At 67.3% G+C, this 57,671-nt stretch carries 45 protein-coding genes, 1 tRNA gene and 1 pseudogene (1 of these 47 running past the window's edge); 30 read left to right on the top strand and 17 right to left on the bottom strand.

From position 1 onward, the window contains the following. The 3 genes in view from ABW16_RS17450 to ABW16_RS17440 are tightly spaced (at most 20 nt apart) and all read right to left on the bottom strand, a layout consistent with a single transcriptional unit that may run on beyond the window. Positions 1-851: the 5' portion of an ABC transporter substrate-binding protein gene (locus ABW16_RS17450; protein ID WP_047320451.1), read on the bottom strand. Its footprint begins 97 nt before the window's first position; 851 of the gene's 948 nt are visible here — the first part of the coding sequence; its start codon is at positions 849-851; the stop codon falls past the left edge of the window. Between the two features lie 20 nt (positions 852-871). Further along, positions 872-4,474, bottom strand: a complete 3,603-nt coding sequence (locus ABW16_RS17445; protein WP_047320450.1) for a hydantoinase B/oxoprolinase family protein — start codon at positions 4,472-4,474, stop codon at positions 872-874. 3 nt (positions 4,475-4,477) lie between these two features. Then, positions 4,478-5,389 (bottom strand): TetR family transcriptional regulator, encoded by a 912-nt coding sequence (locus ABW16_RS17440; RefSeq protein ID WP_052956967.1) that lies wholly within the window; start codon positions 5,387-5,389, stop codon positions 4,478-4,480. Positions 5,390-5,546: 157 nt separating this feature from the next. Between ABW16_RS17440 and ABW16_RS17435 the strand changes: the two genes are divergently transcribed. The 7 genes from ABW16_RS17435 (at position 5,547) to ABW16_RS17405 (ending at position 13,150) form a co-directional block, all read left to right on the top strand. Continuing rightward, positions 5,547-6,758 carry an acyl-CoA dehydrogenase family protein gene (locus tag ABW16_RS17435; RefSeq protein WP_047320449.1) on the top strand — a complete coding sequence of 404 codons (1,212 nt, stop codon included), beginning with the start codon at positions 5,547-5,549 and terminating at the stop codon, positions 6,756-6,758. Continuing rightward, positions 6,755-7,780: a phosphotransferase family protein gene (locus ABW16_RS17430; RefSeq protein WP_047320448.1), complete on the top strand. Its 1,026-nt coding sequence runs from the start codon at positions 6,755-6,757 to the stop codon at positions 7,778-7,780. Before ABW16_RS17435 ends, ABW16_RS17430 begins: the two co-directional genes overlap by 4 nt. A 28-nt stretch (positions 7,781-7,808) precedes the next feature. Then, positions 7,809-8,570: an SDR family NAD(P)-dependent oxidoreductase gene (locus ABW16_RS17425; protein ID WP_047320447.1), complete on the top strand. Its 762-nt coding sequence runs from the start codon at positions 7,809-7,811 to the stop codon at positions 8,568-8,570. Between the two features lie 60 nt (positions 8,571-8,630). Beyond that, complete coding sequence (locus tag ABW16_RS17420; protein ID WP_047320446.1) at positions 8,631-9,716, top strand: PucR family transcriptional regulator; 1,086 nt, start codon at positions 8,631-8,633, stop codon at positions 9,714-9,716. 80 nt (positions 9,717-9,796) lie between these two features. Continuing rightward, complete coding sequence (locus ABW16_RS17415) at positions 9,797-10,360, top strand: nuclear transport factor 2 family protein (protein ID WP_047320445.1); 564 nt, start codon at positions 9,797-9,799, stop codon at positions 10,358-10,360. Next, entirely contained in the window at positions 10,350-12,011 is a 1,662-nt protein-coding gene (gene casI, locus ABW16_RS17410) for a steroid-22-oyl-CoA synthetase (protein ID WP_047320444.1), read from the top strand. Before ABW16_RS17415 ends, casI begins: the two co-directional genes overlap by 11 nt. 5 nt (positions 12,012-12,016) lie before the next feature. Then, the gene (locus ABW16_RS17405) at positions 12,017-13,150 is read left to right on the top strand and encodes a Rieske 2Fe-2S domain-containing protein (protein ID WP_047320443.1); all 1,134 of its coding nucleotides are present in this window, start codon (positions 12,017-12,019) and stop codon (positions 13,148-13,150) included. A gap of 7 nt (positions 13,151-13,157) precedes the next feature. Here ABW16_RS17405 and ABW16_RS17400 read toward each other — a convergent pair whose 3' ends face one another. Continuing rightward, positions 13,158-14,393, bottom strand: coding sequence for a DNA polymerase domain-containing protein (locus tag ABW16_RS17400; RefSeq protein WP_047320442.1), 1,236 nt, complete (start codon positions 14,391-14,393; stop codon positions 13,158-13,160). A gap of 67 nt (positions 14,394-14,460) precedes the next feature. On the opposite strand from ABW16_RS17400, the gene fadD2 reads away from it, so the two are divergent. Then, positions 14,461-16,131 carry a long-chain-fatty-acid--CoA ligase FadD2 gene (gene fadD2 / locus ABW16_RS17395; RefSeq protein ID WP_047320441.1) on the top strand — a complete coding sequence of 557 codons (1,671 nt, stop codon included), beginning with the start codon at positions 14,461-14,463 and terminating at the stop codon, positions 16,129-16,131. Positions 16,132-16,230: 99 nt separating this feature from the next. Here the strand turns inward: fadD2 and ABW16_RS17390 are convergent, their stop codons facing one another. From ABW16_RS17390 to ABW16_RS17375, 4 genes are all read right to left on the bottom strand, one after another. Further along, positions 16,231-16,740 (bottom strand): DinB family protein, encoded by a 510-nt coding sequence (locus ABW16_RS17390; protein ID WP_047320440.1) that lies wholly within the window; start codon positions 16,738-16,740, stop codon positions 16,231-16,233. A gap of 131 nt (positions 16,741-16,871) precedes the next feature. Continuing rightward, entirely contained in the window at positions 16,872-19,070 is a 2,199-nt protein-coding gene (locus ABW16_RS17385) for an acyl-CoA dehydrogenase (protein WP_047320439.1), read from the bottom strand. A gap of 33 nt (positions 19,071-19,103) precedes the next feature. Beyond that, a complete protein-coding gene (locus ABW16_RS17380) occupies positions 19,104-20,060 on the bottom strand; it encodes a 2-hydroxyacid dehydrogenase (RefSeq protein WP_200900679.1) in 957 nt (318 codons plus the stop codon). A 2-nt stretch (positions 20,061-20,062) separates the two neighbouring features. Beyond that, positions 20,063-20,716, bottom strand: coding sequence for a TetR/AcrR family transcriptional regulator (locus ABW16_RS17375; RefSeq protein WP_047320438.1), 654 nt, complete (start codon positions 20,714-20,716; stop codon positions 20,063-20,065). Between the two features lie 78 nt (positions 20,717-20,794). On the opposite strand from ABW16_RS17375, the gene ABW16_RS17370 reads away from it, so the two are divergent. Beyond that, positions 20,795-21,370: a VOC family protein gene (locus tag ABW16_RS17370; RefSeq protein WP_047320437.1), complete on the top strand. Its 576-nt coding sequence runs from the start codon at positions 20,795-20,797 to the stop codon at positions 21,368-21,370. A 39-nt stretch (positions 21,371-21,409) separates the two neighbouring features. Here the strand turns inward: ABW16_RS17370 and ABW16_RS17365 are convergent, their stop codons facing one another. After that, positions 21,410-22,324 (bottom strand): alpha/beta hydrolase family protein, encoded by a 915-nt coding sequence (locus ABW16_RS17365; RefSeq protein ID WP_052956963.1) that lies wholly within the window; start codon positions 22,322-22,324, stop codon positions 21,410-21,412. 136 nt (positions 22,325-22,460) lie between these two features. Between ABW16_RS17365 and ABW16_RS17360 the strand changes: the two genes are divergently transcribed. The 7 genes from ABW16_RS17360 (at position 22,461) to ABW16_RS17330 (ending at position 30,870) form a co-directional block, all read left to right on the top strand. Beyond that, positions 22,461-23,330: a helix-turn-helix domain-containing protein gene (locus tag ABW16_RS17360; RefSeq protein ID WP_047320436.1), complete on the top strand. Its 870-nt coding sequence runs from the start codon at positions 22,461-22,463 to the stop codon at positions 23,328-23,330. A 4-nt stretch (positions 23,331-23,334) separates the two neighbouring features. After that, on the top strand, positions 23,335-24,237 hold the full coding sequence (locus ABW16_RS17355; RefSeq protein WP_047320435.1) for a LysR family transcriptional regulator: 903 nt from the start codon (positions 23,335-23,337) through the stop codon (positions 24,235-24,237). A 107-nt stretch (positions 24,238-24,344) separates the two neighbouring features. Next, on the top strand, positions 24,345-25,466 hold the full coding sequence (locus tag ABW16_RS28030; protein WP_082134180.1) for a PucR family transcriptional regulator: 1,122 nt from the start codon (positions 24,345-24,347) through the stop codon (positions 25,464-25,466). 166 nt (positions 25,467-25,632) lie between these two features. After that, positions 25,633-25,995, top strand: a complete 363-nt coding sequence (locus ABW16_RS23950; protein ID WP_131721516.1) for a hypothetical protein — start codon at positions 25,633-25,635, stop codon at positions 25,993-25,995. Between the two features lie 195 nt (positions 25,996-26,190). After that, complete coding sequence (locus ABW16_RS17340) at positions 26,191-27,933, top strand: GMC family oxidoreductase (RefSeq protein ID WP_047320434.1); 1,743 nt, start codon at positions 26,191-26,193, stop codon at positions 27,931-27,933. A gap of 255 nt (positions 27,934-28,188) precedes the next feature. After that, positions 28,189-29,343, top strand: a complete 1,155-nt coding sequence (locus ABW16_RS17335) for an NAD-dependent formate dehydrogenase (RefSeq protein WP_047320433.1) — start codon at positions 28,189-28,191, stop codon at positions 29,341-29,343. A 75-nt stretch (positions 29,344-29,418) separates the two neighbouring features. Next, a complete protein-coding gene (locus tag ABW16_RS17330; protein WP_047320432.1) occupies positions 29,419-30,870 on the top strand; it encodes a catalase in 1,452 nt (483 codons plus the stop codon). Here ABW16_RS17330 and ABW16_RS17325 read toward each other — a convergent pair. The 4 genes from ABW16_RS17325 to ABW16_RS17310 all read right to left on the bottom strand — a co-directional run bounded on the left by ABW16_RS17325 (position 30,851) and on the right by ABW16_RS17310 (position 35,056). Next, positions 30,851-31,825, bottom strand: a complete 975-nt coding sequence (locus tag ABW16_RS17325) for an FUSC family protein (RefSeq protein ID WP_047320431.1) — start codon at positions 31,823-31,825, stop codon at positions 30,851-30,853. The two genes, ABW16_RS17330 and ABW16_RS17325, sit on opposite strands and share 20 nt — an antisense overlap. Continuing rightward, positions 31,822-33,618: a selenocysteine-specific translation elongation factor gene (selB, locus tag ABW16_RS17320; protein ID WP_047320430.1), complete on the bottom strand. Its 1,797-nt coding sequence runs from the start codon at positions 33,616-33,618 to the stop codon at positions 31,822-31,824. The genes ABW16_RS17325 and selB overlap by 4 nt, the downstream gene beginning before the upstream one ends. Before the next feature lie 12 nt (positions 33,619-33,630). After that, positions 33,631-34,938, bottom strand: coding sequence for an L-seryl-tRNA(Sec) selenium transferase (selA, locus tag ABW16_RS17315; protein ID WP_047320429.1), 1,308 nt, complete (start codon positions 34,936-34,938; stop codon positions 33,631-33,633). A 23-nt stretch (positions 34,939-34,961) separates the two neighbouring features. Continuing rightward, positions 34,962-35,056, bottom strand: a tRNA-Sec gene (locus ABW16_RS17310). Between the two features lie 105 nt (positions 35,057-35,161). On the opposite strand from ABW16_RS17310, the gene ABW16_RS17305 reads away from it, so the two are divergent. From ABW16_RS17305 to selD, 3 genes are read left to right on the top strand one after another with little or no spacing between them, the layout of a single operon-like run. Next, on the top strand, positions 35,162-36,067 hold the full coding sequence (locus ABW16_RS17305) for a metal-dependent hydrolase (protein WP_047320504.1): 906 nt from the start codon (positions 35,162-35,164) through the stop codon (positions 36,065-36,067). 38 nt (positions 36,068-36,105) lie between these two features. Then, positions 36,106-37,203, top strand: a complete 1,098-nt coding sequence (locus ABW16_RS17300) for a PDR/VanB family oxidoreductase (RefSeq protein ID WP_047320503.1) — start codon at positions 36,106-36,108, stop codon at positions 37,201-37,203. Next, positions 37,200-38,180, top strand: a complete 981-nt coding sequence (gene selD / locus ABW16_RS17295; protein ID WP_047320428.1) for a selenide, water dikinase SelD — start codon at positions 37,200-37,202, stop codon at positions 38,178-38,180. The genes ABW16_RS17300 and selD overlap by 4 nt, the downstream gene beginning before the upstream one ends. Positions 38,181-38,189: 9 nt before the next feature. Here the strand turns inward: selD and nrfD are convergent, their stop codons facing one another. From nrfD to ABW16_RS17270, 4 genes are read right to left on the bottom strand one after another with little or no spacing between them, the layout of a single operon-like run. After that, positions 38,190-39,245 (bottom strand): NrfD/PsrC family molybdoenzyme membrane anchor subunit, encoded by a 1,056-nt coding sequence (nrfD, locus tag ABW16_RS17290; protein ID WP_047320427.1) that lies wholly within the window; start codon positions 39,243-39,245, stop codon positions 38,190-38,192. Beyond that, complete coding sequence (locus ABW16_RS17285; RefSeq protein WP_047320426.1) at positions 39,242-40,204, bottom strand: 4Fe-4S dicluster domain-containing protein; 963 nt, start codon at positions 40,202-40,204, stop codon at positions 39,242-39,244. The genes nrfD and ABW16_RS17285 overlap by 4 nt, the downstream gene beginning before the upstream one ends. Beyond that, positions 40,204-43,386: a formate dehydrogenase-N subunit alpha gene (gene fdnG / locus ABW16_RS17280; RefSeq protein ID WP_233424804.1), complete on the bottom strand. Its 3,183-nt coding sequence runs from the start codon at positions 43,384-43,386 to the stop codon at positions 40,204-40,206. Before fdnG ends, ABW16_RS17285 begins: the two co-directional genes overlap by 1 nt. Before the next feature lie 52 nt (positions 43,387-43,438). Then, positions 43,439-44,707: a PucR family transcriptional regulator gene (locus ABW16_RS17270; RefSeq protein WP_047320423.1), complete on the bottom strand. Its 1,269-nt coding sequence runs from the start codon at positions 44,705-44,707 to the stop codon at positions 43,439-43,441. A 301-nt stretch (positions 44,708-45,008) separates the two neighbouring features. Between ABW16_RS17270 and ABW16_RS27815 the strand changes: the two genes are divergently transcribed. The 11 genes and pseudogenes from ABW16_RS27815 to ABW16_RS26480 all read left to right on the top strand — a co-directional run. Further along, positions 45,009-46,268, top strand: a complete 1,260-nt coding sequence (locus ABW16_RS27815) for a PucR family transcriptional regulator (RefSeq protein WP_082134178.1) — start codon at positions 45,009-45,011, stop codon at positions 46,266-46,268. 32 nt (positions 46,269-46,300) lie between these two features. Then, positions 46,301-47,218 (top strand): lysophospholipid acyltransferase family protein, encoded by a 918-nt coding sequence (locus ABW16_RS17260; RefSeq protein WP_082134177.1) that lies wholly within the window; start codon positions 46,301-46,303, stop codon positions 47,216-47,218. Positions 47,219-47,224: 6 nt separating this feature from the next. Continuing rightward, complete coding sequence (locus ABW16_RS17255) at positions 47,225-47,650, top strand: WS/DGAT domain-containing protein (RefSeq protein WP_047320422.1); 426 nt, start codon at positions 47,225-47,227, stop codon at positions 47,648-47,650. After that, positions 47,647-49,131 carry a long-chain-fatty-acid--CoA ligase gene (locus ABW16_RS17250; RefSeq protein ID WP_047320421.1) on the top strand — a complete coding sequence of 495 codons (1,485 nt, stop codon included), beginning with the start codon at positions 47,647-47,649 and terminating at the stop codon, positions 49,129-49,131. Before ABW16_RS17255 ends, ABW16_RS17250 begins: the two co-directional genes overlap by 4 nt. 34 nt (positions 49,132-49,165) lie before the next feature. Beyond that, positions 49,166-50,404 carry a cytochrome P450 gene (locus ABW16_RS17245; RefSeq protein WP_047320420.1) on the top strand — a complete coding sequence of 413 codons (1,239 nt, stop codon included), beginning with the start codon at positions 49,166-49,168 and terminating at the stop codon, positions 50,402-50,404. Beyond that, complete coding sequence (locus tag ABW16_RS17240; protein WP_047320419.1) at positions 50,401-51,393, top strand: PDR/VanB family oxidoreductase; 993 nt, start codon at positions 50,401-50,403, stop codon at positions 51,391-51,393. Before ABW16_RS17245 ends, ABW16_RS17240 begins: the two co-directional genes overlap by 4 nt. Further along, positions 51,390-52,430 carry an aromatic ring-hydroxylating dioxygenase subunit alpha gene (locus ABW16_RS17235; RefSeq protein WP_047320418.1) on the top strand — a complete coding sequence of 347 codons (1,041 nt, stop codon included), beginning with the start codon at positions 51,390-51,392 and terminating at the stop codon, positions 52,428-52,430. The genes ABW16_RS17240 and ABW16_RS17235 overlap by 4 nt, the downstream gene beginning before the upstream one ends. Then, positions 52,427-53,962, top strand: coding sequence for a succinic semialdehyde dehydrogenase (locus tag ABW16_RS17230; RefSeq protein WP_052956961.1), 1,536 nt, complete (start codon positions 52,427-52,429; stop codon positions 53,960-53,962). The genes ABW16_RS17235 and ABW16_RS17230 overlap by 4 nt, the downstream gene beginning before the upstream one ends. Before the next feature lie 11 nt (positions 53,963-53,973). Continuing rightward, a complete protein-coding gene (locus ABW16_RS17225; protein WP_047320417.1) occupies positions 53,974-55,683 on the top strand; it encodes a GMC oxidoreductase in 1,710 nt (569 codons plus the stop codon). A gap of 88 nt (positions 55,684-55,771) precedes the next feature. Then, a complete protein-coding gene (fdhD, locus tag ABW16_RS17220) occupies positions 55,772-56,596 on the top strand; it encodes a formate dehydrogenase accessory sulfurtransferase FdhD (RefSeq protein ID WP_047320416.1) in 825 nt (274 codons plus the stop codon). Positions 56,597-56,751: 155 nt separating this feature from the next. Further along, a pseudogene (locus ABW16_RS26480) lies at positions 56,752-57,671 on the top strand (PGRS repeat-containing protein); the annotation flags it as partial.

Raw genomic sequence — 57,671 nt, 5'->3', positions numbered from 1 at the left:
GTGGTGAAGACGCTGCGCGACTCGCACGCGGCGATGTCCGGCTCGGCCAACAGCGCTGTGCGCTCGTCGTCGCTCTCGGTGGTCCAGATCAGCACGTCCGCGCCGCCGAGCGTGGATCCGATCCGGTCATGCTCGATCACCGTCGGGGCATCGGCGACGGTCAGCCCCATCTGGGTGAGAAACGCGGTTCGCCAACCGGTGGCGGCGCTGACATTTCCCCGGTCCAGTCGACCGGCCAGCAGCAGCACCTTCTTGCCTTTGAAGCCGGGGCGCGCAGCCGCGACGTCGGTGAACGCGGTGTCGACCCCGTCGATCAGCGACTGCATCTGCTGACCGCGATGCACCGCTGTGCCGATGGCGGCGGCCTGAACCTTCCAGGGTTCGAAGAATGCGTCACCACCCGACTGCGGCACCGTTGGCGCGATCGCCGACAGCTTCTGATAGGTGTCGGCGTCCACTCCGGCGTTCGTCGCGATGATCAGATCCGGCTTGAGGTCGGCGATCTGGTTGACCGCAATCCCGTTGTCCAAGTTCAGTACCACCGGTTTGGCGTCCCCGAGCTGTCGCTGCGCCCAGGGCCACACCGCAAACGGCTGGTCGCCGAACCAGTTCGTCACCGCGATCGGAACGACGCCGAGCGCCAGCAGGTCGTCCTGTCCGGTGTAGCCGGCACAGACCACCCGGCCGGGCGGCTCGGCGACGGTGGTCTCACCGAAGATGTGGGTGACGGTGACCGGTCCGGGTGTGCCGTCGTCGCCGTGTTCTTCCGACGAGCAGGACCCCAGAAGCGCGGCGGCACCGGCCGCGCCACAGAGGCCGAAGAAACCGCGCCGGCTCCACTGGTCCCGCATGGCGAGAGATTAGCCCGCGGTCAGTGGGGCTCGCCATACCCGCCGCCGCCTGGAGTCTCGATCACCAGCACGTCGCCGGGGCCGACGTCGGTGGAATCGCAGCCGGCCAACTCGGTCACGGAGCCGTCCGCGCGTTCCACCCGGTTACGTCCCAGCGCCCCGGTTTGCCCGCCGGCCATGCCGTAGGGCGCTACGCGCCGGTGTCCCGTCAGCACACTGACGGTCATCGGCTCACGGAACTCCATCCTGCGCACCCCACCGTCGCCGCCGTGCCAGCGTCCGGACCCGCCGCTGCCATGCCGGATCGCGTACTCGCGCAACAACACCGGGAAACGCATCTCCAGCACCTCGGGGTCGGTGAGCCTCGAGTTGGTCATGTGGGTCTGCACCACCGAAGCGCCGTCGAAACCTTCGCCGGCGCCCGACCCCGACCCGAGCGTCTCGTAGTACTGATGGCCGGCATTGCCGAACGTGACATTGTTCATGGTCCCGGAGCCTTCGGCCTGCACCCGCAGTGCAGCCAGCAGCGCGCCGGTGATGGCCTGGGAGGTCTCGACGTTTCCGGCGACCACCGCGGCCGGGTAGGCCGGCGACAACAGGGTGCCGTCCGGGATGGTGATCTGCAGCGGGCGCAGGCACCCGTCGTTGATCGGGATGTCGTCGGCCACCAGAGTGCGGAACACGTAGAGCACCGCGGCGGTGGCCACCGAGGACGGCGCGTTGAAGTTTGTCGCCAACTGCGGCGATGTCCCGCCGAAGTCGATGGTCGCGCCGCGGGACGCGCGGTCGACGGTGACCCGCACCGCGATCGTCGCGCCGGAGTCCATCTGATAGCGGTACTCGCCGTCGTCGAGGGAATCGATGACCCGGCGGACCGCCTCCTCGGCGTTGTCCTGGACGTGGCGCATGTAGGCCTGCACCACGTCCAGACCGAAATGGGAGATCATGGACCGGATCTCGTCGATGCCCTTCTGGTTCGCGGCGACTTGCGCCCGCAGATCGGCGAGGTTGGTGTCCGGGCTGCGCGAGGCGAATGTCGCGCCGGTGAGAAGGTCGCGGGTCTGCTGTTCGCGGAACCGGCCGCCGTCGACCAGCAGCCAGTTGTCGAACAGCACCCCCTCCTCGACGACGGATCGGCTGTCAGCGGGCATGGAACCCGGTGTGGTCCCGCCGATTTCGGCATGGTGACCGCGTGAGGCCACAAAGAACAGCACGGGGTCGCCCGCGCTCGCGGAGTCGGCGTACACCGGCGTGACGACGGTGATGTCGGGCAGGTGGGTGCCGCCGTGGTACGGGTCGTTGACCGCATAGACCTGGCCGGGCCGCATCGTCGAAGCCCGGCGGACGATCACTTCCTTGACCGTCGCGCCCATCGATCCCAGGTGCACCGGGATATGGGGTGCATTGGCCACCAGATTGCCGTCGGCGTCGAACACCGCGCAGGAGAAGTCCAGCCGCTCACGGATGTTCACCGACTGGGCGGTGGCCTCCAGCCGGGTTCCCATCTGCTCGGCAATGGCCATGAACAGGTTGTTGAAGATCTCCAGAAGCACCGGATCGGCGGCAGTCCCGGCAGCAGCCGGTGCAGCCGTGGCCAGCCGCCGCAGCACCAGTTGACCGTCGGCGGTCAGCTGGGCCTGCCAGCCGTCGTCGACGACGGTGGTGGCGTTGTCCTCGGCGATGATGGCCGGTCCGGTCACCACGTCGGTGATCGACTCGCGCCGGTGCAGCGGCGCATCATGCCAGGCGCCACCGGCGTAGAGGCGGACGACTTCGCTGGTCTGACCGGAAGGGCCGGTATCGCTTCGCTCGAACAGCTCGGGTTGCTCGGTGAGGCCGGTCGCCTCGACCGAGACCGCTTCGGCGATCAGCGGACGCTCCATCAGGAAGGAATACATGCTGCGGTGCGTGTCTTCGAACGCCGACGTCATCGCGGCCACGCTGCCGAGTTCGACCGGAATCGAGGTGTCGGTGCCCTGGTAACGGAGGTGAACTCGGTGGGTCACCTGGGTTCGGTCGGCGGGAATGTGTTGGGCGGCAAGCTCGGCGCGGGCATGACGCTCCAAGCTGTTCGCGACCTCGCGCAGGCCGGCGAGGGTTGCCGCGCCCAAACGGGTTTCGATCGCGCGCTCGCGGATCACGGTGGTGTCGGCCAACCCGATGCCGAGTGCGGAGAGCACGCCCGCCATGGGCGGCACCAACACGGTGCGGATGCCCAGCTCGTCGGCGACCGCGCACGCGTGCTGTCCGCCGGCGCCGCCGAAAGTGGTCAGGGCGTAGCGGGTGATGTCGTAGCCCTTGGCCACCGAGATCTTCTTGACCGCGTTGGCCATGTTCGCCACGGCGATGCGCAGGAACCCTTCGGCAACCTGCTCGGGACTGCGGTCATCACCGGTGGCGATGAGGATCTCATCGGCCAGGTCGGCGAAGGACTGCTTGACCGTCGCGGCATCCAGCGGCTGGTCGCCGGTAGGCCCGAACACCGCCGGAAAATGGGCCGGCTGGATGCGTCCGAGCATGACGTTGGCGTCGGTGACGGTCAAGGGTCCGCTGCGCCGGTAGCAGGCCGGTCCCGGGTCGGCTCCTGCGGACTCCGGACCCACCCGATACCTGCTGCCGTCGAAGTGCAGGATCGAGCCGCCGCCGGCCGCGACGGTATGAATGTGCAGCATCGGTGCGCGCAGCCGCACGCCGGCGACCTCGGTGGTGAACACCCGCTCGTACCCGCCGGATCCAGCGCTGTAATGCGAGACGTCGGTGGAGGTTCCACCCATGTCGAAACCGATCACCGAGTCGAAGCCCGCCAACGCCGACATCCGAACCATCCCGACGATTCCACCGGCCGGACCGGACAGGATCGCGTCCTTGCCGCGGAAGTGATCTGCCGCCGCCAGCCCGCCGTTGGACTGCATGAACATCAGCCGCACGCCGGTGAGCTGGTCGGCCACTTGGGCCACATAGCGGCGCAATACCGGCGACAGATAGGCGTCGACCACGGCGGTGTCGCCGCGTGGGATCAGTTTCGGCAGCGGACTGACCTCGCCTGACAACGAGATCTGGGTGAAGCCGATCTCGCGGGCCAGCTCGCCGATCAGCCTTTCATGCAACGGATTTCGGTAGCTGTGCAGACATACCACCGCGCACGCGCCGATGCCGTCGGCGTGGGCGGCACGCAGCTGTTCGGCTAGGGCCTCCAGATCCGGTGCGCGAAGCACAGTCCCGTCGGCGGCGACGCGTTCATCGACCTCGATGGTGCGTTCGTAGAGTTGCTCAGGCAGCACGATATGCCGGTCGAAGATGTGTGGCCGATTCTGATAGGCGATGCGCAGCGCGTCTCGGAAACCCCGCGTGATGACCAGCAGGGTGCGTTCACCGGCGCGCTCCAGCAGCGCGTTGGTGGCCACCGTCGTGCCCATCCGCACCGCATCGATCAGGCCAGCCGGAATCGGTGCGTCGCCCTCGATCTGCAGCAGGGCGCGGATTCCGGCCACGGCCGCATCGCGGTACTGCTCCGGGTTCTCCGAGAGGAGCTTGTGAGTGAGCAGGCGCCCGTCGGGGTGGCGCGCCACGATGTCGGTGAACGTGCCGCCGCGGTCGATCCAGAACTGCCAGGTAGCCGACACGGGTCACATTCTGCCGTCGGGTGCCGGTGGCGGTGAATCCAGTCCGGGGCCGCGGGGCTTGCTGAGTAGCGAGACCGCAAAATCGGCGTAGGTGCGTGCGGTTTCCTCGGGCGTGGCGGGGCCGTCGGCGTTGAACCACTGCGGCAGCGAGGTGCACATCGTGGTGATGGCGCGTCCCGCGATCCGGCGGTCCAGCACATCGGCGACGTCGATATCGCGTTCCCGCGCGGCGCGGTCGATGCCGGCGTCGAGGGTGTGCTGCAGTTGATTTCGTGAGTCGGCGATACGTTGCCGGTTCGTCGCGGTAAGGCTGCGCATCTCGCTGGCACCGATGAAGGCCAGCTTCTGGCGGTGCGTGTGGAACAGGGCCAAGGCTTCAACGACCAGCCGCACCTCGTGCAGGCCGGTTGCCGCTTCGGCACGGGCCGCGTTGACCCGCCAGTGCAGTTCGGTCATGGTCAGGTCCAGTATCGCGACCAACAGCGTCTGCTTATCCGGGTAGTGGTGGTAGATCCCGGGCACGCTCATGCCTGCGCGCGCCGAGATATCTCGCATGGTGCTGCCGTGGTAGCCGGTTTCGACGAAGGCGTCGATGGCTGCCGCCAAGACGCTGTCCAGGGCCAGGGGTGGAAACCGTCGCCAGTCGCGGTGACCGGAGTCGGCAACGTCGGCCGGCGCGTACTCCGGGATGGGTGCCGGTGGACTGACGGTGCCCGCCAAGATCTGGGCCGGCGTGACGCCCAGCGCCGCGGCACACTCGTGGAGACGTGACACCGAGATCCCGGTCTTGCCGTTTTCGATCGCGCTCACGGTGGCCGGACTTACCCGCAGGGATCGCGCAAGCTCTCGGACTGTCAGCCCCCGGGCCCGACGGGCGGCACGGATAGCGGTGCCGCACTGCGGTGAATCCGTCACGGTCACCTCCGCTTTTGTTCAGTAATCCTGAACAATACCGGAAGGAAGGTCGGCGGCGCACCGTCGATTTTGACGGGAAATGGTCTGTTGTGTCACAGTCCGTAGTGTTCGGGCCGAGTGATCGGTCGGTCAATGCCGAGTGTGGTGATGGGGTGACATGGCGATCGAGTTGAGCTACTCGCCGGAAGTGTCGGCGCTCGTCGACAAGACGCGAGCTTTCATCGATGACGTGGTTCTGCCGGTGGAGGACCGCTTCGGTGGGGACATCGCCGCCGCGGGCGGGGACGCCGCGGTGAAGGAACTGCAGGCGGCGGCGCGAGAGGCAGGCGTGTTCGCGCCGCACGCGCCCGTCGAATACGGCGGACTGGGCTTGAACATGTCCGACCGGGCGCCGGTGTTCGAGGCCGCCGGCTATTCACTGTTCGGACCGGCCGCGGTGAACATCGCCGCCCCCGATGAGGGCAACGTGCATCTGCTGGCGGAGGTGGCCAGCCCCGAGCAGAAGGCTCGCTACCTTGCGCCCCTGGCAGCCGGCGACGTGCGATCCGCGTTCGCGATGACCGAGCCCGGCCCGGGTGCGGGCTCGGATCCGTCCGCGCTGACGACCAAGGCCGAACGCCGGTCGGGGGATTGGTACATCTCCGGCCACAAGTGGTACATCACCGGTGCCGACGGCGCCGGATTCTTCATCGTCATGGCCCGCACCTCCGGGGAAGCAGGTCAGCGCGGCGGCGCCACCATGTTCCTGGTCCCCGCCGACACCGCGGGTCTGACCGTCGGCCGACACATCTCGACCCTGGACCGGTCCATGGTGGGCGGCCACTGTGAGGTGTTCTTCGACGAGGTTCGGGTTCCCGACGAAGCGGTGCTCGGCGAGGTGGACCGCGGCTTCGAATACGCCCAGGTGCGTCTCGGGCCCGCGCGCATGACGCACGTCATGCGCTGGCTCGGCGCCGCGCGTCGTGGACACGACACCGCGCTGTCGCACGTCGTGCAGCGCCAGGCATTCGAATCGGCGCTGGCCGATCTGGGCATGATCCAAAATATGGTGGCCGACAACGAAATCGACATCGCGGCTACCCGGGCGCTGCTGGTGCGCGCATGCTGGGAACTGGATCAGGGCGGCAATGCCGGCGACGCGACGTCGATCGCCAAGACCTTCGCCGCCGAGGCGATCTTCCGGATCGTCGACCGCAGCGTGCAGATGTGCGGTGCGCTGGGCGTCACCGAAGACCTGCCCCCGGCGCGGCTCTCCCGCGAGGTGCGTCCGTTCCGGGTTTACGACGGGCCCTCGGAGGTGCACCGCTGGGCCATCGCCAAGCGGCGAGTCGGGGCGGCGCGGCGAGCGCTCAAGGACGCCCAGCAGTGACAGTCGAAGCTCTGGATCCGGTTGCCCTGCGGCAATATCTTATCGCTCACGACGTTCCGGTTCAGGGTGAACTCACCGTCGAACTGATCGCCGGTGGCCGGTCGAATCTCACCTTCAAAGTCAGCGACGAGTCGTCGGCCTGGGTGGTGCGTCGACCTCCGCTCGGCGGCCTTACCCCGTCGGCTCACGATGTGGGCCGCGAATTCGTGGTCACCGACAAGCTCTACGGCACCGGTGTTCCGATCGCGCGACCCGTGGCGCTCGACGCCGACGGCACGGTCTGCGGTGCGCCGTTGACCGTGACGGAGTTCGTGACCGGCCGGGTCTATCGCCACAAGGACGATCTGGACACCCTGTCGGATGCGGAACTGGCGGCCAACGCCGCGGCGCTGGTGCGGGTTCTGGTGGATCTGCACGCCGTCGACTACCGTGCCGTCGGGCTCGAATCCTTCGGCAGGCCAGATGGATTCCTGGAACGCCAGGTGCGGCTGTGGGCCCGCCAGTGGGAACTGGTCAAGACGCCGGGGAACGACGACGCGCTGTCTGACGATGTCACGAAGCTGGCCGCGGCACTGGCCGATGCCATCCCGCAGACATCGCAGCCCTCGGTGGTGCACGGCGACTTCCGCATCGACAACACCATCTGTGATCCAGAGCGGGCAGACGCCATCCGGGCCGTGGTGGACTGGGAGTTGTCCACCCTCGGCGACCCGCTCACCGATATCGCGCTGATGTGTGTCTACCGGTCACCGGCATTCGACCTGGTGTTCGGCCACCCCGCCGCGTGGACCAGTTCACGTCTGCCGTCGGCCGACGCCCTGGCCGAGGAATACGCCCGGCTGTCCGGCCGGGATCTGAGCGACTGGAACTTCTACCTGGCGCTGGCGAACTTCAAGATCGGGGTGATCGCCGAAGGAATCACCCACCGAGCTCAGCACGGCGCCAACGACGTGCAGAATGCCGGCGAAGCGGCGCAGGCGGCGCCGGAGTTCATCGCCGCGGCGCGAAATGCGTTGAAATAACCCTGAAAAGTCGAGAAAGGTGAGTCGGGTGAGCGTACTGGACAAGTTCCGCATGGACGGCAAGGTCGTCGTGGTGACCGGGGCGTCCTCGGGCCTCGGCGTGTATTTCGCCCGGGCCTTCGCCGAGGCCGGTGCGGACGTCGTGCTGGCAGCGCGGCGGGTGGAGAAGCTCGCGGAGGCGGCCGATCTCGTGACGGCTGCCGGACGCGCAGCCCTGCCGGTGGCGACCGATGTCGCCGACCCGGCGGCGTCGACCAGAATGGTCGAGGCCGCCATCGAGCGATTCGGTCGGGTCGATGTGTTGGTCAACAACGCCGGCATCGGTACCGCGCACCCGGCAACCCGGGAAACCCCCGAGCAGTTCCGGGAGGTCATCGACATCAACCTCAACGGGGCCTACTGGGCGGCACAGGCTTGCGGACGGGTGATGGAGCCGGGTTCGTCGATCGTCAACATCTCCAGCGTCCTGGGCCTGACCACGGCCGGGTTGCCGCAGGCGGCGTACGCCGCCAGCAAGGCCGGACTGATCGGTCTGACCCGGGACTTGGCTCAGCAGTGGGGGAGCCGAAAAGGTATCCGGGTCAACGCGATCGCGCCCGGCTTCTTCGCCTCCGAGATGACCGATCAGTACCGCCCGGGCTACCTGGACAGCGTCGCCCATCGAATCGTGTTGGGCCGGATGGGCGACCCGGAAGATCTCGCAGCCTCGGTCCTGTGGCTCGCCTCGGATGCCGGTGGCTACGTCACCGGCCAGACCATCGCGGTCGACGGCGGCTTCACGATCAACTAAGGCCGCCCGAGGTTGCCGTGGCGAGGCTACGGACAGACGGATCCGCGATAGCCTCTGCTGATGGATCCCGAGCCGATCCGGCTGTCCCAGCTGGATTCCGGTGCCGATGCGGTGCTGCGGGTCGTCGGGTATTTCGACGCACTGGTCGAGTCGAGCGCCGACGCCGAGACGGTGATCCAGTCGGCCGAGTCGGTCGCACAATGCCCAGTGTCCGTGCGATGGCTCTCGGCAACCGAGCCGGAGGTCCGGCTGGAACGCGCGGGCAGCGCAGGGCATCCGCTCGATGAGGTCGTCGGCGACCGAGTGCGCCACGCGTTGCGCATAGCGGCATCGCGAGCGGGAGCCGCCGTCCGGCTGGGCGACCCGGCGCTGTTGGAACTGGTGTTGTCCGACAACGAATTACCGGCGGAGCGAGCCCGCGCGATCCGGCTGTTGGGTCTCGATGAGTCCCGCGAGGTCCGGGTGCTGGCAGTCTCGGCGGGCTCTCCTGCCGAGGCGTTGCGCGTCGTCGTGCGCGAACTGGGCGACCAACCGGTCCGCTCGGTCACGATCGGCGCCGACACGGCGCTGCTGTGTTACAGCTCCGAGGACGCCCGGACGCTGTCGGACCGGCTGGATGCGGCCATCATCGCGGCCTTTCCGCCACCGCCGCCCGCGCAGGCGGGCCGCGGGCCGTGGGTCGGGATCGGCGCCAAGACCACCGTGTTCGATGCGGCGGCGTCCTGGCTGCAGGCGCAACGGGGACTGCGTTTCGCTTCGTCCACGCACTACGGCCGTCGGGCGGTCGCCTACGAACGCCTCAGCGTGCTGGAGCTGCTCGCCGAGCTGCCCTTGGAGCAGGTGCTGCGACACCACGATGTGGCGCGCATCAACGCGATCGCGGCGAAACCGTCCGGCGCGCACGACATCGATACCACCGAGGCGTTCTGCGTGCTGGGGTCGCTGCGCCGCACCGCCGCCCAGTTGCACCTGCACCACAGCACGGTGGCGGCGCGCATCGCCCACGTCGAGTCGGCGATGGGCTGGGATCTGGCCGACCCGATCGATCGGTTCACGGCGACCCTGGTGCTCTTCGTGCGTCGTATCGCGCTCTCGTCGGCCGAGCTTTCCGCCACCGAACCGACAAACGTCGGGAAGGATCGGTGATTAAGCAGACGTATGGCGGCTGACCAACGTCGGCGGTTGCGGTGATGATGATCACCACCTGACACGAAGGAGTGAGAACCGTGGCCGTCATCGATCCCAGCCGGACCTGGGCCCCCCTGGAGAAGCGGTTGGCCGAAACCACCAATGCGCGGCATCGGGCCGCGCTCGAAGTGGTGATCGAGCACATGAAGGGGGAGGCTTCGCCGGATCTCGACCAGGTGATGGGGACGCTGAGCGCCGAGCCGGACTACCACTTCTGGATGGGCGGTCAGGACGTCGGCCCGAAGACCACCGACGGGGTGCGCACCTACTACACGGCCTTCATGGCGACCCGCACCAACGTCTTGGAGTTCGAGATCGACCGGCTGGTGGTCGACGATGACTGCGTGGTGACCGAGGGAGACATGAAGCAGCTCTACCCGGGTTCGCAGACCGCCATCCTCGGGATTGAGGTCGACGATCCCGACGCCGACTACTTGGTGGTGTACCGGCAGGTGCTGCTGTGGCCGCTCGATGCCAGCGGCAAGATCGTCGGCGAGGACTCCTACTTCGCCGGCGTGCGCAGCGTGACCCCGGTGGCCCGCGAAGACCTTCCGCAGTCCTACATCGATCTCGTTCACGCGCCAGCGGCGAATGCCCACTGACATCGCGGGGATGCTGCTCGACCGCCTCGGCGACCAGCATCTGGGGCTGCGCACCCGGCAACGGGATTGGACCTGGGACGACGTGGTGCGCGAGTCCGCTGCGCGTGCCGCATTGGCGTCGTCGTTGCGCCGGGACGGGCCGTTTCACATCGGCGTGCTGCTGGATAACGTCCCAGATTTCGTGTTCTGGCTCAGCGCCGGCGCGCTGGCCGGCGGGGTCATCGTCGGGATCAACCCCACCCGCGGAGATGCCGAAATGGCTGCGGAGATCCGCCACGCAGACTGCCAGCTGATCGTCACCGACACCGCCGGAATGGACCGGCTGCGCGGCCTGGACCACGGCCTGGACCCCGAGCGCTTCCTGGTGATCGACCAGCCCGGCTACGCCGCCCTGGTCGAGGAACACCGGGCGGAGCCGGCCGCCGCCCCCGGAGTGGGGCCGGGATCGCTGCTGCTGCTGCTGTTCACCTCCGGCACCACCGGCGCCTCCAAGGCGGTCAAGTGCAGTCAGGGCCGGCTGGTCCGGATCGCCGAGATGGCCACCACCAAATTCGGCCACGTGCGTTCCGACGTCGACTACTGCTGCATGCCGCTGTTTCACGGCAACGCGATCATGGCGCTGTGGGCGCCTGCGCTGGCCAACGGGGCGACGATCTGCCTGACGCCGAAGTTCTCCGCATCGCAGTTCCTGCCCGACGTGCGCTACTTCGGTGCGACGTTCTTCACCTACGTGGGCAAGGCGCTGGGCTACCTGTTGGCGACCACCGAACAGCCCGACGACGCCGACAACGCTCTGGTCCGCGGCTTCGGGACCGAGGCTTCGCCGCAGGATCAGGCGGAGTTCCTCCGCCGGTTCGGCGCGGTGCTGCACGAGGGCTACGGCTCCAGCGAGGGCGGCAACGCGGCGATACCCGACCCGGCGGCACCGCCCGGCGCGCTGGGCCGTCCGGCGCACGCGGGCATCGCCATCGTCGACCCGCAGACCCGTGCCGAGTGCGCCACGGCCATCCTCGACGAACACGGCCGGGTGTCGAACGCCGACGACGCCGTCGGCGAGATCGTCGACCGGACCGGGGCCCGCGACTTCGAGGGCTACTACAAGAACGACGCCGCGGATTCGGAGAAGATCCGCGACGGCTGGTACTGGACCGGCGACCTGGGCTACCGCGACGAGGCCGGCTTCCTATACTTCGCCGGCCGCCGCGGCGACTGGATCCGGGTCGACGGCGAGAACACCTCCGCGCTCACCATCGAGCAGGTACTGCGCCGGCATCCGCTGATCATCAGCGCCGGCGCCTACGCGGTGCCCGACCCCCGCTCCGGCGACCAGGTGATGGGCGCTGTCGAGGTCGCCGACCCCGACAGCTTCGACGCGGCGGCCTTCGCCGGGTATCTGGCCGCCCAGCCCGACCTGGGCCGCAAGGGCTTCCCACGATTTCTGCGGGTCTCGGCCGGCCTGCCGGTCACCGGCTCGAACAAGGTGCTCAAACGCGAACTGCAGGCGCAGCGCTGGCACACGTGCGAACCGGTATACCGCTGGGTCGGGCGGGGTACCCCCGAGTACACCCGCATGACCGACGACGACAAGCGTGCACTGGACGCCGAGTTCACGTCCTACGGCCGGCAAAGCTACCTGCGAGGTGAAGGGTAGAGACGATGAGCGACTGCGCGATCCGCGAGTTGGACCACGGCACGCCGAAGACCCGGTATGCCCGGGGTTGGCACTGCCTGGGGTTGGCCGAGACCTTCCGGGACGGTCAGCCGCACGGCATCAACGCCTTTGGCACCCGGCTCGTGGCATTCGCCGACTCCAGCGGCGACGTGCACGTGCTGGACGCCTACTGCCGGCACATGGGCGCCGACCTGTCCCGAGGCACCATCAAAGGCGACACCCTGGCGTGTCCGTTCCACGACTGGCGGTGGCAGGGCTCAACCGGTCGGTGCGCGCAGGTGCCCTACGCCAAGCGGCCGCCACGGATAGCGCGCACCCGACGCTGGCCCACCTGCGAGGTCAACGGCCAACTGCTGATGTGGCACGACCCGGAGGGTTCGACGCCGCCGCCGGAGCTGACCCCGCCGCAGATCGAAGGCATGGATGCCGGCAGGTGGTCACCGTGGCAATGGGATTCGGTCCTGATCGAAGGCGCCAACTGCCGAGAGATCATCGACAACGTCGTCGACATGGCGCACTTCTTCTACATCCACCACTCGTATCCGACCTACTTCAAGAACGTGATCGAGGGTTCTCACGCCAGCCAGTACATGGAGAGCAAGGTCCGGCCGGACTCTCCGGGGGCCGACAAACTGTGGGAGGGCACCTATCTGCGCTCCGAGGCGACCTACTTCGGCCCGGCTTACATGATCAACTGGCTGCACAACGATCTCGCGCCGGACTTCACCGCCGAGATCGCACTGATCAACTGCCACTACCCGGTCACGCAGGACTCCTTCATGCTGCAGTGGGGTGTCGCCGTCCAGCAGATGCCGAACCTACCGGCGGAGAAGGCCACCAAACTCGCCGCGGCGATGAGCCGCTCGTTCGGGGCGGGATTCCTGGAGGACGTCGAGATCTGGCGGCACAAGGCGCCCGTGGAGAACCCGCTGCTCACCGAAGAGGACGGCCCGGTGTACCAGCTGCGCCGGTGGTACGAGCAGTTCTACGTCGACGCCGCGGCCGTCACCCCGGACATGACCGACCGGTTCGAGGTGGAGGTCGACACCACCCACGCGTTCGGTCACTGGGAGGCCGAAGTCGCCGCGAACCTGGCCGCCGGTATCACCGTGCCCTGACCGCGGATCAGCCTTTCGCGCCCTTTTTGCCCCAAGGGCTGTAGTCGGCGATCAACTCTTCCTGGGGTGGGCGCCGCGCCTCTTCGACGTGCTGCAGGTTGATCCGCACCCTGTACCAGATCGAACTCGGGCCGCGCATACCGTCGAGTAGAACATCTTCCGGAGCAAGCTGTTTCGCCGCTGTAGCGTGCCGCCGTCGCCAGACATCCAAGGCAGCCATCGCCTCGTCGCGCGTCTTGGTGCGGGCGATCTCGATCAGTGGCAGCGGTGACGTGCGCCGGCCGTCGACGCTTTTACGCGCGCCGCGCGGCGCCTTCTCCGCCGGGCCCTGCTCTTCGGCCAGCTCCAGCAGCGACTCCAACCCGCCGGCGGTGTCGTTCATGCCTGCCCAGGGGTCGCCGATCTGCGCGAAGCGGTCCGGCACGGTGTCCAGCGTGAAGGACGCCGGGTCGGCGTCGACGACCTCGTCCCAATGCAACGGCGTCGACACCCGGGCGTCAGCGGTGGCCCGCACCGAGTACGCTGAGGCGACCGTGCGGTCTTTGGCGTTCTGGTTGAAGTCCACGAAGACGCCGTGCCGCTCCTCTTTCCACCACCGGCTGGTGGCCAACTGCGGTGCACGTCGCTCGATCTCGCGGGCCACCGCCTGTGCCGCCAGCCGCACCTGGCCGAACTTCCATCGCGGTGCGATCCGTGCGTAGATGTGCATGCCCCTTGAGCCGGACGTCTTCGGCCAGGCGGTCAGCCCGTGATCGGCCAGTACGTCGCGGGCCAGCAGTGTCACCTCGACGATCTCCGCCCAGCCGACTCCCGGCATCGGATCGAGGTCGACCCGCAGCTCGTCGGGATGCTCGAGGTCGCCGGCGAGCACCGGGTGCGGGTTGAGGTCCACACAGCCCAGGTTGATCACCCAGGCCAGCCCGGCCGCGTCGTCGACGACGACCTCGTGCGCCGACCGGCCCGACGCGTAGCGCAGCTCGGCGACCGAGACCCAATCCGGGCGGTTGGCTGGTGCCCGCTTCTGGAAGATGGCCTCGGCGCCGATGCCGTCGACGAAGCGTTTGAGGATCATCGGCCGGCCGGCCACCCCGCGCAGCGCACCGTCGGCCACCGACAGGTAGTAGCGAATCAGCTCGATCTTGGTCCGGGGGGTGGAGCCTGGTCCACCTGGGAACACCAACTTGTCCGGGTGGGTGACCACCACCCGGTGTCCCGCAACCTCCAGCGACATCCCGCCGGCCATGAGGTCATGTTAATGAGAGGCCGCCATCCCCCGCCCGACGGCGATCTGCGTCACATAAGGTTGTCCCATGGCTAAGCTCACTGACCTGCCCAGCCAGGCTGTAAACAAGCTCGGTCGCTATCTCGAACGCGGTGGCGCCGAGTTGCATTATCTGCGCAAGATCCTGGAGTCCGGCGCGCTGAAGCTGGAGTCCCCTCGGGTCATCGCCAGTGCACTTGCTGACGGAGCGCGCTGGGGCGAGCTGGGGATGATTCCGGCGCTCAATGCCCGGCGTAACCCGAACGGCGTCGCCGTGATCGATGACGACGGCAGCATCACGTTCAAGGAACTGGACGACGCCGTCAACGCGGTGGCCAACGGCCTGCTCGCGATGGGTGTGCGTGGCGGTGACGGGGTGGCGATCCTGGCTCGCAACCATCGCTGGTTCCTGATCGCCAACTACGGCTGCGCCCGGGTCGGCGCCCGGCTGATCCTGCTGAACAGTGAATTCTCCGGTCCGCAGATCAAGGACGTCTCCGAACGCGAAGGCGCCAAGCTGATCATCTACGACGACGAGTACACCGCCGCGGTCGCGCAGGCCGAACCACCGCTGGGCAAGTTGCGGGCGCTGGGGGTCAACCCGGATGCCGAAGAACCGTCGGGTAGTGCCGACGAGACGCTGGCGCAGCTGATCGCGCGCAGCAGCAAGGCTCCCGCACCCAAGATCACCAAGCACGCCTCGATCATCATCCTGACGTCCGGCACCACCGGTACCCCCAAGGGCGCCAACCGCAGCACGCCGCCCACGCTGGCACCGATCGGCGGCATCCTGTCTCATGTCCCGTTCCGGGCCGGTGAGGTGACGTCGCTGCCGTCGCCGATGTTCCACGCGCTGGGCTATCTGCACGGCACCCTGGCGATGTTCTTCGGCTCGACCCTGGTGCTGCGGCGCCGCTTCAAGCCGGCCACCGTGCTGGAGGACCTGGAAAAGCACAAGGTGACGGCGATGGTCGTGGTCCCGGTCATGTTGTCCCGGATCCTCGACCAGCTGGAGAAGACCAGTCCGAAGCCGGACCTGTCGAGCTTGCGGATCGTGTTCGTCTCCGGGTCGCAGCTCGGCGCCGAATTGGCGACGCGGGCCATGAAGGACCTGGGGCCGGTCATCTACAACATGTACGGCTCCACCGAGGTCGCCTTCGCCACCATCGCCGGTCCCGCCGACCTGCAATACAACCCGGCGACGGTGGGCCAGGTGGTCAGGGGCGTCAAGGTCAAGATCCTCGACGACAACGGCAACGAACTGCCGCAGGGCCAGGTCGGGCGGATCTTCGTCGGCAACTTCTTTCCGTTCGAGGGCTACACCGGTGGGGGCGGCAAGCAGATCATCGACGGTCTGCTCTCCTCGGGCGACGTCGGCTACTTCGACGAGCGCGGGCTGCTCTACGTGTCCGGCCGCGACGACGAGATGATCGTCTCCGGCGGCGAGAACGTCTTCCCTGCCGAAGTCGAGGACCTGATCAGCGGACACCCCGACGTGATCGAGGCGACCGCCTTGGGTGTCGAGGACAAGGAGTGGGGCGCCCGGCTGCGGGCCTTCGTAGTGCGCAAGGAAGGCTCCAGCGTCGACGAGGAGACCATCAAGGTCTACGTGAAGGAGCACCTGGCCCGGTACAAGGTGCCGCGCGAAGTGGTCTTCCTCGACGAGCTGCCGCGTAACCCCACCGGAAAGATCCTCAAACGCGAACTCCGCGACCTGTAGGGCGCGGCCTTTAGCGCGCGGCCTTTAGCGCGAGCGTGCGTGTCCCCTGCGCGACACTCCGTGCCGCGACCGGGATTACGCACGCTCGCGAGCGGGTTTTCAGTCGAAACCCGTTGCACTGTCAAGCTGTTCGCGCAAAATATCGATCTGCCCGCAGTGTCGGGCGGTCTCCTCGATCAGGTGCACGTAGATCCAGCGCAGGGAAACCTGGCCGATGCGGCGATGTGAGACCGTGTGATCCAGCGGAAACCGCGCGGCGATCCGCCGGGACTCCTCGCACTGTCGGCGATACTCTGCGACCAGCACGGGCAGTGAGTCGTCGTCGGACAGTTCGAACTCCCGCTCGCGGTCGTGCGGGCGCCGGTTGTCGTCGCGGCGTTCTTGCAGTAGCTGGTCGAACCAGCCGTACTCCACCCAACGCAGGTGCTTGACCAGCCCGCCCACTGTCGTTGCCGTGGAAACGAGATGCCGGCCGGCGTCGGCATCCGAGAGTCCGGATACCTTGCGCACCACGATGTCCCGGTAGTCGTCGAGGAACGCCTCCAGTGTTTCGCGTTCTCCGGAGGTTGCCATTCCGCGGCGACCGGGAGGTGGCGGAGCTTCGGCCATGGCGGCGACGCTAGCAGGGGTTCTTCCCCTTGCGAGCGTGCGTGAATCCGGTCCGCACCCGGCGTGTCGGGCCGGGGACACGCACGCTCGCGCAAGCGGGAGGTACCCCCCAGCTCGCGCAAAGGCGCGGCCTAGGGGTCGCGGGGCAGGCCGAGCAGACGCTCGGCGATGATGTTGAGCTGGACCTCCGAGGTGCCGCCGTAGATGGTGGTGGCGCGGCTCATCAACAGGTATTCGGCCCACTTGCCGGGCAGCTGCTCACGGTCGCCGATCGCGGCATCACCGGCGAACGTGCCCACCGCGAACTCGGCGTAGCCCTGTCCGGTACGCATCGACAGCAGCTTGGACACCGCCGCCGCCGGCATCGGGTCGAGGCCCGCCAGGGTCAACAGGGTCGAGCGCAGGTTGAGCAGCTTGGCGGCGTGTCCTTCAGCGATCAACCGGCCGGCCTGGCGCTGTTCCCCGCCATCGAACTGGCCATCCCGAATGAACTCGACGAAGCCGTCGAGGCTGGCCAGGAACGGCATCTCGGATCCGCCGATCGACACCCGCTCGGCGGTCAGCGTGTTGCGGCTGACCTCCCAGCCCCGGTTCACCTCGCCGAGCACCAACTCGTCCGGGATGAACACGTCGTCGATGAACACGGTGTTGAACATCGCCCCGCCGGTGAGTTCACGCAACGGGCTGACCGTCACGCCTTCGCTCTTCATGTCCAGCAGGAAGTAGGTGATGCCGTCATGTTTCGGAGCGCTCGAGTCGGTCCTGGCCAGCAGGGCTCCCCATGAAGAGAACTGCGCGGCCGACGTCCAGATCTTCTGGCCGCTGATCCGCCAGCCGCCGTCGACCTTGGTCGCCTTGGTGGTCAGGCTGGCCAGGTCGGAACCGGCGCCGGGCTCGGAAAACAGTTGGCACCAGATCATTTCGCCCCGGAACGTGGCGGGCAGGAAACGCTGCTTCTGCTCCTCGGTGCCAAACGCCACGATCGACGGGATCAGCCAGGCGGCGATACCCATCGCCTGGCGACGCACCCGGCCGGTGGAAAATTCCTGCTCGATGATGATCTGCTCGATCGGCTCGGCGGCCCGCCCCCACGGCTTGGGCAGGTAGGGCAACACCCAGCCGCTCTCGGCGATCGCGACCGTGCGCTCGTCGTGCGCCATGGCCTTGAGGGCAGCGACCTCGGCCCGGATCTCGGCCCGCAGCTTCTCGGTGTCGGGGTCCAGATCGATGTCGATCTTGCGCATCCCGCCAGCGGTGGCGGTGTCGACGACCTGCTGGGGGTACGCGGAGCGGGAGCCGAAGGAGGCGGCCAGGATCAGCGCCCGCCGGTAGTACACACCCGCGTCGTGCTCCCAGGTGAAGCCGATTCCACCGTGCACCTGGATGCAGTCCTGGGTGCAGTGCTGCGCGGCGCTCGGCGCCAGGGTGGCCGCCACGGCAGTCGCGAACTCCACCGTCGAACCCGCAGCGTCCCAGCCGTTTTCATTCGCCTCGTCGACAGCGCGGGCGGCATCCCACACCGCAGCGGTGGCTCGCTCGGTGTCGGCGATCATCTCGGCACACTTGTGCTTGATGGCCTGGAACTGGCCGATCGGTCGGCCGAACTGCTCGCGGATCTTGGCGTAGTCCGCCGCGGTGTCCGTGGCCCAGCGGGCCACCCCGACCGCCTCCGCGGACAGCAGCGTCGAGGTCAGCGCGTGCGCGCGAGCCGACGTGAGGTTACGCAGGACCGCGGTGTCGTCGACCTCGACGCCGGCGGCGCGCACGTGGGCGATGGGGCGCAGCGGGTCCACGCTGGCCACCGGCTCGATCTCGAGCTGGTCGGCGCGCAGCACCACCCACACCTCGTCGTCGTCGACCGCCACGGGCAGCACCAGCAACGACGCCTGGGCGGCGGCCGCGACCGCACGAGCCTCGCCGTGGATCACCAGTCCCGTCCCCTGGGCGGTGGCGGTCAGCCCCGGGTTGAGCGTGTAGCTGGCGATCACCTCTCCGCTGGCCAGCCCGCTGAGCTCGGCGGCGGCCGGATTGTTTGCCGCGATCAGGGCGCTGGCGATCGCCGACGGCACGAACGGTCCGGGCACCGCGCCGTAGCCGAACTCGGCCAGCACCACCGCCAATTCCAGGATTCCGAAACCCTGCCCGCCGACTTCCTCGGCCAGATGCACACCCGCCAAGCCCTGCTCGGCGGCGGCCCGCCAATACGGCGGCGGGTTCTCGATCGGGGAGTCCATCGCCGCGTGCAGCAGCTCGGACGGCACGGCGCGTGACACGAAGGACCGCACGGAGTCGGCGAGGTCCTGATGCTCAGAAGTGATTGCTATCGGCATTGATACGCCTTTCGGTGTGTACGTGAAGTGAATCTAACAACCAGTCGGTTGGTTGACTACGTGGGTCAGGGGCTGCCGGTCGCGCAGTCGGCGGCAGTTGTCGACAGCCGCAGCCAGATAGCGCCGCATGGTGTCGGCGGTGTACCAGCTGACGTGCGGGGTCAGCACCACGTTCTCCAACCCGAGCAGGGGGTTGTCCGCGGTCACCGGTTCGACGGCGAACACGTCGAGGCCGGCCCCGGCCAGCCGCCCGCCGCTCAGCGCCTCGGCCAGCGCGGCTTCGTCGACGATCGGTCCGCGTGCGGTGTTGACCAACACCGCATCGGGTTTCATTCGCTCCAGGGCGGCCCGGTCGATCAATCCCTCGGTCGCGTCGGTCAGCGGAACGTGTAGCGAGACGATGTCGGCTGCGGCGAGCAGTTCCGGCAGGGGCCGCCAACCGGGCGTGCCGTCGTCGCGGGTGCTGGTATGCAGCACCTGTGCGCCCATGGCCGCCACGATCCCGGCCACCCGTTGAGCGATGCTGCCGAAGCCGACCAGGCCGACGGTACAGCCGCCGATGTCGCGGCAGCGCTCGCCAAGATCGGGATCGGTCGGCCAACCGCGTACCTCACGGGTCGCGCGATCCAGCGGCAGCAGCCGGCGCAGCACGGCGAGCATCAGCAGCACGGTGCCCTCGGCGACCGAGGCGGCATTGGCACCGGGCATATTGGCCACCGCGATGCCGCGCTGTGTCGCGACGTCGACGTCGATGGTGTTGATGCCGACGCCGAACTTGTGCACCAGCCGCAGTGCAGGCCCGCTCCGCAGATCGTCACCCGAGAGCGGTCGCAGCACGTGCCACAGCACCTCGGCGTCGGCCAGTTCGCGGTGGAAGGTGGCGTCGTCGTCGGCGGCGCACCAGCGGATGTCGAGCCAATCCGACTCGGGTGCAACGAATTCCTCGACCTTCGGTCCGGGAATGAAGTGCGCCAGGACTCTCAACGCCATGCTCAGGAATTCTCCTCGGTGTAGATGGCCCGGTAGAACACGTTGGCCAGCGTGCGAATACACGCGGCGTCGTCGGGTCCGTCGTCGTCGCGGGGCGTGGCGAGCTGGACATAGCAGAACTGGTTGAGCATCGAGACGATCGCCACCGCGAGCAACGCCGGGTCGTCGTTGGTGCAGTAGCCCTCGGCTTGGGCGCGCTTCACCGTTTCAGTGATGTGGCCGACCGGAACCGCGCAGATCTCCGCCCAGTACCGGGCGAAGTCGTCGTTGACCATCGCCAGTTGGGAGACACCGACCATCTCGGCCAGCCGGTTGCGGTAGGTGTGCCAATGTGCGGCAGTGGCCTGCTCGATCCGTTCGCGGTTGGTCAGCCCGTGCCGCACCACGGCGGATGCTCGCTCGCCGGCCTCATCGCGGAATCGCAGCGCCCATTCGGCGACCATCGCCTCTTTGGAGTCGTAGTAGTTGTAGAACGACGCGGCCGATCGGCCGGCCTCGGCCGCAATGTCGGCGATGGTGGTCGCCAGAACTCCCTTGCGGGCGATCACCGCGCGGGCGGCTGCGTCGATCGCGGCCTGGGTGCGTCGACCCCGGTGGGTGGGCAACGGGTCGCGGTGGCCGGGCTGCTCGGGGCTGGTCGACACCGGAACACACATCCTGTCTCGGTCGGGCTGGATCAAATCTGAATCTGATGTTAGATTCAGATTCGGATCTTGACCAGAGGAGTGTCCGCAATGATCAAGCCGCACGGTGTCAACACCGAATTCGAAATCAGCGGGATCAACCACGTAGCGATGGTGTGCTCCGACATGGAACGCACCGTCGACTTCTACAGCAATACCTTGGGCATGCCCCTGATCAAGTCGCTCGACCTGCCCGCGGGTATCGGTCAGCATTTTTTCTTCGATGCCGGTAACGGGGACTGCGTGGCCTTCTTCTGGTTCCGCGACGCCCCGGATCGGGTGCCCGGGATCTCCTCGCCGGCCGCCATCCCCGGCATCGGCGAGATCACCAGTGCGGTGAGCACGCTCAACCACCTGGCCTTCCACGTCCCGGCGGACAAGTTCGACGCCTACCGCCAGCGACTGAAAGAGAAGGGCGTGCGGGTCGGCCCGGTCCTCAACCACGACGAGTCCGAGTGGCAGGCGAGCCCGACATTGCACCCGGGGGTGTATGTCCGCTCGTTCTACTTCCAGGACCCCGACGGAATCACGCTGGAATTCGCTTGCTGGACCAAGGAATTCACCGGCGACGAAGAGCACGTCACGCCCAAGACCGCAGCCGACCGGCGGGTCCCGGCCAACACCTAGACCCGCCGTGGCGCGGTATCGGCGAAGTCGTCCCGCAAATTACCTGCGGTGATTGTCGAACCAATCGATGGCCACCTCGGGGTGCTCGCCGAAGTAGTTGTAACCGTCGAAGCGCCGGGTGGTGCCCTCGATCCAGTGCAGCTTTTTGTCGGCTGCGGGTATCGCGTCGTAGATCGCCTGCACGTCCTGCGGCCGGGTCATCACGTCGTCGTGCACCTGGACCACCAGGGTGGGAATCTCAATCGACTTGGCGTACTCGATCGGTGACTGCTCGGACAGATGAAAACCGGTGCGCTCGAACACCGTTTGGTCGAACCGCTGGTAACCGTCGGGAATGTCGTTGCCCTGCACGAAATTCTCGACAATCGGGTCGGCCGACACCGGCTGCAACAGAATCAGTGACTTGATGTTCTCGAACTCTTCCGGGTGCTTGGCCAGCGCCACGCAGGTGGAGTCGGCCCCCAGGCAGACACTGAGCAGGAACGTCTCCATCGAAGCGGTGTCCGGGCGGGACTTGGCGTAGCGCACCGAACCGATCACGTCCTGGTACTCCACCAGGCCGATTCCGGTACCGCGCTCGCGTGACCCGCTCAGCCCGTGGTTGCTCATGTCGTAGCACAAGATGTTGTAGCCGGCGTCGTGCAGCGCTTTGTACTCCGGCAGGAAGTTCACCTCGAACCCGCCCAGCCCGCCGAACTGGGGGAGGTGTCCCGGGTAACCAGAGCGGTTTCCAGGCAGGAAATGGTTGTGGATGATCAACCGGTTCGAGTCGGCGGGGATGAACCAGCCCTCCAGGCGAACACCGTCCGACGACGGAAATGACACGTCCTCGTACTTCAGGTCGACCTCACCCGGGTGATGCAGGATGGGTGCGCGCAACCCGCCCGTCCTACCGCTCGTCCACATGTCGACAAAACCGTCGAACGCGGCCTGGGCCTCATCGTGACTGGGCATCTTCGCTGACCTCCTCGCATGGGAAACGATTGCTGAGCTCGACGCTACGAGCCTGCGCACCGGCCCGACAGGTGCTGGTTATAGGGGTACTGCCAGTTCCTGCCTGACATCTGCGCCGATTGCCTACCGTTGCGGTATGGACATCGGCCAGGACATCAAGGGCTTCTTGATGACCCGGCGTGCCCGGATAACCCCTGAACAGGTCGGGTTACCGCCCGGGCGACGGCGTCGGGTCCCCGGGTTGCGGCGCGAGGAGGTGGCCCAGCTCGCCGGGGTCAGCATCGAGTACTACACCCAGATCGAACGGGGACACGTGGCCGGCGTCTCCGATGAGGTCCTGGACGCCGTCGCCGGAGCCTTGCAGCTGACCGAAGCCGAGACGGCTCATCTGTTCGATCTGGCCCGAGCCGGCGCGGTCAAGCCCGGGCGGCGGCGGACGACGCGCCGGGCCGGAGTGGCCTTGCCCGACGGGGTGCAGCAGTTGCTGGACAGCATGGTCGGCGCCCCGGCTGTGGTGCTCAACGGGCATCTCGACGTGGTCGCCGCCAACGCGCTGGGGCGTGCCCTGTACGCGCCGGTGTTCGGCCGCACCGGCGCAACGCCGAACCTGGCCCGGTCCGTCTTCTTGGATCCGTCGGCCGACGCGACCTTCCCGGACTGGTCCGCCGCCGCCGACGACGTGGTGGCCCTGCTGCGAGCCGAAGCCGCCCGCGCACCGGACTCCCCGGCGGTAGTCGCGCTGATCGGCGAGCTGGCCACTCGCAGCGAACCGTTCCGGACCCGCTGGGCCGCCCACAATGTCAAGGCTCACCACCACGGCGCCAAACGATTCCGGCATCCCGCGGTCGGAGAACTGACGCTGACGTACAACGCCTTCGAATTGCCCGGCGCCGACGGGTTGTCCCTGTTCGGTTACACCGCCGCACCGCACTCGCCCGCCGAACAGGCGCTGAAACTATTGGCCAGCTGGGTCGCCACCGAACAGCAACGGATCGTGGTCGAATAGGCCCATGCTGTTTCGTCAGCTCGAGTACTTCGTTGCTCTGGCCCGGGAGCGGCATTTCGCGCGTGCCGCGGCCGCCTGCTACGTATCTCAACCCGCCCTGTCGGAGGCCATCCGCAAGCTCGAACACGAGCTGAAGGTTCCGTTGGTCCGGCGCGGACAGAAGTTCGAAGGCCTTACCCCCGAGGGTGAGCGCCTGGTGCTGTGGGCGCGGCGCATCCTGGCTGACCGCGACGCGCTCAAGCAGGAGGTGACCGCGCTCCAGACCGGCCTCACCGGGGAGCTGCGGATCGGGGTCATCCCGGCCGCCGCGAGCACGGTCGCACTGCTGTCGGACCCGTTCTCCGCGGCACACCCGTTGGTACGAGTGCAGTTGGAGACCAGTCTGCGCACCGCGGAGATCGCCGAACGGGTGCGTCGGTTCGAGCTGGACGCCGGCATCATCTACCCCGACCGCGACGACACCGCAGATCTCACGGTCACCCCGCTGTATGAGGAGCAGCAGGTACTGATCGCCGGCAGCGAGCTGCTCACCGGTCAGACCGACACCATCAGCTGGTCGGACGTGACCGAGTTACCGATGTGCCTGCTCGCCGAAGGAATGCGCGGCCGGCGGTTGATCGACGACGCGCTGGCGAGCCGGGACCTGGCGCTGGTCCCCAGGCTGGAGACCGATTCTTTCGTCGCGTTGCTGGCCCATGTGACCACCGGTCGATGGGCCACCATCGTTCCGCAGACCTGGGTGCGGGCCGTGACGCTGCCCGGCACGGTGACACTGCGCCTGCTCGATCCGGACCTGAGTGCTCAGGTGGCACTTGTCACCAGTGCGGCCGAGCCCGGCTCGGTAGTGGCCCGCGCTCTGCTGGAAGTTGCGCAGCGAGTCGATTTCGGAGCCACACCTGCACCCTGATCGGTGGCGCTTATCGCACGGTCGGAATTACGTCTTGGACAGCTCACCACTCACTCCCTGAGACTCAAAACCAGTCCACCGCCGGTGGGTGTCGTGAGGGGGTGATCATGGAGATTCTCGATTCATTGCTGAACGAGAACGCTGACATGGTTGCCCGAATCAGCGGTGCCGTCCTGAGCCGCCTGCCGATATACCGCAGGATGGCGCGGGACGATCTCGACGCCGGAGTTCGGCTTCAGGTGGAGTGGGTACTGCGTTCGGCTGGGTCTGGCTCCACGAGGTTGTCCGACGATGACCTCGCAGCGTTTTCTGCATTCGGAGAACGCCAGCAGCGCAACGGTATTCCTTTCGACAACATGATCCGCGCCTGGCAGGTGGGCGTCGAGTCCCTTGTCTCCGGCCTGCGTCAACTCTCCGGACGGTGGGAGACCGAAGACGGTGAGCTCTGGCGGTTCACCGAGTCGATGCTGGCGTCCTCGGCGGTCGCACTGTCAGAGACGGTCACCGGATATCGGCGGGCGGACCGCGACGCAGTCGAGGCACTGGACGCCGAACGTAGCCGGTTCGTCCGGGCTGTCCTGCTGGGCCTCGTCCCGAGCACTGAACTGCGGGTACGCGCTGAGATGTACGGTTTAGACCCGGCGGCTGAATTTGTTGCGGCCCGGGCGCGATTGGGTGACGGCGTTTCTCAACACGGCCTGGAGCTGGCGCTGGGCATAGACGGAGCGGTGCCGCACCGCTGCGGAGTGTGCGCGGTGGTCGACGGCGATCTGGCGGCGCTGCTCACCGAGCCGCCGCCCCGCGCCGTCAACGGGCAGATCGGCTATGGGCCGCCCCGGAAGCTGGAACGGCTGGCCGATTCCTACCGGCTGGCGGCGCGCGCGCTGGTCACTGTGCAAGCCTGCAAGCTGACGGGGGCCTATGACTTGGAGTCCCTGGGCTTGCGCTCCGCGGTGGCGGTGGACCTCGATATGGGCGACCTGTTGCGGCGCCGCTACCTGGAGCCGCTGGTGGCCGGTGGGAACGGCGAAGATCTGATCGCCACGTTGCGGGCCTATCTGGCCTGCGGGATGCATGTGGAGAGCACCGCGACTCGGCTATTCGTTCATCAGAACACCGTGCGTTACCGGCTGGCTCGTTTCGAGGAGCTCACCGGAACTAGCCTGCGGGACACCGAAGTGCTGATCGAGTTGTGGTGGGCGCTCGAACTTTCCGCGATGCACATGTAGAAGCCGCCAACGTGAGGACAGAAATCTCGGACGGATCTCCGTAGCTACGGAATTGCCGTTGAGGAACAGTCGAGCGCAGGGCCGGGTAGGTCTACCCGGAGAACCGCGCTGGACTGCGCTGCATGTTCGGCGGGACGGTGTGCACTCGTCTTTGCGAGGTGATCGCATGAATATCCAGCATCTGAAGACACGAAATTGCTTGGGCCTGACGGTGATCTTCGCCAGTCTGTTGGGGATCAGTCTGACCGGCGCCGATACTGATTCGGTCGTGGGTGACGACGAGGTGGGCGTGGGCGAAGAAAGAGTGATCGACTATGCGGTCACCGCCGCCGGGGCTGTGTGCACCATTATCGGCAGGTACCCGAACCTTCATGGAGTAGTCGGTGTAATGCAGGGCCTCGCTGAGGATTCCGGGTTCAGCGACGAGCAAGTCGGCGAGGTCGTCACGCTGTCGGTGTTGGCTGAATGTCCGGAACACGTCGGACTACTACAGCGGGTGGCGGCGGGACACCGCGCGAACATTCAATGAAAGGCTTTGGGGTAAAGATTAATTCACCTCACAGCAAGGTTGCTGTTGCCGGGCAGGCGTTCGTGCCGAGCGCGGTCTTTGGAGTCGCCACCAAAGCCGGCCGGGGAATCTCGGAGTCGGCTCCGTAGATACCTGGCGGCGGGCGAAGGCAGTCTGCAAGACGACAGCGACGGTTCCATACCTCAGGAGGAAGAGATGGCCAACGTACCCGACGGAGCCCATTTTGATTTTGTCATCGTCGGCGGCGGTACGGCGGGTAACGTCGTCGCGGGCCGTCTCTCCGAGAACCCCAAGGTCAAGATCCTGATCGTCGAGGCCGGTGTAGGTAACCCCTGGGACGTGGACATGGTCAGCACACCGGGGTTGGCTATGGACATCCGCCACACCGAGTCCGACTGGGACTACATGGCCACGTTCGTCGACCGCGGTGTCTGGCGGCGCACCGACAAGAACTGCACACGGGGCCGGGCCCTTGGCGGCAGCTCGGCCGGCAACTACTTCAGCTGGGTCCCCGGCTGCAAGCCGACCTATGACCGGTGGGCGGAATACGGTGGCCAGGAATGGACTTGGGAGCCCCTTGTTCCGTACCTCCGCAAGAGCGCCACCTACCACGACGACTCCGGGACATTCTCGTCCGACCTTCACAAGATCGGCAGTGGCGGCCCGCTGCCCATCTCGCACAACCTGATCCCTGAGCTGCAGGCCTTCCGCGACGTCATCACGCAGGCCTGGACGTCACGGGGCCTGCCCCTCATCGAGAACTACTTCGACGGCGAGATGAACGGCCTCACCCACGCGGTCAACAGCATCTACAAAGGCGTGCGCTCGGGCAGCTACCTGTTCGTCAAGGACAAGCCCAACATCACCATTCTGTCGGAGGTGCGCTCCAAGCGGCTGATCATCGACTACGCCACTCGCACGGCCAAGGGCGTGACGATCATCGACGGCCTCGGCAATGAGCGCAACTACTACGCCGACCGGGAGGTCATCCTCTCCCAGGGCGTCTTCGAAAGCCCCAAGCTGCTGATGCTCAGCGGTATCGGTCCCGGCCGCGAGTTGCACAAGCACGGCATCGACGTGCTCGTCGACTCTCGCCACGTCGGCCAACACCTGCTCGACCACCCCGGCGTCCCCTTCGTGCTGCGCATCAAAGAGGGCTTTGCTTTGGACAGCATTCTGCTGCGTGACGGGCCCAAAAAGGATGCGGCCATCGCCGCCTACCAGAAGGACCACTCCGGGCCGCTGGGCTCGGGTTTCCTGGAGATGATCGGCTTCCCGCGGATCGACTCGTACCTGGAGAAGGACCCGATCTATCGCGAGGCCAAGGCCGCCAACGGTGGGCTCGACCCGTTCTCGCCGGAAGGGCAACCGCACTTCGAACTCGATTTCGTCCCGGCCTTCGGCAGTGCGTTCCAGTGGCAGTACCCGACCCCGTCCGAAGGCGACCACATCACGGTGATGGTCGATATCGTCCGGCCGACTTATGACGGCGGCAACGTGACGCTCAACAGCGTTGACCCGCTCGAACAGCCGAACATCAAGCTGAACTACCTCTCCAACGAGCTCGACATCATCGGTTTGCGCGAGGGCGTCAGGTTCGCCTACGACATCCTCACCAAGGGTGACGGTTTCAAAGACATCGTCGTCGGCGAGTACCCGTGGGAGATGCCGCTGCACTCCGATGAGCTGATGAGGGCGTCCATTCAAGACCGCGTGCAGACGTCGTATCACCCGTGCGGCACCAACCGGCTGTCCAAGAACATCGACCAGGGCGTGGTCGACCCGAAGCTGAAGGTCCACGGGGTCGACAAGCTGCGTGTCATCGATGCGTCCGTCTTCCCGATCATCCCGGACTGCCGCATCCAGAACACCGTCTACATGGTCGGTGAGAAGGGCGCGGACCTGATCAAGGCTGATCACAAAGACCTGTTCAAGTGATGCTCGTCCGTCGGTCTCGGCCGGGCCGATAGGCGTCGCCTATCGGCCCATCGGGACCGCGTCTTGGACAGCTCAAAAACTGCCGAGAAGACTGAAAGGTGCCGAGGACACGACGAATTCACCGACTCCATTCGACAAGCGGGTTTGTATTCGCCACCGAAGCGGGCACAGGGATCCCGGGGCGCACGCCCCTGGATTTCCGGCCGATAACCGCAAGATGCTGCTCCTTGCAGCCCAGATTTCAAGGAGAGAACGATGGCGAAGTGTGTGATGGTGCTCTACCCCGACCCGGTGACCGGATACCCGCCGAAGTACGCCCGCGACAGCATCCCGGTGATCGAGAGCTATCCGGACGGCTCGACACTGCCTACCCCGTCGAAAATCGACTTCACCCCCGGCGATCTGGTGGGCTGTGTCTCGGGGGCATTGGGGCTGCGGAAGTTCTTCGAGGAGAACGGCCACGAGTTGGTGGTCACGTCCGATAAGGATGGACCGGACTCGGAGTTCGAGCGCGAGCTGCCGGACGCCGACATCGTGATCTCCCAGCCGTTTTGGCCGGCCTACATCACCAAGGAGCGGTTCGCCAAGGCGCCCAAGCTGAAGTTGGCGCTGACCGCCGGCATCGGATCGGACCACGTGGACCTGGCCGAAGCGCAAGCGCGCGGCGTCACTGTTGCCGAGGAAACCTGGAGCAACAGCATCAGTGTGGCCGAGCACGCGGTGATGCAGATCCTGGCGTTGGTCCGCAATTTCGTTCCGTCCCACCAGGTGGTCGTCGACGGCGGGTGGAACATCGCCGACTGCGTACAGCGCTCCTACGACATTGAAGGTATGGATGTCGGGGTGATCGCCGCCGGACGGATCGGGCGGGCGGTGCTGGAGAGGATGAAGCCGTTCGGCGTGAAGCTGCACTACTTCGACGTCCACCGGCTCTCCCCGGAGTTGGAGCAGCAGCTCGACGTCACCTATCACCCGGATGTCGAGTCGTTGGCCCGGTCGGTGGACGTGGTCTCCATCCACTCGCCGTTGATCGCCCAGACCCACCACATGTTCAACGAGAAGCTGTTGGGCTCGATGCGGCGCGGCTCCTACATCGTCAACACCGCCCGGGCCGAGGAGACCGACCAGAAGGCGATCGTGGCGGCATTGAAGAGCGGCCAGCTTGCCGGCTACGCCGGTGACGTCTGGTACCCGCAGCCACCGCCCGCCGACCACCCGTGGCGCAGCATGCCCAACCAGGCCATGACACCGCACATGTCCGGCTCCAGCCTGTCCGCGCAGGCCCGCTACGCGGCCGGCACCCGGGAGATCCTCGAAGACTGGTTTGCCGGCAAGCCGATTCGCTCGGAATACCTGATCGTCGAAGGAGGCAAGTTCGCCGGCACCGGAGCGAAGTCCTACGCGCAGTAACCCGTGCCCAGCTAGTTCACGCCGAATCGATCTCGGTCACAGCGGCTCCATCCTCGACAGTAAGGAGATAGGGACATGACGGACAACTTCACGACGACCGATGGGGGCGCTCCGGCGCCGACCAATGATCAGTCGTTGACGCTGGGCCCGAACGGCCCGATTCTGTTGCAGGACACTTACTTGATCGAGCAGTTGGCGGCGTTCAACCGGGAACGCGTTCCCGAGCGTCAGCCGCATGCCAAGGGGGCCGGTGCGTTCGGTCGTTTCGAAGTCACCGGGGATGTCAGCGCATACACCAAGGCGGCGGTGTTCCAGCCCGGCGCCGTGACCGACGTGTTCGCCCGGTTCTCGTCCGGCAACAGCGGCGAGCGTGGTGCCGCGGACACCGTGCGTGACAATCGGGGCTTCTCGGTGAAGTTCTACACCGCGCAAGGCAACTACGACATCGTCGGCAGCAATGTCCCGGTATTCGCTATTCGGGATCCGCTCAAGTTCCCCAATCTGATTCGCGCGAACAAACGTCGCGCGGACAACGATTGCCATGACCACAACATGGTGTGGGATTTTTGGACGCAGTCGCCGGAGTCCGCGCATCTGGTGACGTTGGTGATGGGGGATCGGGGGATCCCCAAGACGTATCGACACATGAACGGCTACGGTTTGCACGCGTTCAGCTGGGTCAATACTGACAGCGAGATCTCTTGGGTCAAGTACCATTTCAAATCCAATCAGGGTGTGGAGTGTCTGACCCAGGAGGAGGCGGACCGGCTCGCCGGCACCGATCCGGACTGTAATCAGCGGGATCTGTTCGACTCGATCGCTCGCGGTGAGTTTCCGAGTTGGACGCTCAAGGTGCAGATCATGCCGTATGAGGATGCCAAGACCTATCGGTTCAATCCGTTTGATGTGACCAAGGTGTGGCCGCATGCGGATTATCCGCTGATCGAGGTGGGGCGGATGACGTTGGACCGCAATGTCACCGATCATCACACTGAGGTGGAGCAGGCGGCGTTCGGCCCGCACAACATTGTGCCGGGCACCGGGCTGAGTCCGGACCGATTGTTGCTCGGTCGCAGTTTCGCCTACGCCGATGCGCACCGGGCCCGGATCGGGGTCAACCATCATCAGATCCCGGTGAACGCACCGAGGGTGCCGGTGCGCAGCTACTCCAAGGACGGCCGGATGCGGATGCACAACGTGTCTGATCCGGTCTACACACCCAATACTGTCGGTGGACCGTCCCCTGGCCCGGGGCGCGCGGCCGAGGTGCACTGGGCCGCCGACGGCGACATGGTCCGTGCGGGCTACACCCTGCACCCAGGCGATGACGACTGGGGTCAGGCGCACACCCTGGTGCGCGTCGTGATGGATGATGGCCAGCGTGACCGATTGGTCCACAACGTCGTCGGCCACGTCTGTGCCGGGGTAAGGGAACCGGTACTGTCCCGGGTCTTCGACTACTGGCGCAATATCGATCCCGAAATCGGTCAGCGGATCCAACAGGATGTCATTGCGGCGCGAGGCTGATGACCCGGTCGAGTTCGTCGACGCAGGTGTCGATGGCGGCAGTCAGCAACGGCGCATTGCTGGACTGTGCCACGACCGTGTGACTGCGGGCCGATGTCACATGCGCCGCTGCGGCGGCAGTCTCGTCACGGGTGAGGGCGGAGGCTGCCGCGGCGAGCTCACCGACTGCTTCCTGGACCGGTTCGTTGAGCGGTTCGGCGGTCCCGGTAATGGTGCGCGCCAGTTGGACGACCGAAGTGGACAGCAGGGACAGTTGCGCGGCCTGGCGATCGGCGGTACGGGTCGCGGCGCGCAGCGACCAGCGAAGCGGGCATATTCGCGCCAACTGTTCGGCGGTACCGCGAGCTTCGGTCAGGCGCGCGAGTCGGTCGTGCAGCGCAGCCGCGACTGACAGCATCCAGTCGGAATCACCGGTGTGGCAATGTGTCTGAGCGAGGATGTCGCGCACCGCTGCCAGTACTTCGACGCGGGCATCCTGCAGGACAGTTACCGGGTTTCTGGGGAAGATCAGGATGCTGAAGATTGCCGCGATCCCGCCGCCGACCAGCGCGTCGAACAGCCTCTCCGTTCCGATACCGCTGTGCGGCAGGGACAACACGAGGATGGCTGAGATGACCGTCTGGTTGACGAACATCGGACGGTGCTGCAGGAAACCCCGCCCGACCAGCAATGCCGTAGACAGCGAGACCAAGACGACTACGGCCATCGCGATAGGTCCGGTACCCAGCAGCATGTTTACCAAGCTGCCCAAACCGATACCCAGTCCCACTCCGATCACCATCTCGATCGCGAGCTGGGCGCGGACCACGTTGGTCGCCCACATGCACACCGACGCGGCGATCGGCGCGAAGAAAGGGGCAGCATGGTCGAGCACATCGCGAGCCAGGTACCAGGCCGCGCCCGCGGCCAGCGCGGTCTGCAGGATCGCCCACCCGGTGGCTCGCAGTCGTATCAACGCACGACTTCCCGGTGGACCGTATCGATCCGGCGGGTCCAGCCGCGGGCATCGAGATACTCCAACAGCGGGATCGCCACCCGCCGAGTGGTGTTCAGCGCCTGCTTGGCTTCGGTGGCGGTGAAAGGCTGTTCCAGCGATGCCAATTCGCGCATCGCCAACGCGGGCGCGGTTGGGAGCAGCACCAGATTCTCGGTGAGCCGCAACAGCCGCCCGACTCGTTCGGCCGCCGCCAGCTCCCGGACCCCCAGGTGCAGGGCGGCCAGATCGTCGGCCTCCGGGGCGTGAAACGGAGCCGTGGTCAGCCGGGATTCCAACTCGGCGATCGCGCCCTCGGCCGGGCCGAGATCGGTGCGGCCGTCCGGCAGCCGAATCAGGCCGTCGCGCTGCTCCAACCCGGCGTCGCGTACCAGCTCGTCGAGCAGCGCTGGATCCGGTAGCGCGAGCAGATCCGCGGCCGCGCCCCGGGACAGCCCGGCGGACAATGGATCACGCTCCCGTAGCTCACTCACCGCGCTCTGCAGTCGGTCCCGCCAAGCCTGATACGTCGCGGCATGCACCCACCAGCCCTGAATCACCGTCACCTCGGAGGGTGCCGGGCGGTGGTGGTAACCGAGCAACTGCAGCTGGCGCTGCGACACCGCACCCCGACGCGCCACCTCGGCGAGGACACGGCGGGGCTGGTCGGTCGGATCGGCGGCAGCCAGCTCGTCGGCGCGGCGCGCCGCGTCACCGCGCCTGCGGAGGGCAGGCGGATCGGCGTCAAGCACCACCACACCACCCAGCACGCGGTGGGCCCCGGGGTCGCGCAAGATCAGACGATCCGAAAATACCAGCGGCAGAGGGTATTCCAGGGTGAGTCGAGCGTGGTCGGCACCGAGGCGCCGCAATCGGGCGGGTACCGCAGCCGTGCCCAGGTGCACCACGAGTCGCTCGGGTGCCTCGGCCAGCGGGCAACCGGCGCTGTGCCGAACATCGGCCACCGTGGTGGCCAACCACTCGCCGGAGCTGACCAGGGCGTCGCCGCGGCGCACCTCGCCGGCGGGCACCCCGCGCAGATTGACCGCTACCCGCACCGTGGGGCGCAGTGCCGAGTGCTGCTCGCCGCAGCTCTGCAGCCCCCGGATGACCACCGCACGCGACTGTCCACGGTCCAGCAACTGGAGGTGATCGCCGGCGGCCAGGGTGCCCGCGGTCAGGGTGCCGGTCACCACCGTCCCGGCGCCGGTGATGGTGAAGGACCGGTCGACCCACAACCGAACGCGGCCAGTGCTCGACGGCGCCGGTAGCTCGGCCAGCAGGTCGTCGAGCACAGTACGCAGCGTGTCCATCCCGGTACCGTTCGCCGCCGACACGGCCACGATCGGGGCGTCACGCAGACCCGTCTGGGCCAGTTCGGTTCGGACCTGTTCGGACACCTCAGCGACACGTTGATCGGTGGCCCGGTCGATGCGGGTCAGCACCACCAGACCCCGCGAGATACCCAGGGCCGCAATGGCATCGCGATGGTCATCCGACTGCGCCTGCCAGCCCTCGTCGGCGGCGACCACGAAGCACACCACCGAGGCCGGTCCCAGGCCGGCCAGCGTGTTGGGCAGGAACCTTTCGTGGCCCGGGACATCGACGAAAGCCACTCGCCGGCCCGACGGCAGCGCGGTCCAGGCGAAGCCCAGGTCGATGGTGAGTCCGCGCCGGCGCTCCTGCTCCCAACGGTCGGGTTCCATCCCGGTGAGCGCCCGCAGCAGGGTGGACTTGCCGTGGTCGACGTGGCCGGCGGTGGCTATTACAAACATGGACAAACACGCTCACCCGATCCGGTCGAGTGCAGCCCGCACCGCGGCCAGCAGCCGTCCGTCGTCGGTTTCCGGCACGCAGCGCAGATCGATCAGGCAGGCGCCGTCGTGCACTCGGGGCAGCACCGCGGGATCGCCGGTGCGTAGCGCGGCGGCCGCCGCTTCGGGCAGCCGGACCGCCCAGCCCGGCAGCGGAACTCCCGGAGCGCCGCCGCCGCCGACGCGGCCGTCGTGGGCGACGACGGTGGCACCGACCGCGGCAGCCAGCCGCTCGGCGCGGGAACGCAACTGGTCCGGATCGGCGTGCAGCGCTCGGGTCACCGGTGCGGCGGCGCCGGACACGGTGGCCTCCAGCGCGGCGAGGGTGAGCTTGTCGGCGCGCACCGCGCGAGCCAACGGGTGTCGAGCGAGCCGGGTGATGACCCCGGCCCGGCCCAACACCACCCCGGCCTGCGGCCCGCCGAGCAGCTTGTCGCCGCTGGCCGTCACGATGTCGGCGCCGGCGGCCAGCGTGGTGGCCGCATCCGGTTCGGCGGGTAACAGCGGATCGGGGGACAGCAGTCCGCTGCCCAGATCGGCGACCAAGGCCACGTCGTGTTCGGTTGCCAGTGGCCGTAACTCAGCCAACCCCACCGAGGCCGTGAAACCGTGGACGGCGAAATTGCTGGGATGCACCTTGAGGATGCATCCCGTCTGGGGTCCGATGGCGTCGGCGTAATCGCGCAGGTGGGTGCGGTTGGTGGTGCCGACTTCCCGCAGCCTCGCCCCGGTGGAGGCGATCAGGTCCGGGAGACGGAAGCCGGCCCCGATCTCGATCAGTTCGCCGCGGCTGACCACCACCTCTCGGCCGGCGGCCAGGGCTGTGGTGGTCAGCACCAGAGCGGCGGCACCGTTGTTGACCACCAGCGCGTCCTCGGCGGCCGGGCAGGCGGCCAGCAGCGCGGCCCGGGCCGCGACCCCCCGCTTGGAGCGTGCGCCGGTGGCCAGGTCCAGCTCGACGTCGACGTAGCCGCTGGCCGCCACCAGCGCCTCGACCGCCGCGGCGGACAGCGGCGCCCGGCCCAGGTTGGTGTGCACCACCACTCCGGTGGCGTTGAGGACCGGCCGCAACGTCGTCCCCGTCTGACCGGAAAGGCTTTCTAGAACAGCGCTTTCGACTTGTTCCGGTGCCAGATCGCCGCGTCGCGCTCGATCCTGGGCGTCACGTACCAAACCGCGGACCACATGCTCGCCCAGCCGGGCACGGGCCGCGCGAACCGGAGGCAGCATCAACAGCGCATCGGTACGCGGAATGGCACGGCGCGGATCGGCGTCGGTCACGGCTCCTCCTGGCGATACGCAGCTGGCGGAGGCGGACGGGAATCGAACCCGCCAGGCCGAGCTACTCGGCCTCACCGGTTTTGAAGACCGGGGAACCCACCAGGACTCAGACGCCTCCGCTGATCAACCTAGACCTTCAGCGATTTCGGCGCGGTAATGACCGCTCAGCGGAGAAAAACGCGCCGAAATCGTGGGTAGCATGACCCCGAAGGAGGCCGTGACCATGACGAGCCAAACAAAGCCTGCGGTGGGCGGGCACATCTATGAACCGGCCGGCGTCGAGATCCACGCCCGTAACGTCGAGTTCGACTGGTCGCAGACCCCGCTGCACTGGATCCAAGGCGAGCCGGTGGCCTCCGACGTGGTGAGCATTCTGCACCTGATCCTGCCCGAGGGCGAGCGGTGGTTCTGCGAGGTCTTCAACGAGGCGCTGCCCTACGTCAAAGACGAGGATCTGGCGCGGGCCATGCGCGGCTTCATCGGCCAAGAGGCCATGCACGCCGAGTCGCACGACAAGGCGGTAACCCAGTTCCTGGAAGCGCGCGGTGTCGACACCGCGCCCATACTGCGGCAGTTCGAGTACCTGTTTCGCCGGCTGCTGGCGCCGCGCACCCAGCGGTTCGCCCGCACCCGTTACAACGACATGGTGCAGCGGCTGTGGCTGATCGCGGCGGTCGAGCACTACACCGCGATCCTGGGTGACTTCGTGCTGAACTGCTCGTGGGACGACTATGACGTCGACCCGACGATGGCCGACATCTGTCGTTGGCACGGCGCCGAGGAGATCGAACATCGCTGCGTGGCACACGATGTGGCGAACTACTTTCACCCCGGCTACCTGAACCGCTGCCGGGCCATGATGGTCGCGCTGGTCTATCTGGTGTTGATGATTCACCGGGCGATCGGCTTCATGTGCCGCTCCGACGACACCATCAGCCATTCCTATTTCTGGCTGTGGCGCCAGTACCTGCGCGGGTCGCGGCGCAACATCCTGCCCCAGCTGCGCCAGGTGCTCAAATACACCGTCGTCTACTTCAAACCGTCATTCGACCCCGCGTCCATCGGCTCCACCGCGCAGGCCGTGGCCTACCTGGCGACCTCGCCGGCGGCGCGGAGGGCGCGGCGTTGACGTCGGGGCACGATTCGGAGGGATCGCGATTCCGGCCGCTGGGCGAAATTCCGGACGAGATTCCGCCGCAGTTGTACGGGCGGTGGCGCCACGACCCGCTGTTGCGGTTCTCGAATCTGCTGGCCAAGATCGCGTTCCCGACGTTCAGCGTGTTGATGCGGCGCTGGAAGCTGGCCGAGCCGGAGCGCACGCGGGAGTTGCGGGTGGCCGCGCGTGAGATCGTTGCGCATGACAAGGACGTGGTGGCGCTGACCCTGGTCGCCACCGACGACAAGCCGCTGACCCGCTGGACACCCGGCGCGCATCTGGACCTGCTGCTGCCCTCGGGGCGGATGCGCGAATATTCGCTGTGCGGGGACCCCGCAGACCCTGACAGCTACCGCATCGCGGTGCGCCGCATCCCCGACGGCGGTGGCGGGTCGATCGAGGTGCACGACAGCTTGCAGCCGGGCGCCACGGTCACCATCAAGGGACCGCGCAACGGCATGCCCATGGCGGTTCCCGGCTACGGTTCGTCGGCGCGGCGTCTGCGGTTCGTCGCCGGCGGGATCGGAATCACCCCGATCCTGCCGATGATGCGCGCCGCCGAGCGCCTGGGCCTGGACTGGTCGATGATCTACACCGGCCGCTCGGTCGACACCATCCCGTTCATCGCCGAGGTGGAGCAGTTCGGCGACAAGGTGGCCGTCCGTACCGACGACACGCACGGGCTGCCGACGGCCGCCGATCTGATCGGCGACGTGCCGGTGCCGACAGCGCTGTACGCGTGTGGGCCACCGGCAATGCTCGAGGTGCTCCGTGAGGGGCTGATCGGCCGCACCGACGTGGAGCTGCACTACGAACGGTTCTCTGCCCCACCGGTTCTGGACGGTAAGCCGTTCTCCTTGACCCTGGCCAAAAGCGGCACCACCGTCCCCGTCGGTGCCGATCAGACGGCGTTGGCTGCGGTTTTGCAGGTCAACCCCGCCACCCCTTACTCGTGCAAGCAGGGGTTCTGCGGCACCTGCCGGGTGCGGGTGCTCGACGGGAAGGTCGACCACCGAGATCAGACCCTGACCGCTACCGAACGTGCCCACGGCGACATGCTGATCTGCATCTCCCGCGCGGCCGGCGACCACCTCACCATCGACGCATGACCGGCGTGCGACTGACCGGCTACGCCCACGGCGGCGGCTGCGCGTGCAAGATTCCCCCCGGCGAGCTGGAAGACGCGGTGCGCGGGCTCACCGGGCAGTCCGGCAAGGACGTCCTGGTGGGCCTCGACGACGGCGACGACGCTGCGGCCGTGCTGGTGCGCGATGACCTCGCCGTGCTGTCCACCGCGGACTTTTTCACCCCCGTCGTCGACGACGCCTACGACTGGGGCCGGATCGCGGCCGCCAACGCACTCTCGGACATCTATGCGATGGGCGGGCGCCCGGTGGTCGCGATCAACCTGGTCGGCTGGCCGCGGGAAACACTGCCCCTGGAGTTGATGACTGAGGTGCTGCGCGGCGGTCTGGCGGTGGCCGAGCAGGCAGGCTGCCCGGTGATCGGCGGCCATTCCATCGACGATCCGGAGCCCAAGTACGGCATGGCGGTCACCGGGACAGCCGACCCGAACCGGTTGCTGCGCAACGACGCCGCGCGGCCCGGCCTACCGCTGACCTTGACCAAACCGCTGGGGGTGGGGCTGCTCAACAACCGGCACAAGCGCACCGGCGAGGTGTTCGAGCAGGCGATCGCGACCATGGTCGAGCTCAACCGTGACGCCGCCGAAGCCGCGTTGTCGCTGGGCGTGCGGGCGGCCACCGACGTCACCGGTTTCGGGCTGCTCGGCCATCTGTACAAGATGTGCCGCGCCTCGGGGGTGGGTGCGGTGCTCGACCGGTCCGCGGTGCCGATGATCGAGGGAGCACCCGAAGCACTGCGTGACGGCTACGTCTCCGGCGGCACGCGCCGCAACCTGGACTGGGTGCGCCCGCACCTGCGCCCCGGGCCCGGGGTCGGCGAAGACGACCTGCTGCTGCTGGCCGACGCCCAGACGTCCGGGGGTCTGCTGGTCGTCGGCGAACTGCCCGGGCATCCGGTGATCGGGCACACCGTGGCGGGCAGCGGAATCGCGGTGCGATAACCCGCTGAGCTACCCGGCCGTCGTGATGGAATCCCCGGTCATGCCCGCCGCCTGCCGGGCCGTCAGTCGGCGCTTCTGCGGCTCAATGGTGTAGCGCGGATCCTTCGCCGATTCGATCCCGGCCTCGAACACCCCGAAGCGGGTCAGCGCCGAGGCGCCCAGCAGCGCCAGCCCCGACAGCGCCGCCACGCCGCGGTGCCGCCTGCCCAGCAGCGTCCCGATACCTCCGGCGATCGCCAGCCGTTCACTCCACCGCAGCATCGCCCCGGCGCGGCCCTCATGCAGCGGTTCGGCGGCGACCGGGTCCATCCGATGTTCCATGGCCCGGGTGGCGACGACATCGCCGAGCACCCCGAGCACGGCCAGTCGTCGGGCCGGCCCGGCCTCACGCACCGGCGTGGTCAGCATGGCCAAGCCGCCGGAGGCCAGGCTCGCCGAGCTGACGAACACGAACGGCAAGTCGCGGTGCGCACCGTGCCAGGTCGGGGTGGCGGTGTCGCCCAGCAACACCGCGGTGTAGACGGCCAGCGGCGCCGCGAACACCGCGGCCTCCAAGCCGGCCGGGCCCTCCACAGCGCGCAGCACGCCACGCAGCGGGCCCAGCGGTAGCCGCTGGCCCGACAACCGATCCAGCTCGGCGGCCGCCGCCACCGACGTGCCCGCACCAAACGCCGACAGGATCCACGAGCCCAGGCTCATCGGTGACGTCAGTTTGATGGTGCGCAGCATGTTGACGAAGCGTTCCGGGCGGCCGAGGTCGCTGATCAGGGCCGCGGCGCTCAACACGATTGCCCCCAGCGCCGCCAGCCGGGAGTTGCGTCGCAACACTTTCCGGCCGGTCAGCTGGGCACCGGCGGCCAGCAGGCCGGATCCCCCCGCCACACCGCCCAGGAACAGGTACGCGGCGATCTCGTGCTTCCACGGTGCGGGCTTGACCACCGGACGGCCGTAGTAGGAGCTGAACTGCACGTCGGGGACCATCGGCATCTCACGGCCACCGTCGCCACCGCCGCGGCGCCGGCGCTTGCCGCCCCCGCGGCGAGGACCATCGGACACCATGCTCATGAGCGTCCCCCCAGGAAGGCGACCGCCGCGGCGGCAAGCATCCCGGCTGCGGCCAGCGCCGACCGCTTGAACATCGTCGGCAGGTCGGCGGTGCCCACCCGCGGGTCGGGCGGCAGTCCGTACACCTCCGGCTCGTCGAGCAACAGGAAGACCGAGCCGGTGCCACCGACACCGTCATGCTCGTTGGCGCCGTAGAGCCGCGCCTCGGTGCGGCCCTGGGCATGCAGCTGGGCCACCCGCTGCCGGGCCCGCTGCACCAGGTCGTCGTGGTCACCGAACCGGATCGACTGTGTCGGGCAGGTCTGCGCGCACGCCGGCGGTTGGCCGTCGACCAGCCGGTCGTAGCACAGGGTGCACTTCTGGGCGACTCCGGTGTTGGGCACCGGTTCGGGGCCGCGGCCGGTCTTGGGTGCCGCCGTGCCGTCGGTGCGACGCTCGATCACCCCGAACGGGCACGCCGGCACACAGTTTCCGCAGCCGTTGCAGACGTCTGCCTGCACCACCACCGTGCCGAACTCGGTGCGAAACAGCGAACCCGTCGGGCATACGTCCAGACATCCGGCATGCGTGCAGTGCTTGCAGACGTCCGAGGACATCAGCCAGCGGAACTGGTCGGTGTCGGGTGGCGCGACCTCCGCGGTGTCATCGGGCATCTTCGGCATGCCCAGGCTGACCAGTTGTCGGCCGGATTCGCGGGCCTCCTCGATGCGGTCGCGGCCCTGCTCGATGAACGCCACATGCCGCCACGTGCTGGCGCCCAGTGCGCCGGTGTTGTCGTAGGAGGATCCGAGTAACTCCAGCGGGCCGTCCTGCGGGTTGTGGTTCCACTCCTTGCACGCCACCTCGCAGGCTTTGCAACCGATGCAGATCGACGTGTCGGTGAAGAACCCTTTGCGGGGGTGTTGTGGCGACCACCTGGCGTCGGCGGCGGGGTCGGTCGGCCCGGACAGTTGGCCCATCAGTCCCGCCTTTCCAGATCGATGTCGGCATTGCCGGTCTCCGGCGTTGCGCCGGAACGACTTTGATACTCGGCGATCAGGCGCAGCAGCTCCTCGCCGTGTGGCCGCCGGCCGGGCCGGATATCGCACGAACCCGCTTTGGATTCCTGGATCTGCACGTTGGGGTCCAGGGTCACCCCGAGCAGATCGTTGGCGGCGTCGCCGCTGACCACCGCGTCGCCGCCGACTCCCCAGTGGTACGGCAACCCGATCTGGTGCACGGTGTGGCCGCCCACCATCAGTGGCGTCATCCGGTCGGTCACCAGCACCCGAGCCTCGATCGCCGCCCGCGGGGAAATGATGGTGGCCCAGCCGAAGTTCTCCAGCCCCCGCTCGGCGGCCAGCGCCGGGGAGACTTCGCAGAACATCTCCGGCTGCAGCTCAGCCAGGTACGGCAGCCAGCGGCTCATGCCGCCGGCGGTGTGGTGTTCGGTGAGCCGGTAGGTGGTGAACACGTAGGGGTAGACATCGGCGCCCGGCTCCCCGGCGCTGGGGGCCGACAGGTTGTCTTTGCGGGGGAACGTGATTCGGGCGGGGTTGCGCTGTTGGCGATAGACCGCATTGGCGATCGGCGACTCCTGCGGCTCGTAGTGGGTGGGCAACGGCCCGTCCACCACGCCCTTGGGTGCGAACAGCCAGCCCTTGCCGTCGGGTTGCATGACGAACGGGTCGTCGCCGGCCAACGCGTCCGGCCCGCCCAACGCCGGATCCGGTCGGGCGTTCGGCGCGCGGTCGATCACGAAGTCGGGCACGTCATTGCCCACCCATCGGCGCAGCTGCTCGTCCCACCAGACGTAGCGCTTGCGTTCGCTCCACGGAACCCCGTCCGGGTCGGCCGAGGCCCGGTTGTAGAGGATCCGCCGATCGGCCGGCCAGGCCCAGCCCCATTCGGATTGGTTGGGGCTCGGCCCGCCGCGAGGCACCCGGCGGGCGGCCTGGTTGATCCCACCGCCATATACCCCGGCGTAGATCCAGCAACCGGCGGCCGTGGACCCATCGGCGCGCAGCTCGGTGAAGCCCGAGACGCACCGACCGGCGTCGGGACCGGCCAACTGGTGCCCGTTGATCTCGGCCAGCACGAACTCCGGGTCGGGGTCACCGTGCTCATCGACCGGGTAGTCCCAGACCAGATCCAACAGCGGCCGGTCGCGCGGGTCGGTGGAACCGGCGAGGCGTGCCCGAATTCGGTTGCCCAGCTTGATGAAGAACTCGAGTTCGCTGATGCAGTCGCCCGGTGGGGCGACGGCCTGATGGCGCCATTGCAGCAGTCGCTGCGTCTGGGTGAACGTCCCGGCCTTCTCGACATGGCTGGCCGCCGGCAGGAAGAACACCTCGGTCTCGTTGTCTTGCGTGCACAGCTCCCCGGAGGCGATCTCCGGGCCGTCCTTCCACCAGGTGGCCGACTCGATCAGGTTCAGGTCCCGCACCACCAGCCACTTCAGGTGCGACATGCCCAACCGTTGCTGACGGCCGTTGGCCGAGCCGACGGCCGGGTTCTGGCCGAGCAGGAAGTAGCCCTCCACTTCGTCGTTGAGCATTCCCGTCACGGCCTGATAGGTGCCGTGTGGCCCGGTCAGCCGGGGCAGGTAGTGATAAGCCCAATCATTGTCGGCCGTCGCGGCGTCCCCCCACCACGCCTTGAGCAGGCTGACCAGATACGCATCGGCGTTGGCCCAAAAGCCCTTCTGGCTCTTCGACCCGACGCGGTCCAGGTACTGACGCAGGGTGTCGTCGCGCCCGGCCTTCGGCATCGGCAGGTAGCCGGGCAGCATGTCGTAGAGCGTCGGGATATCCGTGGAGCCCTGAATGCTGGCATGCCCGCGCAATGCCATGATCCCGCCGCCCGGCCGGCCCACGTTGCCCAGCAGCAGTTGCAGGATGGCCGCGGTGCGGATGTACTGCGCCCCCAGGGTGTGCTGCGTCCAGCCCACCGCATAGGCGAAACACGTGGTGCGCTCGCGCCCCGAGTTGGCCGTGACCGCGCGCGCCAGGTAGTCGAACATCGCAGGGTCGATACCGCAGACGTCGCGGACCATCTCCGGGGTATAGCGCGCATAGTGCCGCTTGAGGATCTGGAAAACCGTGCGCGGGTGCTGCAGCGTCTCGTCAGTGCTGGGCGCACCCGCCTCGTCGCGTTCGTATGTCCAACTCGACGGGTCGTACTGCCTGGTCTGCGGATCGAAGCCGGAGAACAACCCACCCAAGTCCTCGGTGTCGCGGAAGTCCTCACTGACCAGCGTCGCGGCATTGGTGTAGGCGAGCACGTATTCACGGAACCACAGGTCGTGGGTGAGCACGTGGTTGATCAGCGCACCCAACAGCACCACGTCGGAGCCGGCCCGGATCGGAATGTGCTTGTCGCACACCGCCGACGTGCGGGTGAACCGCGGGTCGACGTGGATCACCACCGCGCCGCGGGCTTTGGCCTCCTCCACCCACTGGAAACCCACCGGGTGGCATTCGGCCATGTTCGAGCCCTGGATGACGATGCAGTCGGCATTCGCCATGTCTTGCAGGGTTTGCGTCGCTCCACCGCGACCGAAGGAGGCTCCCAGACCGGGAACCGTGGCGGAGTGTCAAATACGAGCTTGGTTGTCGACCTGTATGACGCCCGCGGCGGTGAAGAGTTTCTTGATGACGTAGTTCTCTTCGTTGTCCAGGGTCGCGCCGCCCAGCGAGGCGATGCCCATGGTCCGCCGCAACGGCCGGCCCTCGGCGTCGTGGTCCTGCCAGGCGTTGCGCCGCGAGGCGATGAAACGTTCGGCCACCATGTCGATCGCGGTGTCCAGTTCCAGCGGCTGCCAATCCGTGGCGCGGGGCGCCCGGTAGAGCACGGTGACCTGCCGGCCGGGCGAGTTGACCAACTGTTCGCTCGCCGACCCCTTCGGACACAGCCGCCCCCGCGAGATCGGCGAATCCGGATCGCCCTCGATCTGCACGACCTTCTCGTCCTTGACGTAGACGCGCTGGCCGCAGCCGACCGCGCAGTACGGGCAGACACTCTGGACCATCCGGTCGGCGGTAGCGGTTCGCGGTGCGATACTGCGGGTGTGTTCGGAGGTGACGGACGGGCCGCGGCCGAACACGTCGCCGGTGCGCAGTTGCCGGATTACCGGCCACTCCAGGAATTTTCGCTGAACCATCTGTGAATGCTAACGCCATTGGCATCCGGGCGTCCGGCGAAATCGTCTGCGTTCACCTGAGCGCAGCGCCGCCCAACCACTCGCACAGCAGTAACGCCACTTCGACCTCGAGTCGGTCGCCGGCGATCGGTCGCCCCCGGCGTTCGACCGCGCGCTGCACGCGATACTTCACGGAGTTGTGGTGCAGGTGCAGTTCCTCCGCGGCGGCGGTGTAACTGGAGCCGGTGCTCAGGAACACCCGCAGCGTCTCACGCAACCGCTCGTCGCTGTCGGTGGCGCTGGCCAGCGGACCGAGGGCCTCTTGCACGTAGGCGGCCACGGCGTCGACGTTGCCGCCCACCAGGGCTGCCACCGCCAGGCCGGTGTCGCCGGCGACGGTGACCCTCCGGGATGGCCCACCGGCGGCGCTCACCACGGTTCGCGCGTCCCACGCCTGCTGATGTGACCGGCGGAAGCCCTCGACGTCCGGCAGCGGGCTGCCCGCCGTGACACACGGCCCGTCGCGCGTCTTCTCCACGGCGGCGCGCAGCCGTGCCGGCGCAGTCGGCGTGCTCTTGACTGACAGCGGAATCCAGCCGAAGCCGGTCACCCGGTCGACCGGCACGAACAACGGATTGTTGGAGGCGCCGACCGCTTCTGCGAGTTTCTGCACGAACCGCTCCGTGGACAGCGGATCGACTCCCTCGACGGACTCCGGGTACCAGACGACCACCGCCAGATGGTGGCGCCGCAGCGGATAGCGCAGGGCGTGCGTCATGGCGTCGACGTCGACGTCGCCGCCGGCGAGCAGCTCGCGAACCTGCAGGGCGCGCAGGTTGTTCCGGTTGGCCACCCACCGGTCACGTTCGTCCTGATAGCTGATGACCACCTGCTGTGAGATCTGGTCGATGTATTCGAACGACACGTCTTCCATCAGGTCGTAGACGGCCAGGCTCAGTTCCGGATCCCGATTGGCGGCGCGTATCTCGTTGATCACCATTCGCAGTGTCGCCCGGTGTCCCAGCCGGTAGGCGCGCGTCAAGGCGTTCACCGAGATGTCTCGTTGCGCCAGGCGCCGGGCATATTCCAGAGCCGGAGTCGGCGGCTCGAGGTTCTTCACCGGGATGCCATGACGGATCGACGAGAAGAACGATTCGACACTGCTGGCCGCGGTGTCGCGCAGCAGTTGCAGCAGCTGCGCGTCGCCGCCGAGGTCGGACATCTCGGCCACCACCAGCTGCTGGATGTCGCAGGTGATGCGATCGAGTTTGTCGTAGAGGCGGCTCACGATCGTTGCCGCAGTCTTGGCAACGACCGCACGGTCGGGGCCCCTTTCCCCCATGGCCCGACGGTAGTTGCTTCCCGCGGGTCCGGCGTGCCGATTCGCAGGTTTGCACAGCGATTCCGACCGGTAGCCGGTTTGTTCCCGGGAGACGACGATCCGGTCGAAGTTCGTCTGTTGACGACGTCGTCCAGTCGAGTTGGGCTGCGTACTTTTTGGGGCAGATGGGCGAGGCGCAATTCGCTGATGCGAATTCGGGGGCCGGAGCCGATTCGTGAAATTGATTGAACACCACTCTGGAAATGAGAAAGAACATGTTCGTTGCCGCTATCGCGATGGTGCGGGCAGGAAGCGCCGCGTGATGTATCGCGTCGCGGCAGGATCTCCCGTCCCGCCCGGGGTGGCCGTCGCGGAAGGTCGAGAGCTGCTCGTCGACGCGCTGCTCGGCCAGCTGTCGGAGATCGCCGGGAGCGTCCGGGAGGCGATTGAGGCGCAGATACCCACCTACCGCGTTTTGAACAGCGGGACGCTTGAGGAAGAGATCGGGTTCCAGCTGGAACGGGTCCTGAGACGGGTCTTGGCGTCCGCTCGAAGCAATGGTGCAGTCGGCGGTGACTACGAACTCGCCGAGCTGGCCGCCATCGGTGAAACGCGCGCGCAACAGGGGGTCCCCGTCGACGAAATGCTGCGCGCATGGCACGTCGGTATCGAGGTCATTGTGGGGTACTCCCGGGGAGTGAGTGCGCGGCTGGGCATCGAGGACGCCGCAGTGCTGGAGTTCGTGCAGTCGGCCCTCGGGTGGTCCGACGTTGCGATGGCCGCCGCCGTCGGGGCGCATCGCAGAGCAGAGCTTGCCCTGGGTTTCGCCGAAGAGGAACAACGCGCCCGGTTCGTTCGCGGTGCGTTGTCCGGGACCATCCCCGCTGACGAACTCGCCATTCAGGCGCGGGCGTACCGACTGGATCCCGACGGGGAGTTCGTCGCGGTCCGTGCGTTGCTGAGTGAGGAGTCGCCGCAGCGCAAGCTCGAGTGGCTGTTGGGCTTTCATGGCGCCGACCGACCCGGGCTCAGTGCCGTCGCCGACGGATGCGTGGTGGGCTTCTTGAGGGAGCCGCCGCCACGTGATCTCGCTGCCGTGGTCGGTGTGGGCCCGCCGAAGCCCGTGGGGCGCCTGGCCGCGTCCTATCGGTTGGCGACCCGGGCCCTGACCGCGATCCAGGCCTGCGGCCTCCGCGGCTGTTACGACATCGACGCGATCGGCCTGCGCGCTGCGGTGGCGGCGGACGCCGACGTCGGTGACGCGCTGCGGAGGCGCTACCTCGACCCGCTCGCCGACGGGGGTTCGGCTCGTGAGCTGATCGCGACGTTGCGGGCATTTCTGACCAGTGGCATGCACGTGGAGCGCACCGCGACCCGGCTGTTCGTCCACCAGAACACGGTGCGCTACCGCCTGGCCCGGTTCGAGGAACTGACCGGGTCCAGCCTGCGGGACGCCGAAGTGCTGTTCGGGGTCTGGTGGGCGCTCCAGCTAGACGAATGCGGTCGTCGTAACCCCCAAGCCGAAGCGCCCGATATCGGAGGTGACTCCGTAGCCCACCGCGCAGATCCGACAGACGCTTAACCGTATGCCAGCGATTGATTGAGGAAACCAGGATGACAACGACCACAAAGACCACAACGACGACACCCGGCAAGGGCACCAAGGCTGGCAAGGGCGCGGAGCCGCGGGGCCGGCTGCAGCAACTTGTCGCGCAGCGCCTTGCCGCTGCGACCACGTCGGACGGTCCCGACGAGCGATTCATGCGCTACGTGCAGAACCCCGTCTTCAACTTCCTGTGCGACCACTACTTCCGGTTGGAGATCGACGGCTGGCACCGCATTCCCGACGAACCCTCGTTGCTGATCGGCATCCACTCCGGTGGATCCCTGACGATGGACGCCTGGACTCTGGTGCATGCCTGGCATCGGCATTTCGAAGGCCGCCGGATCCTGCACGGCACCGCGCACGACCTCCTGATGGCCGCCCCGGTGCTCGGTGACTACTTCAAGGCGGTCGGTGTGATCCCGGCGTCGCGCAGCGGGGTGACCGCCGCCCTGGCCGCCGGCCACGACGTGGTGGTGTGGCCCGGAGGCGAGCAGGACGCGATGCGCAACTGGCGCCACCGGGACCAGGCGCTGCTGGCCGGCCGCAAGGGCTTCGTCCGCCAAGCCATCCGCTCCGGCGTCCCGATCGTCCCGGTCGCGACGGTGGGCGGACACGACACCGTCTTCGTGCTGTCGGAGGGGCGATTCCTCGCCCGCTGGACCGGCCTCGGCAAGCGGCTGCGCGGCGCCACGATGCCCATCATCGCGGGGTTCCCCTTCCCACTCGCCGTCGAGATCCTGCCCGCACATCTGCCGCTGCCCGCAAAGATTCGCACCGAGTTCCTCGACCCCATCCACGTCGACACCGATCCCGACCGCGTCGACGACTCCGCCTACGTCGACTCGATCTACGACCAGGTGCAGGGCGCCATCCAGGCGGGGATGGATCGCCTGGCCAAACGTCGTAGCTTCCCGGTCCTGGGGTGATCGGCGATGCGTCAACTGTCCAGCGTCGACGCGCAATTCCTGGCGGCCGAGGACGGACGCAACCACGGCCACATCTCGGCGCTGGGCATCTATGACCCGTCATCCGCCCCCGGCGGCGTACTGACACGTGAGTCGCTACGCCGGCTGGTGGCGCAGCGGATCGGAATGCTGGGGCCGTTTCGGTGGCGGCTGGCGCCGGTGCCGTTGTATCTGGCCGGCGCTCGGCTGGAGGCCCAGTATCCGGTCTCGCTGATCATGGACGGCGTCGGCCTCAACATCACCGCGCTGAGCTATCGCAACAAGCTCGACCTGGGTCTGGTCGCCGACCACGACCTGGTGGCCGATGCCTGGTCCCTGCTGCAGGACGTCCAAGCGGAACTCACCGACCTGCGGGGCTACGTCGGCGCCGGCGGCAGGAAGGCACGGCCATGACCAACCTGGCCGTCAATCTGATCGACGCCGCCCACCGTCAACCCGACAGCGTGGCGCTGCGCCTCGACGAGGTGGAAGTCCCCTACACCGGGTTGAACGCGGCCAGCGCCTGCCTGGCCGGACTGCTGGTCGCGCGCGGGCTGCGTCCGGGCGACCGGGTCGGAGTGATGTTGCCCAACGTTCCCTACTTCGCCATCGCCTATTACGCCGTGCTGCGGGCCGGTGGGGTGGTGGTGCCGATGAACGTCTTGTTGAAGGAACGCGAGACCGGCTTCTACCTGTCGGATTCGCAGGCCAAAGCGGTGATCGCCTGGCACGAGTTCGCGCCGGCCGCCCAAGCGGGTGCGGCCTCCGCCGGAGCCGACTGCATCGTGGTCACCCCGGGGCAATTCGAGGAGCTGATCTGCACGGTCGATCCCGTCGCCGAACCCGTGGCGCGCGACGATGACGAGACCGCGGTGATCCTCTACACCTCGGGCACCACCGGCACGCCCAAGGGCGCCGAACTGACCCACGCCAACCTCCGGCGCAACGTCGCCGCCGTGGTCGAGATGGTGGGTCTGGGCGCCGACGATGTGATTCTGGGCGCCTTGCCGCTGTTTCATGCGTTCGGTCAGACGGCCGGGCTGAACGCCGCGGTGGCCGCCGGCAGCTGTCTGACCCTGATTCCCCGCTTCACGCCCGAGCGGGCACTCGAGATCATCGAACGCGACCGGGTCACGGTATTTCAGGGCGTCCCAACGATGTTCACCGCGATGCTGCACAGCAGCCGGCGGCCCGAGACGGGATCGCTGCGGCTGTGCGTCTCCGGCGGTGCCGCGATGCCCGCAGAGGTGATGCGCGGCTTCGAAGACACCTTCGGCGCCATGGTGCTCGAGGGCTACGGACTCAGCGAGACCTCGCCGGTGGCCTCGTTCAACCATCCCGACCGCGAACGCAAACCCGGGTCGATCGGCACACCCGTCACCGGAGTGGAGATGAAGCTGGTCGAGCCGAGCGCGGACGGCGTCGGCGAGATCGCCATTCGCGGTCACAACGTGATGAAGGGCTACTGGAAACGGCCGGATGCCACCGCCGCGGCGATCGATGCCGACGGCTGGTTTCACACCGGAGACCTGGCCCGAATGGACGACGACGGCTACTTCTTCATCGTCGACCGCTCCAAAGACATGATCATCCGCGGCGGCTACAACGTGTACCCACGCGAAGTCGAGGAAGTGCTCTACGAACACCCCGCCGTGCGCGAGGCAGCCGTGGTCGGTGTCCCCGACGAGCTGCTCGGCGAGGAGGTCGGTGCCGCCGTCGCGCTGAAGCCCGGAGTCGAGGTCGACGCCACGGCACTGCGCGACTTCGTCAAAGACCGTGTCGCCGCCTACAAGTACCCGCGAAAGGTCTGGTTGGTCGACGAACTGCCCAAGGGCCCGACCGGGAAGATCCTCAAACGCGACATCACCGTTTCCGTGGAAACCCAAGGGAACTAATTGTGGTGCAAGCAGTTTCACGAAAGGAGCAATCATGACAACCGTCGATCAGCTCGACCTCGACAGCGTCGACCTGGCGGACTCTGCGCACTGGGATGACGGTCCACCGTGGGAGTTGTTCGCCCGGATGCAACGCGAGGCGCCGGCGCACTTCAGCCCGCAACGCAATGCGCCGGACGAAGGCGGCTTCTGGTCGATCACCCGCTATGACGATGTCCGGGCCGTCAGTCGCGACCACAAGACGTTCTCCTCCGAACGGCGCGGCATCTTTCTGCTCGACGACATCGGGGTGCCGCTGGCCGTGCAGCAGTCCCAGATGATCTCGATCGACCCACCGCGCCACGACCGGCTGAAAGCATTGTCCATCAAGGCATTCACCCCGCAACGCGTGGCCGAGCACCAGGACCACATCACGGAGATCATCGACCACGTCTTCGACCGGGTTGCCGACAAAGAGCAATTCGACCTGGTCGCCGATGTCGCACGCGCCGTTCCGGCCCGGGTGGCCGGCTCACTGCTCGGCACACCGCCGGAGGACGACGAGAAGCTGGTGCACTGGACGAACGTCTTCACGGCATTCGAGGACCCGGTCATCCGTGAGCAGTGGTCCGATACCGAGGCGGTGCTGCAGGAGATCATCGGCTACGTCATGGCGCGGATCGAAGAGCGTCGCAAATCCCCGCGCGACGACCTGATCACGGCCTTGATGAACGCGGAGGTCGACGGCGAGCGGCTCAACGAGATCGAGCTCGGCACGTTCTTCATCCTGCTGATGTCGGCGGCCAATGACTCGACCCGGGCCACTTACAGCGCGACGATGCTGCACCTGCTGGGCGATCCAGAACTGCGGACCCTGCTGGCCGAGCGCCCGGAGCTGATTCCGAGTGCCGTGGAGGAAGGGCTGCGGTGCTACCCGGCGTTCTCCTTCATGGGCCGCGCGGCGACCTGCGACACCGAACTGCACGGCAAGACGATCAAGGAGAACGATCGGCTTTTGCTGTGGTACCTGGCGTCCAACCGCGACGAGACGGCTTTCCCGGATCCGCACACCTTCGACATCAACCGCGAGGGTCTCGGCGAAAAGCACCAGGCTTTCGGCGGTCGCGGCCGGCATTTCTGCCTGGGCGCCAACCTGGCCCGCTTGGAGCTGAAGCTGTGGATTCAGCGGACCCTGGAACGTTTTCCGGATCTCAAGCTGGACGGGGAGCCGACCCGGGTGCGGGCGTTGTTCCTCAACCAGTTCAAGTCGATCCCGGTCCGGAGAACATCGTGACTGCCCCCGAGACCGCCCGTGGCCGACCCGCCTACCGTGAGGTCGAGGCCGACCTGGAGGTACGTCGCCGAGAGACCTCGGCCGACGGGGTGGTGACGATCACCCTCGTCGACCCGACCGGCGCCGACCTGCCCGACTGGGCACCCGGGGCGCACATCGACCTCATCATGACGCCGTCGCTGGTGCGGCAGTACTCACTGTGCGGTGACACCGCCGACCGCGCCCAGTGGCGGGTGGGGGTACTGCTGGACCCGAACAGTCGCGGCGGATCCCAGTTCGTCCACGACAAGCTCCATGAGGGAGCCACTGTACGGGTCCGTGGGCCCCGCAACCACTTTCCGTTGGTCGGCTCGGCGCGTTACCAATTCATCGCGGGCGGTATCGGTGTCACCCCGATGCTGCCGATGATTGCCGCGGCCGACGCCGCCGGCTCCGAATGGCAGTTGCTCTATGGCGGCAGGACGCGATCGTCGATGGCCTTCGTCGCCGAGCTCGAGCGTTACGGCGAGCGGGTGGTCGTCTGCTCGCGGGAAGATGACGGCCCGAACTTCCGCGCGAGCCTCGAATCCGTTCTCGCCCAACCGTCCGAGAACACACTGGTGTACTGCTGCGGACCGGAGGGGCTGCTGAGCGCGGTCGAGGACGCGTGCACGGCCTGGCCCGACGGCAGCCTGCATGTGGAACGCTTCTCAGCCAAAGCGCTGGACGAACCCGCTGCGCTGGCCGCCTTCGACGTGGAATGTCAGCGGTCCGGCATGACTTTGACAGTGCCACAAGATAAATCGATTTACGAAGTGTGTGAGGAAGCCGGCGTCGACGTACTCGGATCGTGCATGGAGGGCGTGTGCGGAACGTGCGAATGCGACATCGTCGAGGGCGCGGGCGACCATCGCGACTCCGTGCTCAACGACGCCGAGAAGGCTGCAAACCAAACGATCATGATCTGCGTTTCACGGTCGCTGTCCGAGAGGCTGGTATTGGACTTATGAGGCCCAACTATCCGTACAACTGTTGGTATGTCGCCGCGACCAGCGACGAGGTCGGCCAAGGGCTGCTGACCCGCCGACTGCTCGACAAGCAGGTTCTGCTGTATCGCCGTAGATCCGGCGAAGTGGTCGCAATGGAGGACCGCTGCCTCCACCGGGCCTACCCGTTGTCGGCCGGCCGGCGCGACGGTGACCGGGTGGTCTGCGGCTATCACGGCTTCGCCTTCGGCCCCGACGGCTGCCTGCTCGACGTGCCGTCACAGGAGAACGTGCCGCCCGGCGCCGCGGTACGCACCTACCCGGTTGCGGAGCAGGCGCCGTTCGTCTGGGTCTGGCTCGGCGATCCCGGTGTTGCCGCGCTGCGCCCGCCGCCCCGGGTGCCGTGGTACGCCGACGGTTCGGGATGGGCCGGCACCACCGAGGTGCTGCGTGTCAACGCGAACTACCTTCTGCTGCACGAGCACTACCTCGACCTGACCGACGTGTTCGTGATGCACCCCGAAGTCGTTCCGCCCGATATCGAGGTCCTGCCGCAACTCGACGAGGTCGAGGTCTCCGAACGGTCGGTGTCCTATTCCCGGACCACGCCGCCCAGCCGGCTGGCCCCGTGGGAGGCCGAGATCACCGGCCTTCCCATCGACACCAGGGGAAGCCGACGCGAGGAAGGAACTTTCGTCTCGCCGGGGCTGCACGTTCAGCACTACGTGATCGATCCCGAGGCCGGGACATCCCACCAGCTGCTGCGGATCCAGGGCTTTACGCCCGAATCCCCGGAGACGACCCACGTTTTCCTGCAGATGGCCCGCAACTTCGCTCCCGACGACGAGCGGGTCGCCGAGTTTCTGCGCAGTATGTTCCATGACTGGGCCATGCGGGATTCGGTTGTGTTGGAGACGATTCAGACGCGCCTGCGTGAACGCGGCGAACCCAGGCGCGACATCAACGTGAAGGCCGACCGAGCTGCGGTACGCGCGCGTCGGATCGCCATGGAGATGGTGGACGAGGAGTCCGGTCGTTTCGTTCTGAGTTGGATGCCATGACCCTCACCGACGAACTCTCCGGCAGGGTGGCGGCCGCTGACCCGAACTCCGAGGTCGAGGTCACCAACGCGATGACCGGCGAACCGTTGGGACGGGTGCCACGATGCGGCGCTGCCGATGTGGCCGCCGCGGCGCTACGCGCTCGCGCGGTGCAGACGGCGTGGGCCGCGCGTCCGATCCGCGACCGGGCGGCGGTGTTGATGCGCTTCCACGACCTGGTGCTCAACCGTCAGGATGAGGTTCTCGACCTGATCCAGCTCGAGAACGGCAAAGCGCGCCGGCACGCGTTCGAAGAGATCCTCGACGTCTGTCTGACGGCACGCTATTACGCAAACACCGCCGCGGACTACCTGCGTCCCAAGCGCCGGCAGGGTGTGCAGTTGGCGCTCACCCATGTCACCGAACTACATCACCCCAAGGGCCTGGTGGGCATCATCTCGCCGTGGAACTACCCGCTGACGCTGGGCATCAGCGACGCCCTGCCGGCCATCGTCGCAGGCAACGCCGTGCTCGCGAAACCCGATCAGCAGACGCCGTTTTCGGCGTTATGGGCGGTGTCCTTGCTCGAAGAGGCCGGTATGCCAACCGGGTTGGTGCAGGTCCTGACGGGTTTCGGTGCCGAGCTGGGTGCGCCGATCATCGAAGCGTCGGACTATCTGATGTTCACCGGCTCCACGGCGGTCGGGCGCACTGTCGCCGGGCAGGCCGGTGAGCGGCTGATCGACTGCTCGATGGAGCTCGGCGGCAAGAACGCGCTGCTGGTGCTCGACGACGCCGACGTCGACAAGGCGGTGTCGGGCGCCCTGCGGGCGGCATTCTCCAACACCGGGCAACTGTGCATCTCGGTCGAACGCATCTATGTGCCGGCCAGGCTGTGGGACATGTTCACCACGCGCTTCGCCGACGCTGCCAAGTCAATGAAACTCTCTGCTGCCCTGGACTATTCGGCGGATATGGGATCACTGATCTCGGAGAAGCAGCTCAAGACCGTCGCCGGTCACGTCGACGACGCGGTCAGCAAGGGCGCCAACGTGCTGGCCGGCGGCCGGCCGCGCCCGGACATCGGGCCCTATTTCTACGAGCCCACCCTCCTGTCCGGGGTCAACGAATCCATGGCCGCGTTCGCCGAGGAGACGTTCGGCCCGGTCGTTTCGCTATACCGGGTTCAGGACGAGGACGAGGCGATCGAGCGCGCCAACGACAGTGACTACGGCCTGAACTTCAGCGTCTGGACCTCGGACGCCAAGCGCGGCCGCCGGGTCGCCGCCCGGCTACAGGCCGGCACCGTCAACGTCAACGAGGCCTACGCCGCCGCGTGGGCGTCGGTAGACGCCCCGATGGGCGGCATGAAGGCCTCCGGTCTCGGGCGTCGACACGGTGAACACGGCATTCTCAAATACACCGAACCGCAGACCATTGCCACCGAGCGGCTGCTACCGGTCGGTGCACCGTCATGGCTGGAGCCCGGCCGCTACGCGCGGCTCATGACCACCGGACTACGAGTGCTGCGGCGCATGCCCGGCGTCAAATGAGGAGGAACCCCATGGCCGAGCAATTCGACTACGACGTCCTGGTGATCGGATCCGGGTTCGGCGGCAGCGTCACAGCGTTACGGCTGACCGAGAAGGGCTACCGGGTCGGCGTGCTGGAGGCGGGGCGTCGCTTCACCGACGAGCAGTTCGCCAAAACCAGTTGGGATCTGCGCAAATTCGTGTGGGCGCCAAAACTGGGCTGCTTCGGTATCCAACGAATCCACCTGCTGCGGGACTGCGTGATCCTGGCCGGCGCGGGGGTCGGCGGTGGGTCGTTGAACTACGCGAACACCCTCTACAAGCCGCCCGCCCCGTTCTTCAACGACCCGCAGTGGCGCCACATCACCGACTGGGAAGACGAGCTGACGCCCTACTACGAGCAGGGTCAGCGCATGCTCGGCGTGGTCCGCAACCCGCACATGACCCCGGCCGACGAGATCGTCAAAGCGGTTGCCGAGGACATGGGCGTCGGCGACACGTTCATCCAGACACCGGTCGGCGTGTTCTTCGGGGAACCGGGCAAAACCGTCCCCGACCCGTTCTTCGGCGGCGCCGGACCCGAACGCACCGGCTGTGTGGAGTGCGGAGAGTGCATGGTGGGTTGTCGCTACGGTGCGAAGAACACGCTGGTGAAGAATTATCTCGGCCTTGCCGAACGGGCCGGTGCCACAGTGCATCCACTGACCACCGTGACGTCGCTGCGACAGGCGCCGGGCGGGGCGTGGCACGTCGACACGGTGGCCAGCGGAGCGGTACTGCGGAAGAACCGGCGAACCTACACCGCGCAGTACGTAGTGGTGGCCGCCGGCACGTGGGGCACCCAGAACCTGCTGCACAAGATGAAGGACACCGGAACCCTGCCGGGTTTGTCCGACCGGCTCGGCGTGCTCACCCGCACCAACTCGGAGTCGATCCTGGGTGCCATGAAATACCGGGTGGACCCCGCCCTGGACCTCACCCGGGGCGTGGCCATCACGTCCTCGTTCCATCCTTCGGGTGACACCCATGTCGAACCGGTGCGCTACGGCAAGGGCTCCAACGCGATGGGCCTGCTGCAAACCCTGATGACCGACGGCGGCGGCCGCTGGCCGCGCTGGTGCAAGTTCCTCGGTGTGGCGGCCAGGAATCCCGTCGCGCTGCTGCGCGTGATGACGGTGAAGAACTGGAGCGAGCGCACCGTCATCGCACTGGTGATGCAGCATCTGGACAACTCGATCACCACCTTCACCAAGGGCGGACTGCGCGGCCGGCACCTGTCGAGCAAACAGGGCCACGGCCAGCCCAATCCGACGTGGATTCCGGAGGGCAACGAAGCGACCCGCAGGATCGCGGAGAAGATCGGCGGTGTGACCGCGGGAACCTGGGGAGAGCTGTTCAACATTCCACTCACCGCACACTTCTTAGGGGGTTGCGCTATCGGCGCGGATCCCGACCACGGGGTGATCGACCCGTATCACCGCGTGTACGGCTATCCCACCCTCAGTGTGGTCGACGGTTCGGCGGTCTCGGCGAATCTGGGGGTGAACCCCTCGCTGACGATCACCGCCCAAGCCGAGCGTGCCGCCGCGATGTGGCCGAACAAGGGGCAAGCCGACCAGCGACCGGAGCAGGGCCGCGGCTACCGCCGTATCCAGCCGGTCGCCCCGAACAACCCGGTGGTGCCGGCGGGCGCACCGGCCGCGTTGCGACTCGCGATCACTCGGCGCGGGGTCGCCGGATAACCTTTCACTCCAAGAGCTTTCGTCCTAGCATTTTCGGATTCGCGCACTGACGGCTGAGAATGCGAACAGACCGAGCAAAGATGGAGCGATGAGTCGGATAACGCAGCGTCGGCGGGTCAGCCGCCTCGTCGCAGGGGATGCGACGCAGCGGCCCGAGACGCTGGCGGTGGAGGAGCCGCTGGAGATCCGGCTGGGTGGTGCTCCGCTCACCGTCACGATGCGCACACCCGGGTCGGATATCGAGCTGGCGCAGGGCTTTTTGCTCTCCGAGGGGATCATCGCCGGGCGTGACGACGTGGTGAGCGCGCGTTACTGCGGCAGCCTGGACACGGACAACACCTACAACGTGCTCGATGTGACACTGGCGCCGAACGTGCCCCCGCCGGTGGTGGACATCTCCCGCAACTTCTACGCCACCTCGTCCTGCGGTATCTGCGGTAAGGCCTCACTGGACGCGGTACGCCTTGCCAGCCAGTATCACCCGGGCGACGACCCGGTTCAGGTTTCCGCCGCCGCGCTGACCGCGATGCCCGACCAGCTGCGCGCCGCGCAGGACGTCTTCGCCAGCACCGGCGGTCTGCATGCCGCGGCGCTGTTCGACTTCACCGACGGCGGTGCAATACAGGTGGTGCGCGAAGACATCGGTCGGCACAACGCCGTCGACAAGGTGATCGGCTGGGCGCTCGAGCGGTGCCGGATACCGCTGGCCGGGACGGTGCTGCTGGTCAGTGGGCGGGCGTCGTTCGAACTGACCCAGAAGGCGGTGATGGCCGGTATTCCCATCTTGGCCGCGCTGTCGGCGCCGTCGTCGCTGGCCGTCGACTTGGCAGGAGACTGCGGACTGACCTTGGTGGGGTTTCTTCGCGGTGACTCGATGAACGTCTACAGCCGGGCTGACCGCATCATCGGCTGACCGAGCGCTCGGCGACAATGCGCAATCGCGTCATAAGCCGGGCTTGAATTCCGCAATCACGGGTAATAACGGCTGATCGATGTCGCTTTTCCGATTCAGGGATTAGTGTGAGGAGGCTGAGTAAACCCCTGGTTGGAAACCCGAGGAGGTGCCCGATGGCCAGTCACCGTCAGGACCGGAGTCGCCTGCTCAACAGGCGCCTGATCAGCGTCGGCACGACGACCGGAGCTCTCCTGGTCGCCGGGCTCGCTCCGATCAGCCTCGCGCCGGCCGCGCACGCCGACCTATGGGATCTGATCGTCGACCCGATAGGCGATGTGTTCGCCGGCGGCCAGGCGAACTACACCTTCGGCGACTTCGCCGATCTGAGCGTCGTCGGCCTGGGCAGTGCCGAGGCGGGCCCGCTCGACTTCTGGCAGTCGATCAACGACTCGCTTCAGGAATGGCTCGGCAGTGCCTCCGGCATGCAGATGGCTGAGATGATCAACGCGCCGTTCGTGTACCTGTTCGGGCGGGACCTGATCGGTAATGGCCTCGACGACTTCACCGACGCGAACACCTCCCTGTTCGGCAGTTCCGGCATGTACGGCGACCTCGGTGACGGCGGCTTCCTGTTCGGCAACGGCGGGGCCGGCGCCGCGGGCGAGGTCGGCGTCAACGGCGGCGTCGGCTGGGCGGGCGGTTCGGCCGGGCTGTTCGGCGACGGCGGTGACGGCGGTGCGGGTGCGGCCGGAGCGGCGGGTGGTGCCGGCGGCGACGGCGGCAGCTTGTTCGGCAATGGCGGCAACGGCGGGGCCGGTGGTGATTCCACCGGCGTCGCGGTGCCCGGTGGTGACGGCGGTGCGGGCGGCAATGCCGGCTCTTGGTTCGGCAACGGCGGCAATGGCGGCGACGGCGGCCTCGGCTTGCTGGGCGTCCAGGGCGTGTCCGCCGGGGCCGGGAGCGCCGGCGGCAACGGTGGCGACGGCGGTAACGGCGCCTCCCTGGGGTACGGCAACGGTGGTAACGGCGGTGCCGGCGGTACGGGCGGTAATGGGGCTGCGGTGAGCGGCAGCGGCGGCGGCGGTGGTGGCGG

This window comes from Mycolicibacter heraklionensis (genome assembly GCF_001021505.1).
GTDB classification, from domain to species: domain Bacteria; phylum Actinomycetota; class Actinomycetes; order Mycobacteriales; family Mycobacteriaceae; genus Mycobacterium; species Mycobacterium heraklionense.
This window is presented reverse-complemented; position numbering and strand designations above follow the sequence as displayed.

Bases quoted from the DNA above. Each gene is read 5' to 3' on its own strand.
- ABW16_RS17365 (WP_052956963.1), bottom strand. From the start codon at position 22,324: ATGCCCAGTCACGATGAGGCCCAGGCCGCGTTCGACGGTTTTGTCGAC.
- ABW16_RS17245 (WP_047320420.1), top strand. From the start codon at position 49,166: ATGACAACCGTCGATCAGCTCGACCTCGACAGCGTCGACCTGGCGGAC.
- ABW16_RS28030 (WP_082134180.1), top strand. From the start codon at position 24,345: ATGGAGATTCTCGATTCATTGCTGAACGAGAACGCTGACATGGTTGCC.
- ABW16_RS17225 (WP_047320417.1), top strand. From the start codon at position 53,974: ATGGCCGAGCAATTCGACTACGACGTCCTGGTGATCGGATCCGGGTTC.
- ABW16_RS17250 (WP_047320421.1), top strand. From the start codon at position 47,647: ATGACCAACCTGGCCGTCAATCTGATCGACGCCGCCCACCGTCAACCC.
- selD (WP_047320428.1), top strand. From the start codon at position 37,200: ATGACCGGCGTGCGACTGACCGGCTACGCCCACGGCGGCGGCTGCGCG.
- ABW16_RS17375 (WP_047320438.1), bottom strand. From the start codon at position 20,716: ATGTGTGTTCCGGTGTCGACCAGCCCCGAGCAGCCCGGCCACCGCGAC.
- ABW16_RS17380 (WP_200900679.1), bottom strand. From the start codon at position 20,060: ATGGCGTTGAGAGTCCTGGCGCACTTCATTCCCGGACCGAAGGTCGAG.
- ABW16_RS17270 (WP_047320423.1), bottom strand. From the start codon at position 44,707: ATGGGGGAAAGGGGCCCCGACCGTGCGGTCGTTGCCAAGACTGCGGCA.
- casI (WP_047320444.1), top strand. From the start codon at position 10,350: ATGCCCACTGACATCGCGGGGATGCTGCTCGACCGCCTCGGCGACCAG.
- ABW16_RS17335 (WP_047320433.1), top strand. From the start codon at position 28,189: ATGGCGAAGTGTGTGATGGTGCTCTACCCCGACCCGGTGACCGGATAC.
- ABW16_RS17355 (WP_047320435.1), top strand. From the start codon at position 23,335: ATGCTGTTTCGTCAGCTCGAGTACTTCGTTGCTCTGGCCCGGGAGCGG.
- ABW16_RS23950 (WP_131721516.1), top strand. From the start codon at position 25,633: ATGAATATCCAGCATCTGAAGACACGAAATTGCTTGGGCCTGACGGTG.
- fdhD (WP_047320416.1), top strand. From the start codon at position 55,772: ATGAGTCGGATAACGCAGCGTCGGCGGGTCAGCCGCCTCGTCGCAGGG.
- ABW16_RS17235 (WP_047320418.1), top strand. From the start codon at position 51,390: ATGAGGCCCAACTATCCGTACAACTGTTGGTATGTCGCCGCGACCAGC.
- ABW16_RS17260 (WP_082134177.1), top strand. From the start codon at position 46,301: ATGACAACGACCACAAAGACCACAACGACGACACCCGGCAAGGGCACC.
- ABW16_RS17435 (WP_047320449.1), top strand. From the start codon at position 5,547: ATGGCGATCGAGTTGAGCTACTCGCCGGAAGTGTCGGCGCTCGTCGAC.
- ABW16_RS17370 (WP_047320437.1), top strand. From the start codon at position 20,795: ATGATCAAGCCGCACGGTGTCAACACCGAATTCGAAATCAGCGGGATC.
- ABW16_RS17390 (WP_047320440.1), bottom strand. From the start codon at position 16,740: ATGGCCGAAGCTCCGCCACCTCCCGGTCGCCGCGGAATGGCAACCTCC.
- ABW16_RS17340 (WP_047320434.1), top strand. From the start codon at position 26,191: ATGGCCAACGTACCCGACGGAGCCCATTTTGATTTTGTCATCGTCGGC.
- ABW16_RS17330 (WP_047320432.1), top strand. From the start codon at position 29,419: ATGACGGACAACTTCACGACGACCGATGGGGGCGCTCCGGCGCCGACC.
- ABW16_RS17360 (WP_047320436.1), top strand. From the start codon at position 22,461: ATGGACATCGGCCAGGACATCAAGGGCTTCTTGATGACCCGGCGTGCC.
- selB (WP_047320430.1), bottom strand. From the start codon at position 33,618: ATGTTTGTAATAGCCACCGCCGGCCACGTCGACCACGGCAAGTCCACC.
- ABW16_RS17305 (WP_047320504.1), top strand. From the start codon at position 35,162: ATGACGAGCCAAACAAAGCCTGCGGTGGGCGGGCACATCTATGAACCG.
- ABW16_RS17420 (WP_047320446.1), top strand. From the start codon at position 8,631: ATGGATCCCGAGCCGATCCGGCTGTCCCAGCTGGATTCCGGTGCCGAT.
- fadD2 (WP_047320441.1), top strand. From the start codon at position 14,461: ATGGCTAAGCTCACTGACCTGCCCAGCCAGGCTGTAAACAAGCTCGGT.
- nrfD (WP_047320427.1), bottom strand. From the start codon at position 39,245: ATGAGCATGGTGTCCGATGGTCCTCGCCGCGGGGGCGGCAAGCGCCGG.
- ABW16_RS17385 (WP_047320439.1), bottom strand. From the start codon at position 19,070: ATGCCGATAGCAATCACTTCTGAGCATCAGGACCTCGCCGACTCCGTG.
- ABW16_RS17230 (WP_052956961.1), top strand. From the start codon at position 52,427: ATGACCCTCACCGACGAACTCTCCGGCAGGGTGGCGGCCGCTGACCCG.
- ABW16_RS27815 (WP_082134178.1), top strand. From the start codon at position 45,009: ATGTATCGCGTCGCGGCAGGATCTCCCGTCCCGCCCGGGGTGGCCGTC.
- ABW16_RS17405 (WP_047320443.1), top strand. From the start codon at position 12,017: ATGAGCGACTGCGCGATCCGCGAGTTGGACCACGGCACGCCGAAGACC.
- ABW16_RS17400 (WP_047320442.1), bottom strand. From the start codon at position 14,393: ATGGCCGGCGGGATGTCGCTGGAGGTTGCGGGACACCGGGTGGTGGTC.
- ABW16_RS17285 (WP_047320426.1), bottom strand. From the start codon at position 40,204: ATGGGCCAACTGTCCGGGCCGACCGACCCCGCCGCCGACGCCAGGTGG.
- ABW16_RS17255 (WP_047320422.1), top strand. From the start codon at position 47,225: ATGCGTCAACTGTCCAGCGTCGACGCGCAATTCCTGGCGGCCGAGGAC.